The following is a 56,384-nucleotide window of genomic DNA, read 5'->3' as shown; positions in this document are numbered from 1 at the left end:
CCTTTGAGATCGGTGGTGCGCTCCCGGGTGATGGTCAGATTGTAACTAGGGCGGTTGTCGGCCAGTACTACGCCGTTGCGGTCGTAGATCAGCCCACGCGTCGGCGTGATGGGCAACACGTGTACACGGTTGTTTTCGGAAATCGTGGAGTGATAATCGAACTGCACCACTTGCAGAAAATACATGCGCCCTACCAACGCGCAAGTGATGCTGACCACCAACAGCGCGCAGGCAAGAAGGCGCTTATTGACCAGGCGGTTCTCTTTTTCGTGATCTTTGATCGGTATCGGCTCAGGCATTTCTACAGCATCTCTTTGAAGAAGGTCGACGCCGCATCCTGCGGATAAAAATCAGTCCTTGTGAAAATGTGCTGCACCATACCAAAAATGCAGAAACACTTTGCATCGTTTTCCCCCAATGGCATGTTGAAAAATCTTTTTTGTCAGGATGGTTGCACGAGCTTCTTGCACTTTCCGAGCGCCCAAAACAAAACCCCATCTGCTTTCGCAAATGGGGTTTCGGAATTTAATCTTGACGATGACCTACTCTCACATGGGGAAACCCCACACTACCATCGGCGATGCATCGTTTCACTACTGAGTTCGGGATGGGATCAGGTGGTTCCAATGCTCTATGGTCGTCAAGAAATTCGGGTACTGACTCGTGACCAGATGGCCTCGCTTCAGCAAATCGGGTATGTGACAGCAGTCGGTGTTTTGTGAGTTACAAACTTTCGGTTCGTTTCGTCTTCACACACCGCAATCTGATGCTCTTTCGAGTAGTCAAATTGCTTGGGTGTTATATGGTCAAGCCTCACGGGCAATTAGTATTGGTTAGCTCAACGCCTCACAGCGCTTACACACCCAACCTATCAACGTCGTAGTCTTCGACGGCCCTTCAGGGAACTCAAGGTTCCAGTGAGATCTCATCTTGAGGCTAGTTTCCCGCTTAGATGCTTTCAGCGGTTATCTATTCCGAACATAGCTACCCGGCAATGCCACTGGCGTGACAACCGGAACACCAGAGGTTCGTCCACTCCGGTCCTCTCGTACTAGGAGCAGCCCCTCTCAAATCTCAAACGTCCACGGCAGATAGGGACCGAACTGTCTCACGACGTTCTAAACCCAGCTCGCGTACCACTTTAAATGGCGAACAGCCATACCCTTGGGACCGGCTTCAGCCCCAGGATGTGATGAGCCGACATCGAGGTGCCAAACACCGCCGTCGATATGAACTCTTGGGCGGTATCAGCCTGTTATCCCCGGAGTACCTTTTATCCGTTGAGCGATGGCCCTTCCATACAGAACCACCGGATCACTAAGACCTACTTTCGTACCTGCTCGACGTGTCTGTCTCGCAGTCAAGCGCGCTTTTGCCTTTATACTCTACGACCGATTTCCGACCGGTCTGAGCGCACCTTCGTACTCCTCCGTTACTCTTTAGGAGGAGACCGCCCCAGTCAAACTACCCACCATACACTGTCCTCGATCCGGATAACGGACCTGAGTTAGAACCTCAAAGTTGCCAGGGTGGTATTTCAAGGTTGGCTCCACGCAGACTGGCGTCCACGCTTCAAAGCCTCCCACCTATCCTACACAAGCAAATTCAAAGTCCAGTGCAAAGCTATAGTAAAGGTTCACGGGGTCTTTCCGTCTAGCCGCGGATACACTGCATCTTCACAGCGATTTCAATTTCACTGAGTCTCGGGTGGAGACAGCGCCGCCATCGTTACGCCATTCGTGCAGGTCGGAACTTACCCGACAAGGAATTTCGCTACCTTAGGACCGTTATAGTTACGGCCGCCGTTTACCGGGGCTTCGATCAAGAGCTTCGCGTTAGCTAACCCCATCAATTAACCTTCCGGCACCGGGCAGGCGTCACACCCTATACGTCCACTTTCGTGTTTGCAGAGTGCTGTGTTTTTAATAAACAGTCGCAGCGGCCTGGTATCTTCGACCGGCATGGGCTTACGGAGCAAGTCCTTCACCCTCACCGGCGCACCTTCTCCCGAAGTTACGGTGCCATTTTGCCTAGTTCCTTCACCCGAGTTCTCTCAAGCGCCTTGGTATTCTCTACCCAACCACCTGTGTCGGTTTGGGGTACGGTTCCTGGTTACCTGAAGCTTAGAAGCTTTTCTTGGAAGCATGGCATCAACCACTTCGCTAACTAAAAGTTAGCTCGTCATCAGCTCTCGGCCTTAGAATCCCGGATTTACCTAAGATTCCAGCCTACCACCTTAAACTTGGACAACCAACGCCAAGCTGGCCTAGCCTTCTCCGTCCCTCCATCGCAATAACCAGAAGTACAGGAATATTAACCTGTTTTCCATCGACTACGCTTTTCAGCCTCGCCTTAGGGACCGACTAACCCTGCGTCGATTAACGTTGCGCAGGAAACCTTGGTCTTTCGGCGTGGGTGTTTTTCACACCCATTGTCGTTACTCATGTCAGCATTCGCACTTCTGATACCTCCAGCAAGCTTCTCAACTCACCTTCACAGGCTTACAGAACGCTCCTCTACCGCATCACTTACGTGATACCCGTAGCTTCGGTGTATGGTTTGAGCCCCGTTACATCTTCCGCGCAGGCCGACTCGACTAGTGAGCTATTACGCTTTCTTTAAAGGGTGGCTGCTTCTAAGCCAACCTCCTAGCTGTCTAAGCCTTCCCACATCGTTTCCCACTTAACCATAACTTTGGGACCTTAGCTGACGGTCTGGGTTGTTTCCCTTTTCACGACGGACGTTAGCACCCGCCGTGTGTCTCCCATGCTCGGCACTTGTAGGTATTCGGAGTTTGCATCGGTTTGGTAAGTCGGGATGACCCCCTAGCCGAAACAGTGCTCTACCCCCTACAGTGATACATGAGGCGCTACCTAAATAGCTTTCGAGGAGAACCAGCTATCTCCGAGCTTGATTAGCCTTTCACTCCGATCCACAGGTCATCCGCTAACTTTTCAACGGTAGTCGGTTCGGTCCTCCAGTTAGTGTTACCCAACCTTCAACCTGCCCATGGATAGATCGCCCGGTTTCGGGTCTATTCCCAGCGACTAGACGCCCTATTAAGACTCGCTTTCGCTACGCCTCCCCTATTCGGTTAAGCTCGCCACTGAAAATAAGTCGCTGACCCATTATACAAAAGGTACGCAGTCACCCAACAAAGTGGGCTCCCACTGCTTGTACGCATACGGTTTCAGGATCTATTTCACTCCCCTCTCCGGGGTTCTTTTCGCCTTTCCCTCACGGTACTAGTTCACTATCGGTCAGTCAGTAGTATTTAGCCTTGGAGGATGGTCCCCCCATATTCAGACAAAGTTTCTCGTGCTCCGTCCTACTCGATTTCATGACTAAGAGATTTTCGCGTACAGGGCTATCACCCACTATGGCCGCACTTTCCAGAGCGTTCCGCTAATCTCAAAGCCACTTAAGGGCTAGTCCCCGTTCGCTCGCCACTACTAAGGGAATCTCGGTTGATTTCTTTTCCTCAGGGTACTTAGATGTTTCAGTTCCCCTGGTTCGCCTCTTGCACCTATGTATTCAGTACAAGATAACCATCTTATGATGGCTGGGTTCCCCCATTCAGACATCTCCGGATCAAAGTCTGTTTGCCGACTCCCCGAAGCTTTTCGCAGGCTACCACGTCTTTCATCGCCTCTGACTGCCAAGGCATCCACCGTATGCGCTTCTTCACTTGACCATATAACCCCAAGCAATCTGGTTATACTGTGAAGACGACATTCGCCGAAAATCTGTAATCACTCACAAATTTTACCTTAGCCTGATCCGTTACCAGTGAAAGTAACGTTCAGTCTATCTTTCTATCACATACCCAAATTTTTAAAGAACGATCTAATCAAAGACTAGAAATCAACATTCACCATCGCTAGGATGGAATGCTCATTTCTAAGCTTTCATACGTCAGAAGCAGTAGTGGTGGAGCCAAACGGGATCGAACCGTTGACCTCCTGCGTGCAAGGCAGGCGCTCTCCCAGCTGAGCTATGGCCCCATATTTCTACAGGCGTTTCCCACACAAAATTGGTGGGTCTGGGCAGATTCGAACTGCCGACCTCACCCTTATCAGGGGTGCGCTCTAACCAACTGAGCTACAGACCCAATTTCGGGCTGCTTCTTATCGTCTTCTTCAATGAATCAAGCAATTCGTGTGGGAACTTATGGAGCAGCTGATGTCGTCGATTAAGGAGGTGATCCAGCCGCAGGTTCCCCTACGGCTACCTTGTTACGACTTCACCCCAGTCATGAATCACACCGTGGTAACCGTCCTCCCGAAGGTTAGACTAGCTACTTCTGGTGCAACCCACTCCCATGGTGTGACGGGCGGTGTGTACAAGGCCCGGGAACGTATTCACCGCGACATTCTGATTCGCGATTACTAGCGATTCCGACTTCACGCAGTCGAGTTGCAGACTGCGATCCGGACTACGATCGGTTTTATGGGATTAGCTCCACCTCGCGGCTTGGCAACCCTCTGTACCGACCATTGTAGCACGTGTGTAGCCCAGGCCGTAAGGGCCATGATGACTTGACGTCATCCCCACCTTCCTCCGGTTTGTCACCGGCAGTCTCCTTAGAGTGCCCACCATGACGTGCTGGTAACTAAGGACAAGGGTTGCGCTCGTTACGGGACTTAACCCAACATCTCACGACACGAGCTGACGACAGCCATGCAGCACCTGTCTCAATGTTCCCGAAGGCACCAATCTATCTCTAGAAAGTTCATTGGATGTCAAGGCCTGGTAAGGTTCTTCGCGTTGCTTCGAATTAAACCACATGCTCCACCGCTTGTGCGGGCCCCCGTCAATTCATTTGAGTTTTAACCTTGCGGCCGTACTCCCCAGGCGGTCAACTTAATGCGTTAGCTGCGCCACTAAGAGCTCAAGGCTCCCAACGGCTAGTTGACATCGTTTACGGCGTGGACTACCAGGGTATCTAATCCTGTTTGCTCCCCACGCTTTCGCACCTCAGTGTCAGTATCAGTCCAGGTGGTCGCCTTCGCCACTGGTGTTCCTTCCTATATCTACGCATTTCACCGCTACACAGGAAATTCCACCACCCTCTACCATACTCTAGTCAGTCAGTTTTGAATGCAGTTCCCAGGTTGAGCCCGGGGATTTCACATCCAACTTAACAAACCACCTACGCGCGCTTTACGCCCAGTAATTCCGATTAACGCTTGCACCCTCTGTATTACCGCGGCTGCTGGCACAGAGTTAGCCGGTGCTTATTCTGTCGGTAACGTCAAAACAATCACGTATTAGGTAACTGCCCTTCCTCCCAACTTAAAGTGCTTTACAATCCGAAGACCTTCTTCACACACGCGGCATGGCTGGATCAGGCTTTCGCCCATTGTCCAATATTCCCCACTGCTGCCTCCCGTAGGAGTCTGGACCGTGTCTCAGTTCCAGTGTGACTGATCATCCTCTCAGACCAGTTACGGATCGTCGCCTTGGTGAGCCATTACCTCACCAACTAGCTAATCCGACCTAGGCTCATCTGATAGCGCAAGGCCCGAAGGTCCCCTGCTTTCTCCCGTAGGACGTATGCGGTATTAGCGTCCGTTTCCGAACGTTATCCCCCACTACCAGGCAGATTCCTAGGCATTACTCACCCGTCCGCCGCTCTCAAGAGAAGCAAGCTTCTCTCTACCGCTCGACTTGCATGTGTTAGGCCTGCCGCCAGCGTTCAATCTGAGCCATGATCAAACTCTTCAGTTCAAACATCTTTGGGTTTTTAAGAAACCCTAAACTTGGCTCAGCAATCGTTGGTTACATCTTTGATTTCTCGCGGAGTAACTTGTGATGCTGATAATCTTGTTGACTATCAGTCTGACTCCACAAGCACCCACACGAATTGCTTGATTCAGTTGTTAAAGAGCGGTTGGTTAAGAGCTTTCGTCTCAACCGAGGCGCGCATTCTACAGCAGCCTCATTTGCTGTCAAGCGGTTATTTTCAGAAGCTTTCGAAGATTTCTTCAACAACTTCAACCACTTGCGCTTCCGATCTCTCGTCAGCGGGAGGCGAATTCTACAGCGTTACACGCTGCTGTCAACACCTCTTTTTCAACTTCCTTTTGGCTTCGATGAACTGAAGCAACTTGCTGCCGAAAACTGCGTAACTCATTGTTTACCAAGGAGTTTTCCGTTTCGACTGCGCCGGAAGTGGGGCGAATTATAGGCTTCCAGAATCTGCGGTCAAGCGTTAATTTTGTTTTTCTATCAGACAGCCTTAAATCCTAAGAACGTTCTATCTATATAAAAAACCCAACCCTAATATTGAGCAATATATTGCTCAATTTAAAACAGTTAAGCATCATAACGCCCTCTGCTACTCACTCATGATCCGGATCTCCCCCAATGACCACCTCCCCCCGCAGCCTGGCTTCGGCATTGTTCCCAGTCGGACTGCTGCTGATCGCCATGGCCTCCATTCAGTCCGGCGCCTCGCTGGCCAAGAGCATGTTCCCTATTGTCGGCGCACAAGGCACTACAACCCTGCGTTTGATTTTTGCCAGTGTGATCATGCTGCTCATCTTGCGCCCATGGCGCGCCAGCCTGACAGCCAAGTCCCTGCGCACCGTGATCATTTACGGGATGGCATTGGGCGGCATGAACTTCCTCTTCTATATGTCCTTGCGCAGCGTCCCACTAGGTATCGCAGTCGCCCTTGAATTCACTGGGCCACTCGCGGTAGCCATCTACGCGTCGCGACGAGCAATAGACTTCTTGTGGATTGGCCTCGCGATCATCGGCCTGCTCCTGTTGATTCCCCTAGGGGAAGCCAGCAGCGGCATCGACTTGCTCGGAGCGGCCTATGCCTTAAGCGCAGGCGTTTGCTGGGCCCTCTACATTCTGTTCGGACAGAAGGCCGGTAACGACAACGGCGTCCAGACCGCCGCCCTCGGCGTAATGATCGCCGCACTGTTTGTGGCACCTATCGGTATTGTGCACGCCGGCAGTGCGTTGCTGACGCCCGCGTTGATCCCGGTCGCCATCGGCGTCGCCATACTGTCCACCGCCCTGCCCTACACCTTGGAGATGGTGGCACTGACGCGCTTGCCCGCGCGTACTTTCGGCACCCTTATGAGCATTGAGCCGGCATTCGGCGCACTCTCTGGCCTGCTCTTCCTGCAGGAACACCTGTCCCTGGCGCAATGGCTGGCTATAACGTGCATCATCATGGCCTCGGTAGGTGCGACGCTGACGATGCGCAATGAGACAAAGCCGCTGGTACCGGTGGACTGAATCATCTTTGAAGGTCGCTCTAGTATTTGCCGCCCATTTAGGCCATGTTTAGCCTGCAAACGAATGTCATTCATGGAGATTTTCGACAAGGACAGCGCGAACGCTACACTCGAGAGCGAGTAAAGCCTGCTTCAAGCAATGCGAAGCGGTTATTAAGGATAGGAATGAAGCGAATTTTGATGCTGTTAATCGTCGTGGCCATTGCAGGTTGTGCCGCGACGACCAAGACAGAAGTAAAGCGGGGCAAAAAAGGACTGCATATCAACTGTTCCGGCCTGTCTTCCTCCTGGGACCAGTGCTACACGAGTGCAACCAACTCTTGCGGCGCCAAGGGCTACCGAGTTATCGCTAAGTCCGGTGACAATTCAGAGGAGCCAGGGGACTACCCCTTCGGCCTCAACCCAGCGGGCTATACCAGCCGCAGCATGATCGTCATTTGCAGATAATCGACCGAGCAGTCCACTCGCGACTGCTCCGTCGCCCCACCGCGCAAACCCGTCTACTTAATCGCATAGCGCCGTTTCCAGCGCTGGGCGTTTGCTGTCGTGCCTGAACTGCAACCGATCAAATAGCCGCCGTACGCGTCTGCAACCATTGCAACCCAGCACCATTAAGCAATGGACTCAGCCGTTCACGCACTTCGGCATGGTAGGCATTGAACCACTCACGCTCATCCTGTGTGAGCAACGAAGTTTCCAGGCAACGGGTGTCGATCGGGCACAACGTCAAGGTTTCAAACTTAAGGAACTCACCAAATTCGGTCTTGCCCGCTTCGCGGTTCAATACCAGGTTCTCGATACGTACCCCCCAACGACCAGGACGGTAAGTACCGGGCTCGATCGACGTAATCATCCCCGGCTGCATCGCGGTTTGCGGGGCAGCGACGGCCTGATAGGCAATCACCTGCGGACCCTCGTGCACATTAAGGAAATAACCTACGCCGTGCCCAGTACCGTGGCCGTAATCCACGCCTTCGGCCCAGATTGGCGCGCGAGCAATGGAGTCCAGCAGCGGCGACAGAATCCCTTTGGGAAAATGGGCCCGGGACAGTGCTATGACGCCCTTCAACACACGTGTGCAGTCACGCTTCTGTTCTTCACTCGGCGTACCGACGGGCACCATCCGCGTGATATCCGTCGTACCGCCCAGATACTGGCCACCCGAGTCAATCAGCAGCAACCCGTCGCCTTCGATCACGGCGTGTTCTTCTTCGGTTGCATGGTAATGCGGCATTGCCCCATTGGCGTTGAACGCTGCAATGGTGTTGAAACTCAGTGATACATAACCAGGGCGGCGAGTACGCGCAGCCGTGAGATGTTCGTCAATGGTCAGTTCAGTGATGCGCTCACGCCCCAGCGCGCTGTCCAGCCAGGCGAAGAATTCGCACAAGGCCGCGCCGTCCTGTTCCATGGCCTGTCGGATATGTTCCGCATCCGCCAAACTCTTGCGGGATTTGGCCAGCGTGGTCGGGTTAAGCCCTTCGATCAGCTTGACGCCGCCCACCAGGTTTTCCAGCAAGCCCGCGGTGACACGGGCCGGGTCAACCTGCAAGCTTGCACCCGATGGGACCTCGCGCAAGGCAGCCGCCACTTTGCTGTAGTCACATAGCGTTACGCCGTCCTGTTCAAGCACAGCGCGCAACTCGGCATTGACCTTGTCTAGTGCCACAAACAACGTCGCCTGCTGCTGATTGATCAGCGCGAACGACACAAACACCGGGTTAAACGAAACATCGCCGCCACGCAGGTTGAACAGCCAGGCGATGTCATCCAGGGTGGCGATGAAATGCCAGTCGGCCCCCTTCTCTTGCAAACTGGCGCGCAGTGCGGCGAGTTTTTCACCACGGCTGACGGTTGCCTGCGGCGGAAGATGCTCATAGATCGGTTGGTTCGGCAGCGCCGGGCGGCCTTGCCAGACTTCATCGAGCAAATCGATATCGGTGCGCAGTCGCGCGCCGCGCTCCGCCAGCTTACCGCTCAAGGTGCGCGCCGAAGCCACCGCCATTACGGCACCGTCCACCGCCACCACGCCGCCTTCCGGGGTGTGCTCGGCCAGCCACTCCAGTGGCCCAGGCTGGCCCGGTTGCAGCTTCACCAACTCGATGCCACTGCCCTTGAGTTCCTTGGTTGCCTGCTCCCAGTAACGGCTATCGGCCCACACACCGGCGAAATCCGCAGTGACAATCAACGTCCCCACCGAGCCATGGAAACCCGACAACCATTGGCGCCCTTGCCAGTAACCCGGTAAATACTCGGACAGGTGGGGATCAGCCGATGGCACCAGCAAGGCATGAATGCCCTCGCGACTCATCAGTTCACGGATGCGCGCCAAGCGCTGGGGAACCGTTCCATGGGTCAAAGGCTGCGTACTCATTGTGTCTCCTGTAAACACTCATAATTATTGTAGAAATCAGACGGCCCAGAACGCCGGTGCACTGGCGAGCGCGGCCTTGATCAGTTGCACGGCCTGATCGATGTCCTGCTCGGTGGTAAACCGGCCCAGGCTCAAGCGAATGGTCCGGCCAGCGCTGCGCGCGTCGTGGCCCAGGGCAAGCAGCACGTGGGATGGCGCATTGCTCGCGGAGTTGCACGCCGATGTCGCGGAAAACGCCATACCCACGCTCAATGCCGCAGAATTGAATTCACCTTCGCTGAAGGTCAGGCTCAGGGTATGGGGGATACGCTGCGTGGCGCTGCCATTAAGGCGCACACCGGCAACCGACGCCAACTGATCCAACAGGCGCTGACGCAACCCGACAATCAGTGCTTTCTCCTCGGCAAACGACTGCGCCGCCAAAGCAAACGCCTTGCCCATACCGGCAATCTGATGGGTCGCCAAAGTCCCGGAGCGCAGACCGCCCTCGTGACCACCACCATGAATCTGCGCCAACACTTTCTGCTGCGCCCGCGCCCCGACATACAACGCACCGATCCCCTTGGGGCCATACAGCTTGTGCGCCGAAAACGACATCAAATCCACTGGCCATTGCGCTAGGTCGATAGCCACTTTGCCCGCCCCTTGCGCCGCATCCACATGCAACAGTGCGCCGTGCTCACGTACGCGCGCGCCAATGGCGGGGATGTCGTTCAGGGTGCCCAGTTCGTTATTCACCAGCATCAAGGAGACCAGGAAAGTGTCGTCACGCAACGCTTCACTGACGGCTTCGGCACTGATCAGCCCATCGGCGTCCGGCACCAGGTAGGTCACGGCCACGCCGCTCTCCTGCAACTGTCGCGCGGTGTCCAGGGTGGCCTTGTGTTCAATCTGGCTGGTGATGATGTGCCCGCCCGCAACGCCGCGCGCCTGGGCGACACCCTTGATAGCGAGGTTGTTGGATTCAGTCGCGCCAGAAGTCCACACAATCTGTTCAGGCTGGGCGCCCACCAACTCGGCCACCTGCAGCCGTGCCAGTTCAACCGTTTGCCGGGCCGCCTGGCCAAACGCATGGGAACTGGACGCGGGGTTACCAAAATTGGCGTTGAAGCCCAGGCACTCGACCATTACCTGGATGACCCGCTCATCCACCGGGGTGGTGGCGGCATAGTCGAAATACAACGGACGTTTATTCATGACGTAAAGACTCGCAGAGCAGGTTCCCGAGAGCAGCGTCTCAGGGGCATCGACCAGAAACAGAGGTCGTCAGGTTTACCCGATCGAATGCCGTTAAAGAAGGACCACTTTATGTAAATGTGCGTAGGAACGCTCCTGAAATTCAGCTTAACAGGCTGAAGTAACGCCAGGGCAAACAAAAAGCCCGAGGTTCCTTAGGGGAAACCTCGGGCTTTTTGCCGCTGAGCACCGGCTCAACTGGGACGACCATGCAATGTCACGCTACGTTCGGCGTTCATTTCACCCTGGCGATCAAAACCAAAGGGCTTCTGTGGCTGGCCAGTCAGTGCAGCGCGCTGCTGTTGATATTCATCAAACGATAAGCCGCGACGGCTCAGTGCTTCGAGAGCCAGTTGCCTGGTTTCTTCAGCCGTGTAAGGACGCAACTCGGGCGAAGGATGGGTCGCACACCCGGCGAGGACAGCGGTGACAAACAATAAGGAAACGGCGAGAAATCGGTTCATGGCGTTGGCCTGCAAAGGAGGTTTCGAGTCAATGAACACAGGCTACTCGCGGCCCGTCCCGGTGAAAAATCACCTCACGTGATAGTCGCTATCAACCGCCAAGGCACCTTCAATAGTCCGCCGCATTTATATCTTTATGATCTATAAATATGTAAATACATTAATTTACGGAATAACAATAAGCCTCTATAAATAGCTTCACAGCACAGCGGCACTGTTCGCCGAGCAACTGTTGCCCAGGCAACAGCCCTTCAACAAATCAGCAGGCAGACAACAGCAGCATTTTTCAGCAGTGAGCCCGCAGCCCCCGCCAATCAAGGCCTGCACTCGTTGGTACAGCTCTTGCTCAACACCTCGCACCTCACCTGCTTTGAACCACTGTTGAAAAGGAACTGTTCATGACGCGTCCCCTGAATGTCGTTGCCCTCTCCGGCGGAACCTGGCGTCCGTCCCGCACCCTGGTACTGACCCAGGCCGTGCTGGTCGAACTGGCCAATCTGTTGCCGATCCAGACCACGCTGATCGAGCTGGGCGACATTGCCCGACCATTGGGCGGTGCGCTGTCCCGAGACGAACTGCCCGCCGACGTCGAAGCGCAACTGCTGGCCATCGAACAGGCCGACCTGCTGATCGTCGCCGCGCCGGTCTATCGCGGGTCCTACCCCGGCCTGCTCAAGCACTTGTTCGACCTGATCGGTCTCAACGCACTGATCAACACACCGGTATTGCTCGCAGCCACAGGCGGCAGCGAACGCCACGCCCTGGTTCTCGATCACCAGCTAAGGCCGTTGTTCAGTTTCTTCCAGGCGCTGACCTTGCCGATCGGCGTGTACGCCACCGAGGCCGACTTCACCGACTACCAAATAACCAGCGAGCCCCTGAAGGGCCGGATACGCCTTGCGGCAGAACGCGCAGCGCCTTTATTTGCAGCGCACTCATCCTCTCTGCTGAAAATCGCTTAAGGATTGGTCATGGATGTTTTCTGGTTTTTACCGACACATGGCGACGGCCATTACTTGGGCACCACCCAAGGTGCACGGCCCGTTACCCTCAATTACCTGAAACAAGTCGCCCAGGCGGCTGACAGCCTGGGTTATCACGGCGTGTTGATTCCTACCGGACGCTCGTGCGAAGACTCCTGGGTCATCGCCTCGGCGCTGGTACCACTGACAGAACGCCTGCGCTACCTGGTGGCGATTCGTCCAGGCATCATCTCGCCCACGGTTTCCGCGCGCATGGCCGCCACTCTGGATCGCCTGTCCAACGGCCGCTTGCTGATCAATGTCGTCACCGGCGGTGACCCCGACGAGAACCGTGGCGACGGCAGCTTCCTCGACCACAGCGAACGCTACGAAGTCTCCGACGAGTTCCTGAAGATCTGGCGCCGCGTTTTGCAGGGCGAATCGGTGGATTTCGAAGGCAAACACCTGCGCGTACAGAACGCCAAGGCGCTTTACCCTCCGGTGCAAAAACCTTACCCACCGCTGTACTTCGGCGGTTCGTCCGACGCCGCCCATGACCTCGCCGCCGAACAGGTGGACGTCTACCTGACCTGGGGCGAGCCCCCCGCCGCCGTCGCGGAAAAACTCGCGGATGTGCGTGAACGCGCCGCTCGTCACGGGCGTACGGTGAAGTTCGGCATTCGCCTGCATGTAATCGTGCGCGAAACCGAAGAGGACGCATGGAAAGCCGCCGAAAAACTGATAGAGCACATCAGCGACGAAACCATCGCCGCCGCGCAAAAATCCTTCTCGCGTTTTGATTCCGAAGGCCAGCGCCGCATGGCGGCCCTGCATGATGGGCGCCGCGACAACCTGGAAATCGCCCCCAACCTGTGGGCCGGGGTCGGGCTGGTGCGCGGCGGCGCGGGCACCGCGCTGGTGGGCAGCCCGCAACAAGTGGCCGCGCGCATCAAGGAATACGCCGACCTGGGCATCGAGAGCTTCATCTTCTCCGGCTACCCGCATCTGGAAGAGGCCTACCGCTTTGCCGAGCTGGTGTTCCCGCTGCTGCCGGAACCTTACGCCAGCCTCGCCGGGCGTGGCATCACCAACCTCACTGGCCCGTTCGGCGAAATGATTGCCAACGATGTGTTGCCGACGACCAAGGCCTGAGTTCAGTGAGATCGGCTCTAAGTGGGGCGAACAAGCCCGCTCCACATTCAGCCTCATTGCCACATAGACATTTGAGGAACACCGCGTGACAGCCAAACCTCACAGCGTCCTGCCATCCCCGATGCAGACCGCCAAACTGCTGGCCGCCGAGTTCGCCCTCAGCGCCGTCGAACGCGACGAGCGCGGTGGCACCCCCAAGGCCGAACGCGATGCCCTGCGCCACAGCGGCCTGCTGGCCCTGAGCATTCCCACCCAATATGGCGGCCTCGGCGCGCGCTGGAGCGAAACCCTGGGCATCGTGCGCGAATTAGCCAAGGTCGACAGTTCCATCGCCCATGTCTTCGGCTTCCACCACCTGATGCTCGCCACCGTGCGCCTGTTTTCGCGCCCCGACCAATGGCAACCCTGGTTCGAACAAACCGCACGCAAAAACTGGTTCTGGGGCAACGCCCTCAACCCCTTGGATACGCGCACCGTGGTCAAAGACTTCGGTGGCTGGCGCGAATTCTCGGGCAAGAAGAGTTTCTGCTCCGGCGCCAGCGACTCGGAAATGCTGATCGCCTCGGCGGTCGACGAAAACGCCGGCGGCAAGCTGCTCATCGCCGCCATCCCCAGCGGGCGCAGCGGCATCACCTTACACAATGACTGGAACAATATCGGCCAGCGCCAGACCGACAGCGGCAGCGCCAGCTTTGAGCGGGTACGCGTCGAAGAGTCGGAGTTACTGCTCGACCCAGGCCCACTGAGCACACCCTTCGCCTGCTTGCGTCCGTTGATCGCCCAACTGACGTTCACACATATGTTTCTCGGCATTGCCGAAGGTGCTTTTGACGAAGCACGCAATTACACCCTCACCGAAACCCGGGCCTGGCACAAATCATCAGCCGAAGACGTGCGCCAGGACCCTTACGTGCTGCACCACTACGGCGAGTTCTGGGTCGCATTGGAAGGCGTGCGCCTTTTGGTGGAACGTGCCGCCGGGTTGCTGGACCAAGCGTGGGCCAAAGGCCCAACTCTAAGCGAACACGAACGCGGCCAACTGGCGATTGCCATCGCTACCGCCAAGGTCGCCGCCACACGCCAGGGCCTGGACCTGTGCAGCCGCCTGTTTGAAGTCACCGGCGCGCGCTCCACCCATGCCTCCCTGCGCCTGGACCGTCACTGGCGCAACCTGCGGACACAAACCCTGCACGACCCGGTGGACTACAAACTCCACGAACTCGGGGACTGGGCGTTAAACCAGGCCCTGCCGACTCCAACGTTCTACTCATAAGAAGAGGTGCCCATGCAGCTTTTAACCTTACCGCCCTCGCCCGCCCTCGCGACGTCGATCCGCGCCACCGCTCAGGTTTTCGAAGACCCGAAATCCCAGGCGCTGCTCGACCATATCCAGCAAGTGGCGCCCAGCGAAGCCAGCGTGCTGATCATCGGCGAAACCGGCACCGGTAAAGAGCTGGTGGCGCGCCACATTCATAACCTCAGCGCGCGGCGTAACCGGCCGTTCGTGGCAGTGAACTGCGGCGCGTTCTCTGAATCACTGGTGGAAGCCGAACTGTTCGGCCATGAAAAAGGCGCCTTCACCGGCGCCCTCAGCGCCAAGGCCGGCTGGTTCGAAGAGGCCGACGGCGGCACCCTGTTCCTGGACGAAATCGGTGATTTACCGATGGCGATCCAGGTCAAATTGTTGCGCGTATTACAGGAACGCGAAGTGGTGCGCCTGGGTTCGCGCAAGAGCATTCCTATTGATGTGCGCGTACTGGCCGCGACCAACGTGCAACTGGAAAAAGCCATCAATGCCGGGCACTTTCGCGAGGACCTCTATTACCGTCTCGATGTCGTCAGCCTGGAACTCAGCCCGTTGCGCGACCGCCCCGGCGATATCCTGCCGCTGACCCGACACTTTATCGAAGCCTATAGCCAGCGCCTGGGCTATGGCCCGATCACCATCAGCCGCGAGGCCGAGCACAAGCTCAAAAGCTACAGTTGGCCGGGCAATATCCGCGAGCTGGAGAACGTGATTCACCACACCTTGCTGATCTGCCGCAACGGCGTGATCGAACGCGACGACTTGCGCCTGTCGAACATGCGCATCGAGCGCCAGGATGACGGCCAGCACACTGCCGACAATAGCGCCGAGGCCTTATTGGAGCGCGCCTTCCAAAAACTCTTCGAAGAACAGGCCGGCGCGCTGCATGAAAAGGTCGAGGACGCGCTGCTGCGCGCGGCCTATCGCTTCAGTCATTACAACCAGGTGCACACCGCCAACCTGCTGGGCCTGAGCCGTAATGTCACGCGTACGCGCCTGATCAAAATTGGCGAACTGGCGGTGAACAAACGCCGCCCCGGGGAAAATATCCAGGGTGAGCGAATGCTGCACCTATCCATATAGGCGGCAGTGCAAGGCGTTGTCATGACTGCGCTCAAAGCTGCGCAGCACCTGGAACGAACCAAAGGTCACGGCCGTGGCCTGATGGGCGCGTATCAGCGTCCAGAAATCTTCGTCGCCCTGCTCAAAACGCTTGAACGCCGCCTCACCGTCCGCGCGGGACTGCCATTGCAAATAGTTGAGCACCCGCCGCCCGTCGTCGCTGACCTGCACACTCGCACTCAAGAATCCGACATGGCCCTGGGCCAGGCGCTCGCTCTGGGTGGATAAGGCCGCCACCAACGCGCCTTGTTGCTGGGGTTCGATATGAAACTCGATCAGTTGAGTGAAACTGCAATTCCTCTCCAATACCTGCATGAAAACTCCCCTCTTGCTGTAGGCAGAATCTTGCGATTCGATGCCACGCAGGGTAAAACCTCCAGTTAAGTCAAGGTCAAGCGTTTAATCGGAGCTTTATGGTCGCCAAGGAACTCACCGTTGGCCAATTGGCTGCACGCAGCGGCGTAGCGGTCACGGCCCTGCACTTTTACGAAACCAAGGGGCTGATCACCAGTCGGCGCAACGCCGGTAATCAACGGCGCTATCCGCGGGATGTATTGCGCCGCGTCGTGGTGATCAAGATCGCGCAGCGCTTGGGCATTCCGCTCGCCACCATCGGCGAAGCGCTGCAGGCGCTGCCCGATGGCCGCACGCCCACCGCCAAAGACTGGGAGCGTCTGTCGGCGCAGTGGCGCGAAGACTTGGATGAGCGCATCAACAAGCTGTTGCTGCTACGCGACAAGCTCAACGGCTGCATCGGTTGCGGGTGTTTGTCGCTGGAGGCCTGCCCGCTGCGCAACCAGGACGATCAACTGGGTGAACGTGGGCCGGGAGCGCAATTGCTCGAGCCCAGCTAAGTCTTCTTGTCGGGAGCCACGGAGCCCTTGATTGGCGTGGCCTATAGTGAAAAAGCCACCCCTTCGCAAAGCCAATCAAGGAGAACGCTATGAACGTTAAACCTATCCCCGAGGGCTATCACGGCATCACGCCCTACCTGGGCATCGACAAAGCCTCCGATGCCATCGAGTTTTACAAAAAGGCCTTTGACGCCACCCAAGTCATGCGCCTGGACATGCCCGACGGCAAGGTCGGCCACGCCGAGCTGCGCATTGGCGGCTCGCCGATCATGCTGGGTTCGCCTTGCGATGAAATGGCCCTGCGCAATCCGGCAGAACACACCAGTGTCGGCTTGCATCTGTATGTGGAAGACGTCGACGCGCAGTTCAAAAAAGCTGTCGCTGCCGGTGCCACGGTGGTGTCCGAACCCAAGGACCAGTTCTATGGCGACCGCTCCGCGAGTGTAACGGATCCTTACGGCCATCTCTGGTTCCTGGCCACCCATAAGGAAGACCTTACCGAGCAGCAGATTCACGAGCGTGCCAAAAAGATGTTCCAGCAGAGCTGACCACCCACATGGGAGCTTGCTGCGGCGAGGGCCCCGCCCTTTCTGCGCAGCAGGCTCCCTTTCTAGAGGGCCGCCATCTTCGCGAAAGCCCCCCATCTCCTTGATCCCAGCCGCTGAAACATTTTATTTCATTTAAGGCTTAGGGATTTCTCATTCTCATCCGTCTTAACTTAGATACAGCCTGTCGCGTAAGCAAAAGCTACGACTGGCCTTTTCCGGGCCTCCATCGCCCCCCTCCGATCAAGACCCTCATTCACATGTCGAAGAAGTCACGCTCAAAACTCTGGTTTCTGGTACATAGCTGGCTGGCGTTGCCCATCTGGTTCTTTGTACTGATCGTCTGCGTCACCGGGACCCTGGCGGTGGTCAGCCAGGAAATCGTCTGGCTGGCCAACCCGGACATCCGCGCAAGCAAGCCTTCGGATGATGCCGAACCGCTGAGCTACGACCAGGTCATCCGCGCCATCAAGCGCGCCGAGCCTGAAGTGATCGTGCAGTCTCTCAGCCGTCCGGACGAGTCGCACTTTGCCCTGAGTGTCGACCTCAGCTACCCCGACGGTCGCTCGGTAGAGGTCTACGTCAACCCGTACACCGGGGCGATCCAGGGCATCAGCCCCTCGTTCGATTTCCGGCAGTTCACCCGCGCGCTCCACGGCTGGTGGCTGGTACCGTTCACCAATGGCTACAGTTGGGGCTGGTACCTGGTGTCACTGCTCGGCTTGCCGATGCTGGCGTCGCTGGTTACCGGGCTGGTGGTGTACAAGCGCTTCTGGAAAGGGTTTCTCAAGCCGACCCTGCGCATCCGGCACGGGGCGCGGATCTTCTGGGGGGATTTTCACCGCCTCAGTGGTATCTGGTCCATTTGGTTTATCGCGGTGATCTCCATCACCGGTACCTGGTTTTTGATCCAGGCGATGTTGGGCGATAACCAGATATCAATCTCCAGCGAACCCATTGTCCCCGTGATCGCGCGGGAGAACGTACCTGGTTCGGCGCCCGGCGTGCCGGCCCCCATGATTCCCCTGGATGACGCCATCAAGATCGCGACCCAGCGCATCCCAGGCCTGGAAGCGAGTTTCGTCAGCCTTCCCCTCAACGCCTACAGCCACCTGCAGATCGGCGGGCGGGGCTGGTACCCGCTGATGTACCAGACCGCCCAACTCAACCCCTATAACGGCGAAATCGCTGTCTCGCACCTGCTGTCCGACCGCACCGCGCTCGAGTTCGTCACCGAATCCATGCGCCCGCTGCACACCGGCGACTTCGGCGGGCTGTGGGTCAAGCTCATCTGGGCATTCTTCGGCCTCGTGCTGAGCATGATGGTCTTGAGCGGCCTGCTGATCTGGACCAAGCGCACGGCCCTGGCCACGCTCAACGCCCTCAAGCGCGAAACCAAGCAACAGCGCAAGCCCCTGTCCATTCCAGCGATGCAGGCTGAAACGTCGGAGGCCAAGCCATGAGCAAGGTCGCCGTCGCTAAACCGTCCTCACCGCTGCGCACCTTTTGGCTCAAGTGGCGCTTCCACATCAATATATTGCTGCTGCTGGTCCCTTTGGGCTTCATGCCCAAGTACTTCGCCGATGCCGCACTGTTTCGCGGCGACACCGGCATTGGCGAGCGCGTGGCCGGTGACGTGCAGGTCGGTCCCTGGAGCCTGACCCTCGCCGAGTTCCGCAATGAAGGCCCGCGCCCGGACCCTGCCGGTCCCATGAAGGCCTTCAACGCCGCCTTGTGCGGCACCTGCGCCGATCAGGTCAAGGCCACGTACCTGCGCATCGGCAAACCGCGCAGCCTGCGCGCCGCCGGCGTGATCTTCTTCGGCACGCCGTACCGCATGGGTGCCGCCTTGCCGATACCGGAACGCACCCCCGCCGACGCCGAACTGTGGGTCACCATGGAAGGCTGGGACGGCAGCATGCACCAGGGTTCCATCCCGCTGAGCCAGGCCTCGCCTGCCACCATCGCCTGGCTGAACAAGCAAGGAGTTAAACCATGACATTCAAGCGCCTGACACGTGCCGGTGCCGCGCTATTGCTGTGTGCCGGTTTGAGCAACACCGCCCTGGCCCACAACCCGATGTGCGAGTGCAAGGAAATCCCCGGCGAACAGATCCAGTGCAAAGGCGGCTTCTCCGATGGCAGCGGCGCACCGGGGGTGACCCTGGATGTGATCGGCTACGACGAAACGATCCTGGTGCCCGGCAAGCTCGGCGAGGATTCCACCCTGACATTCAAGAAACCGTCGGCCGAATTCTATGTGCTGTTTGATGCCGGCCCCGGCCACGTCGTGGAAATCGACCAAGCGGATATCCAGCCACAATGAGTACCACACAGGTTGTACGACCCGCCGGGGCCGGCCACGAAACCCTCTACGTCCTGCTGCTGTGCCTGATCATCCTCGCGGTGGCCGGCACCGTGGTGGTGATGCACGGTGAGCCCCGGGAAGTCGCCGCGCTACCCAGCCACCAGTTGGACGCACGCCGTGACCTGAACGCCGCTGAACAAGGAATCTACGCAGACCTGCGGGTAACCCTGGACGAAATCCATCTGCTGCAAGAAGAGCAAAGCGCGCTGCCGACGCCTGAACAACTGGCCGAAGAAGGCTTCGCGCCCTTCGCTCAGGATGCCAGTTCGGTCAGCCGTGGCGACCATCGCTGGCGGTTGCTGGCGCCTTCGGCGTATGTGGGCTTGAGCCAGGCGCCGAGCACCAGCGGTTCACTGCTGATGCGCGTGCAGGGCACCGAGCCGGATATCTGGCTCAACCGCCGCCAGGACCTCCCCGCCCCTTCCGACCTCACTGACCAGGCGCTGATCGCGGCGGGCTGGCAGCAAGTGGTCGCGCAATTCGATGCCGGCGTTACCCGCCAGCACCGTCACTGAACGAGAAGACCGATTGCCCATGTCTATTTCATCTCCCTTGTTGCGTCTGTTGCTGGTCAGCCTGTTCAGCCTGATGCTTGCTCCCCTGGCTAATGCCGAGGCCGCCAAACGCCTGCGTATCGGCATCACCCTGCACCCTTACTACAGCTATGTGACCAATATCGTTGGCGACAAGGCCGACGTGGTGCCGCTGATTCCGGCCGGTTTCAACCCCCATGCCTACGAGCCGCGCGCCGAAGACATCAAGCGCATCGGCACCCTGGACGTGATCGTGCTCAACGGCGTTGGCCATGACGACTTCGCCGACCGCATGATCGCCACCAGCGAGCGCCCGGACATCCCGGTGATCGAAGCCAACGCCAACGTGCCACTGCTGGCCGCTACCGGTAATGCCGCGCGCGGTGCGGGCAAGGTGGTCAACCCGCACACCTTCCTGTCGATCAGTGCATCGATTGCCCAGGTCAACAACATTGCCCGCGAGTTGGGCAAACTCGACCCGGACAACGCCAAGACCTACACCCAGAACGCGCGCGCCTACGGCAAGCGCCTGCGCCAGATGCGCGCCGATGCCCTGGCCAAGCTCACCAGCGCGCCCAACCCGGACCTGCGCGTGGCCACCGTACATGCGGCCTACGACTACCTGCTGCGTGAGTTCGGCCTGGAAGTCACAGCCGTGGTCGAACCGGCGCACGGTATCGAGCCGAGCCCCAGCCAGTTGAAAAAGACGATCGACGAACTGCGCGCCCTGGACGTAAAGGTGATCTTTTCGGAAATGGATTTCCCGTCCACTTACGTCGACACCATCCAGCGCGAATCCGGGGTCAAGCTGTACCCGCTGTCGCATATTTCCTACGGCGAATACAGCGCTGAAAAGTACGAAGTGGAGATGACCGGCAACCTCAACACGGTGGTCCGCGCGATTCAGGAGTCGGGCGCATGACGGCGGCTGAGCAACTCAAGATGGCCTGCGTCGGCCCGACCGTTGAGTTCGACAAGGTATCCCTGACGCTGGGCCGCACCGTAATTCTCGATAGTGTGTGTTTCCAGGTGCAGCCGGGCAGCATCCACGCCCTGGTCGGCCCCAACGGCGGCGGTAAAAGCTCGCTGATCAAGACCCTGTTGGGGCAAACGCCGCACCAGGGGCGTTTGAGCCTGGAATGGCCGACCACGCCCGGCACCATCGGTTATGTGCCCCAGGCACTGGAATTTGACCGTGGCTTGCCGATGACCGTGGACGACTTCATGGCTGCCATGTGCCAGCGGCGTCCGGCGTTTCTGGGTTTGTCCAAACATTACGCCGCCGCGATTGGCGAAGCCCTGGAACGGGTCGGCATGCAGGACAAACGCAAGCGGCGCATGGGCGCGTTGTCCGGCGGCGAGCGACAGCGTGTATTACTGGCCCAAGGCCTTATCCCCGCACCGCACTTGCTGGTACTGGATGAACCGATGTCGGCCCTCGATGAGGCGGGCATCCAGGTCTTCGAGCGGCTGCTCAATGACTGGCGCCTGGCCGGGATCACCGTACTGTGGATCGAACACGACCTGGAAGCCGTCGGCCGCCTGGCTGACCGTGTCACCGGCCTCAACCGCCGCGTGCTGTTCGACGCCACCCCCAAACAGGCACTGACCCCGGAGCGCCTGCTGAGCCTGTTTTCCACCCACCCTCGGAGCCCGGCGCAATGAGTTATGAAGCATTTCGCCTGATGGTCCAGGGCTGGGCTTCCTCCGGCTACCTGCCGGAGGCGCTGGCCTACGGCTTTGTGGTCAACGCCCTGCTCGCCGGCCTGCTGATCGGCCCGGTGTTGGGCGGCCTGGGCACGTTGGTGGTAGTCAAGCGCTTTGCGTTCTTCTCCGAAGCGGTCGGCCATGCCGCACTGACCGGCGTGGCCGTGGGCATTCTGCTCGGCGAGCCCTATACCGGCCCCTACGGCAGCCTGTTCGGCTACTGCCTGCTGTTCGGCATCCTGCTCAACTACCTGCGCAACCGCACCGGCCTGGCGCCGGACACCTTGATCGGCGTGTTCCTGTCGGTTTCCCTGGCGTTGGGCGCGAGCCTGCTGCTGATCCTGGCGGGCAAGATCAACGTGCATATCCTGGAAAACGTGTTGTTCGGCTCAGTGTTGACCGTCAACGGCAATGACCTGCTGGTGCTGGCCATTGTCGGTTCACTGGTGATGGCCCTGGCGCTGCCGCTGTACAACCGCATCATGCTGGCCAGCTTCAACCCGCAGCTGGCGGCGGTGCGCGGCGTGGCGGTGAAGACACTCGATTACCTGTTCGTGATCCTGGTGACACTGATCACCGTGGCTGCGGTCAAGGTCATCGGCGCGATCCTGGTGGGCGCCCTGCTGGTGATTCCCGCGGCGGCGGCGCGGCTGTTGAGCCAGTCGCTCAAAGGCTTCTTCTGGGTCTCGGTGGTGATCGCCACCGTCAGCACCCTATGCGGGATCCTGTTACCGATCATCTTCGACCTGCCCATCCCCTCCGGCGCGGCGATCATTCTGATGGCCGGTATCGCTTTCGCCCTCGCCGCCATTGCGCGCGGTACCGTGCCCAGCCTTAAAGGGAACCTTGGATAATGCGCTCTGTTCTTCAGCCTCTGGCCCTCGCCATCGCCTGTTTAGCCACTACGCCATTGATGGCCGCCCTGCCCGCCAAACCGGCTGCGCACGCCGCTAAACCCGTCAAAGTGCTGGCCTCGCTGCCAATCACCTATGGCCTGGCCGAGGTACTGCTCAAGGGCACCGACGTGCAACTGGAGCGCGCGGCACCGGCCAACCTGCCTGGCTCACGCCAGGTGTCGTACTTCACCGGGCGTGGCGCGCCGGCATTGAACGCGCTGGCCCAGGATGCCGACGCCGCCATCGGCCTGCGCTCGCTGTGGGCGGATGACCCGCTGTACCCGGTGGCTCGGCGCAGCAACATCCGCATCGTCGAAGTCGACGCCGCGCGCCCGGTGGATGGCGGCTTGCCTGGGATCGCGGTGCAGCCCGGCGTTGCCGACGGTTTGAACAGCCAGCCCTGGCAATCGAGCAACAACCTGGGGCGCATGGCCGACGTCATGGCTGCCGACCTGAGCCGCCTGGCACCGGGTGCCAAGGCGAAAATCGACGCCAACCTGGCCGTACTCAAGCAACGCCTGCTCAAGCTCACCGCCGACAGCGAAGCGCGACTGGCCAAGGCGGACAACCTGAGCGTGGTCAGCTTGAGCGATCACTTCGCATACCTGCTCAGCAGCCTGAACCTGGAGCTGGTCAGCACCGACGCACGGCCGGATGCCGATTGGACGCCTCAAGCGCTGCAAAAACTCAGCGCCGAGCTGAAGGCCAACGACGTCGCGGTCGTGCTGCATCATCGCCAGCCCAGTGAGGCAGTGAAAACCGCCATCACCGAAGGCGGCTCGACATTGTTGGTACTGAATGTCGACGGCGCCGATCCGGTATCAGAGCTGGAAACCAATGTGGATCAGGTGATCAAGGCGCTGACCCCATGACATCCACGCCCACATGGATCGCATCATGCCGCCAGAACTCCAGGTCGCAATCGATCAACCGCTGATGCTGGTCGTAATTGACCCGGGCGATACGCAAGCCCGGGCTGCCCACCGACACGCGTAATGCGGCGGCGGCTTCCACCGGCAGTGAAGTCGGAACAATCTCGAAACGCACCCGCCCGTAATGCAAGTTGTACTTGCGGGCGTACAACTCGGTCATCGACTGATTAAGGTCGCACTCAAGAATCCCCGGAAAATACTGCGGGTTCAGATAGTGCTCCACGTACAACACCAAACGCCCGTCTATCCGCCGGCCCCGGCAGATCTGGATCACACTGGACAGCGCCGGCAGTTGCAACCACGCACACACCGCCGCCGACGCAGGTTGCAACCGCGCAGAAATCACTTCGGTCGAGGCCACGCGCCCCTGGTCATTGACCATGGCGTGAAAGTGGCTGCGCTGCATCAGGTTGTAGGCCAGCCGGGGCGGCGAAACGAACCAGCCACGGCGCTCCTCGCGATAAATCTGGCCTTGGGCCTCCAGTTGTAACAAGGCTTCACGCACGGTGATTCGAGTGGTACCAAACAACTCGCTGAGCTTGCGCTCGGCGGGCAATTTGCTTGCAGGCGGCAACAGGCCGTGGTCGATCTGCTCTTGCAGCGCCAGGCCGATGGAGGTTACCGCCTTGATTGCCTCATCGCGCATCAACGTTACCTATCTGGACTAGACCAGCACCGTTCAGGTGCATAAAACGCTCCGCAATCGGGCTCTTGTGGCTGCGTGCAAGCGTAGGCATTACAGATGACCGACAGATGACAGCCCACCGCAAGTATGTCGCACGTCTTGCAATACATCGGCCAAGTCCAGCGCCTGCGGGCGCTTGAGCATGGTCTACGCTGAACCTGCGTCGAGCGACACCCGCACGATAAAAACGACATCGACATGAAACTGTCATCCATCGAGCCTAAATTGGCTCAGGTATTGCTGACCTAGACCAACACCACCGCAAACGTTCATAAAAACGCCGCGTTGAAAACGCCCAAAGGAGCTTCGGATGAAACAGCTTTTCCTGGCATCACTGTTAGGCTCGACCATTGCCATGTGCACCGCCGCCATGGCTGCTGATACCGATCTAAAAACCTTGGAAGCCGCCGCGAAAGCGGAAGGCGCCGTCAACAGCGTCGGCATGCCCGATGACTGGGCCAATTGGAAAGGCACCTGGGAAGACCTGGCCAAGAACTACGGCCTCAAGCACATGGATACCGACATGAGCTCGGCCCAGGAAATCGCCAAGTTCAAAGCCGAGAAAGACAACGCCAGCGCTGATATCGGCGACGTCGGCGCAGCCTTCGGCCCGATTGCGGTAAAGCAGGAAGTCACCCAGCCGTACAAGCCTTCCACTTGGGCTTCGGTACCGGATTGGGCAAAAGACAAAGACGGCCACTGGGCCCTGGCCTACACCGGCACCATCGCGTTTATCGTCAACAAGAAACTGCTGCATGGTTCCGACGTACCAACCAGTTGGGCGGACCTGCAAACCGGCAAGTACAAAGTATCCGTGGGTGACGTAAGCACCGCGGCCCAGGCGTCCAACGCTGTACTGGCTGCCGCCATTGCCAACAAAGGCGACGAGAAAAACATCGCCCCCGGCCTGCAGTTTTTTACCAAGATCGCTCAGCAAGGTCGCCTCGGCCTGTCCAACCCCACCATCGCCACCATGGAAAAAGGCGAAGTCGAAGTGGGCATTGTCTGGGACTTCAACGGCCTGAGCTACAAAGCCAAGATGGCCAACCCGGATGACTACGTGGTGTTGATCCCGTCTGACGGCTCGGTGAAATCCGGCTACACCACCATCATCAACAAACACGCCAAGCACCCGAACGCGGCCAAGCTGACCCGCGAGTACATCTTCAGCGATGCCGGCCAGCTCAACCTGGCCAAGGGCAATGCGCGTCCGATACGTGCCGAAACCGACCTGAAACTGCCGGCCGAAATCGCCAAGAACCTGATCCCGGGCGAGCAGTACACCAAGGCCAACCCGCAGCCGATCAAGGATGCCGATGCCTGGGAAGCGACGTCCAAAAAACTGCCTCAATTGTGGAACGAGCAGGTCATCGTAGAGATGAAGTAAGGGATCCATCCCACATTGGAACGCCAGTGGCGGTCCAATGTGGGAGGGGGCAAGCCCCCTCCCACATTTTTGCCCCCCCGTTCCTCCAGAGGCATTGAGCCAAGTCAATCGTTGCGGAGCGTCGCCGCCCATGAAACACCCAGTCATCCTTGTCGTGCTCGACGGCCTTAACTTCGAGGTTGCCAGGCATACCATGGGGCACTTGCAGGCCTATGTCGGCGCAGGACGCGCAGCCCTCTACACACTGGAATGTGAATTGCCCTCGCTGTCGCGCCCGCTATACGAATGCATCCTGACCGGCGTGCCACCGATCCAGAGCGGCATCGTGCATAACAACGTCTCGCGCCTGTCCAACCAGCGCAGTATTTTCCATTACGCCACCGACGCGGGTCTTACCACGGCGGCAGCGGCTTACCATTGGGTCAGCGAGTTGTACAACCGCACGCCCTTTCTCGCCGCCCGTGATCGTCATACCGACGACAAGGCGCTGGCGATCCAGCACGGACATTTCTACTGGAATGACCACTACCCGGATTCCCACCTGTTCGCCGACGCCGAAAGCCTGCGGCTCAAGCACGCGCCGGACTTGCTGGTGGTGCACCCGATGAACATCGACGACGCCGGCCACAAGCACGGCCTCGACACCGCGCAATACCGCAACAGTGCCCGCTCGGCCGACATCATCCTGGCCGATTACCTGCAAGGCTGGCTCGACGTCGGCTACCAAGTGCTGGTGACCGCAGACCACGGCATGAACAACGACCGCTCCCACAACGGCCTGTTGCCGGAGGAGCGCGAAGTGCCGCTGTTTGTGCTCGGCGATGCTTTCAGCCTGGATACCAAGGCCGCACCCAAACAGACCGATCTGTGCGGCACCATCTGCCAACTATTGGGCGTGCCCCACGACAAAGCTGTGTGCCGGGAGCTATTGAAGTGAATGCCATGACTCGCGGCAAATGGCTGGCGCTGCTCTGCCTGGTGCCTTTCGCGCTGTTCTTTATCGTGTTCGAAATCGCACCGCTGGTATGGGTGCTGATCAACAGCCTGCAAACCGAAGAGGCCGGCTGGAGCCTGGAAAACTTCACGCGCATCTTCAGCTCGAAGTTCTACCTGCAAGCGATCCAGTTCAGCCTGGAGATCAGCTTTTACTCCAGCATCTTCGGCATCATCATCGCCACCCTCGGCAGTTATTCGTTGCGCCGTGTGGATTCGCCGCTGCGCAACTTCGTCACCGCCTTCGCCAACATGACCAGCAATTTCGCCGGCGTACCCCTGGCCTTCGCGTTCATCATTTTGCTGGGATTCAACGGCAGCATCACCATCATGCTCAAACAGGCGGGGATCATTCAGGATTTCAACCTGTACTCCAAGACGGGCCTGATCATTCTCTACACCTACTTCCAGATCCCCCTCGGCGTACTGCTGCTGTATCCGGCGTTCGATGCATTGCGCGAAGACTGGCGTGAGTCGGCGTCCCTGCTCGGCGCCAATGGCTGGCAGTTCTGGCGGCATATCGGCTTACCGGTGCTGACGCCCGCGCTGCTGGGTACTTTCGTGATTCTGCTGGCCAACGCCCTGGGCGCCTACGCCACCGTGTATGCATTGACCACCGGCAACTTCAACGTGCTGCCGATTCGTATTGCGGGGCTGGTTTCCGGCGATGTATCGCTGGACCCGAACATGGCCAGCGCGCTGGCCGTGGTGCTGGTGGCGCTGATGACGGTGGTCACGGTGGTTCATCAACTGCTGCTCAAGAGGAGCTACCATGTCTCGCGCTGAAGCCGGCCCGGCCTCCCTCTACCACCGGGTGGTGGTGACGCTGTTGTTTGTGATCCTGGTGTTGCCGCTGGTAGGCACCTTTGTCTACTCCATCGCCAGCAGTTGGTCGGCGACCATTCTACCGGCGGGCTTTACCCTGAAATGGTATGTGCAACTGTGGAGCGACCCGCGCTTCTTGATGGCCTTCGGTCAGTCATTGCTGGTGTGCGTGGGCGCGCTGATCCTGTCGGTGGTGCTGATTCTGCCGCTGTTGTTCGTGGTGCATTACCACTTCCCCAAGCTCGACGCGCTGATGAACATTCTGATCCTGCTGCCCTTCGCGGTGCCGCCGGTGGTGTCGTCGGTGGGCCTGCTGCAACTCTACGGTTCAGGCCCCTTGGCGATGGTGGGCACGCCGTGGATCCTGATCGGTTGCTACTTCACCGTGGCGCTGCCGTTCATGTACCGGGCGATCACCAACAACCTGCAAGCGATCAACCTGCGCGACCTGATGGACGCCTCGCAACTGCTGGGCGCGAGCACCTGGCAAGCGGCGATCTTCGTCGTGCTGCCCAACCTGCGCAAAGGCCTGATGGTGGCGCTGCTGCTGTCGTTCTCGTTCCTGTTCGGTGAGTTCGTGTTCGCCAACATTTTGGTGGGTACCCGCTACGAGACCCTGCAGGTGTACCTCAACAACATGCGCAACAGCAGCGGCCACTTCACCAGTGCCGTGGTCATTTCCTATTTCTTCTTTGTGCTGGTGCTGACCTGGGCCGCCAATACCTTGAACAAGGACAAAAGCCAATGAGCTTCGTCAGCGTCCAACATTTGCAAAAGAGCTACGCCGGTACGCCGGTGTTCAGCGATATCAACTGCGAGATCGCCAAGGGCGAGTTCGTCACCCTGCTCGGCCCGTCCGGTTGCGGCAAATCGACCCTGCTGCGCTGCATCGCCGGGCTGACCTCGGTGGATAGCGGCAGCATCCTGCTGGACGGCCAGGACATCGTGCCGCTGAGCCCGCAAAAACGACATATCGGCATGGTGTTCCAGAGCTACGCGCTGTTCCCCAACATGACCGTGGAACAAAACGTCGCCTTCGGCCTGCGCATGCAAAAGGTCAACGCCGACGACAGCCACCAACGCGTACAGCAAGTGCTGCAACTGGTGGAACTCAAGGATCTGGCCGGGCGCTATCCGCACCAGATGTCCGGCGGCCAGTGCCAGCGCGTGGCCCTGGCCCGCTCCCTGGTAACCCGCCCTCGCCTGTTGCTGCTGGATGAACCGCTGTCGGCGCTTGACGCGCGCATTCGCAAGCACCTGCGCGAACAGATCCGCCAGATTCAGCGCGAACTGGGCTTGACCACGATTTTCGTGACCCATGACCAGGAAGAAGCCCTGACCATGTCCGACCGCATCTTCCTGATGAACCAGGGCAAGATCGTACAGAGCGGCGATGCCGAAACACTCTACACCGCGCCGGTCGATGTGTTCGCCGCCGGGTTCATCGGCAACTACAACCTGCTCGATGCCGACAAGGCCAGCCGGTTGCTGCAACGCCCGATCAGTGGGCGCATCGCGATTCGCCCCGAAGCTATCGAGTTGAGCCGCAGCGGTGAGCTGGATGCGCTGGTGCGCAGTCATAGCCTTTTGGGCAATGTGATCCGCTACCGCATCGAAGCGCGTGGCGTGGAGCTGGTGGTGGACGTGCTCAACCGCTCGGCCGATGACCTGCACCCGGACGGCCAGCGCCTGGCACTTTCCATCGACCCCAGTGCGCTGTGTGAAGTAGCCTGATGCAACGATTGATTGAGAGAGCGTAAAGGATGGCATTGGTAATTTTTGATCTGGACGACACCCTGATCCACGGCGACTGCGCCACCCTGTGGAGCGAGCAGATGGGCCGCCTGGGCTGGGTCGACCCTGAGTCGTTCATGCGCAGGAACAACGAACTGATGGACGCCTACAGCCGGGGCGAGTTGGCGATGGAAGACTTCATGGATTTCAGCCTGGAGCCAATGATCGGCCGTACGCCGGAGGAAATCGAACACCTGGTGGAGCCATGGGTCGAGGACATCATCGAACCGCTGATCTACAGCGACGCGACCAAAACCATCGCCCGCCATCGCGCCAACGGTGACCGTATTCTGGTGATCTCCGCCTCGGGCACGCACCTGGTGAAACCGATTGCGGCGCGCATCGGCATCGATGAGGTGCTGGGGATTGAACTGGAGATCAGCCATGGCGTGTACAGCGGCCGTACGGTGGGTGTACTGACCTACCGCGAAGGCAAGATCACGCGTTTGCTGGACTGGCTGGAACAGGAAGGTGAGACGTTGGAGGGTGCGTATTTCTACTCGGATTCGCGCAATGATCTGCCGTTGTTATTGAAGGTCGATTACCCGCACGTAGTGAACCCAGACCCGGTGTTGCGCGAACATGCCGAGAAGGCCGATTGGCCAATCTATCACTGGACCTGATTCAACAGAGATCCAAATGTGGGAGGGGCGGTGCGACGATTCGACTTGCCCCCGATGGCGGTGGATCAGTGAAAAATGTTTCATCTGACACACCGCCATCGGGGGCAAGCCCCTCCCACATTGACCCTATTCCAATCCGGAATCAGGTGAAGCTTTCGTCAATCACCAACACCAACTTCCCGGCAACCCGGTTGGTCGCCAGTTCGGCAAACGCCGCCTCGGCATCCTTGATCGCAAAGGTCCTGGCCAGTTGCGGGCTCAGGCGCCCTTCGGCGAACAACGGCCACACGTGCTGGCTCAGGTCACTGAACAGGTCGGCCTTGAACTGGTCATCGCGGCTGCGCAGGGTCGAGCCCAGCAACTGAATGCGCTTGCCCAGCACCTGCGCCAGGTCCAACTGCGCCTCACGGCCCCCCATCAAACCAATCAACACCCAACGCCCATCCAGGGCCAGCAGCTTGAGGTCCAGCGCCGCATAGTCGCCGCCCACCGGGTCGAGAATCACATCGAACGGCCCGAAGTCGCGCAGCCCTTCGATCCCGTCGGTGCGCACCACGCCGCCCTGGGCGCCCAGCTTCTCACAGTACGCCAGACGTTCCGCCGACCCCACACTGACCCAGCATGGGCTGCCAAACGCCTTGCACAGCTGGATCGCCGCCGAGCCCACGCCGCTGGCGCCAGCATGCAGCAGCGCCTTCTCCCCGGGCTTGAGCCCCGCCAATTGGAACAAATTCAGCCACGCGGTGCTGTACACCTCAGGCAATCCCGCCGCTTCGATCAGCGACAAGCCTTCCGGTACCGGCAACACATGCCGTGCATCCACCACCACTTCTTCGGCCATACCGCCACCGGCGAGCAGCGCACACACGCGATCGCCCACTTGCCAGGACGAGCCCGCCCCCACTTCGCTGATCACTCCGGAACACTCCAGGCCCAACACTTGGCTGGCGCCGGGTGGCGGCGGATAGAACCCCGCACGTTGCAATAAATCGGCGCGATTAAGGCCGGCCGCCGCTACACGAATGCGAACTTGGCCTACATCACATGTAGGACTTGGTTCGTCCAACCACTCCACATGACCTTCAACGCCTTGCAATGCTTTCACAGTGCCTCCATAGTGAGTCTGGACTGAGCCCGTAGCAGTAGCGCCGGGCTTTTTGCATTATGCGACCGGCCCCTATGGAACCGGCAACTTCAAAGACGGCCTAATATGCGTTATCAATTGCCCCCGCGTCGAATCAGCATGAAGCATCTGTTCCCCAGCACCGCCCTCGCTTTTTTCATTGGTCTCGGCTTCGCGTCGATGTCGACCAATACGTTCGCAGCCAACAGCTGGGACAACCTTCAGCCGGATCGCGATGAGGTGATTGCCAGCCTCAACGTCGTCGAGTTGCTCAAGCGTCATCACTACAGCAAGCCGCCACTGGATGACGCTCGCTCGGTGATCATCTACGACAGCTACCTCAAGTTGCTGGACCCGTCGCGTAGCTACTTCCTGGCCAGCGATATCGCTGAGTTCGACAAGTGGAAAACCCAGTTCGACGACTTCCTCAAGAGCGGCGACCTGCAGCCCGGCTTTACCATCTACAAGCGTTACCTGGACCGTGTCAAAGCGCGTCTGGACTTCGCCCTGGCTGAGCTGAACAAAGGCGTCGACAAGCTCGACTTCACCCAGAAGGAATCCCTTCTGGTGGACCGCAAGGACGCCCCTTGGCTCACCAGCACCGCCGCACTCGACGACTTATGGCGCAAACGCGTCAAGGACGAAGTGCTGCGCCTGAAGATCGCCGGCAAAGAGCCCAAGGCCATCCAGGAGTTGTTGACCAAGCGCTACAAGAATCAGCTCGCGCGTCTGGACCAGACCCGCGCCGAAGATATCTTCCAGGCCTACATCAACACCTTTGCGATGTCCTACGACCCGCACACTAATTATCTGTCGCCAGATAACGCGGAAAATTTCGATATCAACATGAGCCTGTCGCTGGAAGGTATTGGTGCCGTCCTGCAAAGCGACAATGACCAGGTCAAAATCGTGCGTCTGGTGCCGGCAGGTCCAGCCGACAAGACCAAGCAGGTCGCCCCTGCCGACAAGATCATCGGCGTGGCCCAGGCCGACAAAGAGATGGTCGATGTGGTCGGCTGGCGCCTCGACGAAGTGGTCAAGCTGATCCGTGGGCCAAAAGGCAGCGTGGTGCGTCTGGAGGTTATCCCGCACACCAACGCGCCGAACGACCAGACGAGCAAGATCGTATCCATCACCCGTGAAGCGGTGAAGCTCGAAGACCAGGCCGTGCAGAAGAAAGTCCTCAACCTCAAGCAGGATGGCAAGGACTACAAGCTGGGCGTCATTGAGATTCCGGCGTTCTACCTGGACTTCAAGGCCTTCCGTGCCGGCGATCCGGACTACAAGTCCACCACCCGTGACGTTAAGAAAATCCTCACAGAGTTGCAGAAGGAAAAAGTCGACGGCGTGGTCATCGACCTGCGTAACAACGGCGGCGGTTCCCTGCAGGAAGCCACCGAGCTGACCAGCCTGTTTATCGACAAGGGCCCGACCGTGTTGGTACGCAATGCAGACGGCCGTGTCGACGTGCTCGAAGACGAGAACCCGGGAGCCTTCTACAAAGGGCCGATGGCGTTGCTGGTCAACCGTCTCTCGGCCTCGGCGTCGGAGATTTTCGCCGGTGCCATGCAGGACTATCACCGCGCAATGATCATCGGCGGCCAGACCTTCGGCAAAGGTACCGTGCAGACCATCCAGCCGCTCAACCATGGCGAGCTCAAGCTGACACTGGCCAAGTTCTACCGGGTTTCCGGGCAGAGCACCCAGCATCAGGGCGTACTGCCGGACATCGATTTCCCGTCGATTATCGACACCAAGGAAATCGGCGAAAGCGCCCTGCCGGAAGCCATGCCTTGGGACACCATCCGTCCTGCGATCAAGCCTGCTTCGGACCCGTTCAAGCCGTTCCTGGCGCAGTTGAAGGCTGACCACGACACCCGCTCCGCCAAGGATGCCGAGTTTGTGTTTATCCGCGACAAGCTGGCCCTGGCCAAGAAGCTGATGGAAGAAAAAACCGTCAGCCTCAACGAAGTGGACCGTCGTAAGCAGCACACCGACATCGAGAATCAGCAGCTTGTGCTGGAGAACATCCGCCGCAAGGCCAAGGGTGAAGACCCACTCAAGGAACTGAAGAAAGAAGACGAAGACGCGCTGCCAACCGAGGCGGATAAAACCAAGCCGGAAGACGACGCTTACCTGGCCGAGACAGGCCGGATCCTGCTGGATTACCTGAAGATCAGTAAACAGGTGGCCAAGCAGTAAATGATGGCAATTTAATGCGACCGCTCTGCGGAGTGTCATCAAATAGACATCATCCTGTCGTGAAATGAAGGACCCCAGGCGCAACGCCTGGGGTCCTTTTTTTTCGATCGAGATCGCCATGACCATGAACGAACAGCTGAATGCACTGGGCTCTATCCTGGCTCAAGGCAGTTTGCACAGCCTGTTCCAACCGATCATCTGCCTGTCCGAACGGCGCGTTCTTGGGAACGAAGCCCTCAGCCGTGGCCCCTCCAACAGCCCGCTGCACTCCCCTGTCGCCTTGTTCTCGGTGGCCAGCCAGGCCGGGCGTCTCAGTGAACTGGAAATGGCCTGTCGCCTGAGTGCATGCCGACGTTTCAGCGAACAAAAGTTACCAGGCAAGCTGTTCCTGAATATCTCCCCGCAATCCCTGATGGAAACGGCGCACCAACCGGGGCGCACCCTGCAACTGCTGCGCGACTTCGGCATCCCGCCGAGTCAGGTAGTGATCGAACTCACCGAGCAAACCCCCACCGACGATTTCGACCTGCTGCAAACCGCCCTGCATCATTACCGCAACATGGGCTTTTCGATTGCCCTGGATGACCTGGGCGCTGGCTATTCGAGCCTGCGGTTATGGTCGGAGTTGCGCCCGGATTACGTGAAAATCGACCGACACTTTATCGATGGCATTCATCAGGATGCACTCAAGCGCGAGTTTGTCGGTTCGATCTTGCAAATCGCCAAGGCGTCCCGTGCCCAGGTGATTGCCGAGGGCATCGAGTTAGCTGAAGAACTGGCGGTGTTGACGGAAATGGGCGTGGACCTGGTCCAGGGTTACCTGCTCTGTCGTCCGCAGGAACAGCCGCCGCAGGAAGCGCGCCTGATGCTGCCCAAGCCAGACCAAAATATCGCAACCCTCAGCGAGGAAGGCAGCGACCTCAGCGCTCTGCTCAATGAACAACCGGCGGTGGACCAGGACACCGCCACGGCGCAAGTGCTGGAAGCGTTCCGCCGCCAGGCCAACCTCAACTCGCTGGCGGTGCTGGATGGGCGCGGCCACCCGGTGGGCATCGTCCATCGGCATTCGCTGTCCGACGCACTGCTCAAGCCGTTCGCCACCGACCTGTTTGCGCGCAAGCCCATCAGCCGTTTAATGAGCACCGACTTTTTGGCGGTAGAACTGAGCCAGTCGCTGCAACAGGTCAGCCGCCTGCTCACCAGCCGCGCGCGGCAACGCATCGAAGAAGACTTCATCATCACGCTCAATGGCGACTACTTGGGTCTGGGGCGGGTGATCGATGTACTCAAGCTGATCACCGAGTTGAAGATCCAGCAGGCACGCTATGCCAACCCGCTGACTCTGCTGCCCGGCAATGTACCGATCCAGCAATGCCTCACACGGCTGTTGCAACAGCAACGGGAGTCGGTGATCTGCTACGTGGATATCGACAGCTTCAAGCCGTTCAACGACATCTATGGCTACGGGCGAGGGGATGAGGTGTTGCTGTGCCTGGCCCAATGCCTGAATGACCGGGTGGACCCCAGCCGCGATTTCGTCGGGCACATCGGCGGCGATGACTTTTTGCTGGTGCTGGGGCCGCAGGACTGGCGCAAGCGACTCAATCAACTGCTGGACGACTTCCACACCCAATGCCGGCGCTTCTATCGCGCCGAGCACCTCGACGCCGGCTGTTTTGTCGCGTTGAACCGTCAAGGCGTGCGCCAGGAGTTTGCATTGCTGTCGCTGTCGATTGGGGTGGTGCATTTGTATCCACAGGCCTGTGGACAACTCGATGCCAGCCAGTTGGCAGAGCTGGCGTCGCAGGCCAAGCATCACGCCAAGGATGTGGCCGGTTACAGCATCCATGTGATCGACAGCATGGACACGCTGCCCCAAGCCCTTTAAGCCTCGGCAGACTCCGGGTATTGGTACTCAAACACCCGCACCACTTCCGAAGCGTGCCAGGAGGCGGCGGCGACGCCATCGGACGGCCCACTGAAGCGCCCCAGGCGCTCCACGCATTCGAAGAACCCGGTGCGCGGCAGGCGGCTGGCGCCCTGGCTGATCACCAGAGAGCTGCGCAACGGCTGCTCGGCCTTGGCGTCCAGCGCCGCCAAGTGTTCCAGGGCCGCGGCCAGGGTTTGCATCGCCGGCGTCGGAAATTGCAGGCGTTCAAGCAGCGCGCGGTACGTCAGCAGATGCCGCTGGCGGCGCGCCTGATCCAGTTCATTGAGTAAACCATCCCAATGTTGACGGCTGATACGTAGGCTCAAGATTCATCCCTCCAACCTGCAACGCCCAATTCCCAGGCCAGGCTGCGGCGGATCGCTGCATCCGGCTGACGTTCACCACTTTCGATCAATCCGAGATACGAAGGGCTGATGCCCACGGTGCGAGCCAGGGTTTCGATAGCCAGGCCCTTGGCTTCACGCAATTGGCGCAGGTCCGCCAGCGGGCGCAGGTCCCGGTCGGGTGCGGCGTGTACAGGAGGAGAAGGAGTGTGCGTCGGTTGTTGCTGACCGGCAGCTTTTAGCAGCGCCTGGTACTGATCCCATGGCAGCACCGCGTATTCGGGCTCGCCATTGCGTGAAATTATCTGAATATCCATGACTGCCCCGTAGGATAACAACACTTACCAAGTAAGCCCTTTCCTTAGGAGTGTAATCCTAACAGCCACAAAGGTCGCAGGGGGATAGCCGAGTCGTCAGTTTTTTTGCGAGTTTTCCTTGGCCAGCAAGGCTGGCGTGGCAGGCAGCCGCTCTACAACAGCAAGCTTTTCCGGGCGCAGGGCGTCGCGCCAGGCACGAAAAGCACTGAGTTCGCCCTCCAGAGTTTTCATGATCCAGGCCAGTACAGCAATGTCATCGAGCATGCCGAACATGGGGATGAAGTCCGGAATCGCGTCAATCGGGCTCAGGAAGTACATCAGCCCCGCCACCACCGAGATCAGCGCCTTGGGGCTGATCGCCCGGTACTCGCCCCGCCAGTACGCCAGGCAGAGGGACTGCAGCAATTTGAAATCATCCTTGAGCTTGCCCAGGCGATTGCCCTGGTTCGAACTCTTGGCGGCCACGGCGAACAACAGGGTCGGCAAGCGCCCACGACCCAGCAAGCGTGCGGCCATGGGCAGGAAACGGGTGAAATTGAAGGGTGGTTTCATCTGTCACTCCAGTTCCATCAAACAGAAAGGTTATCCACACAAATTGTGGATAACCTTGTGAACAGAGCCTTTTTAAATGCCTGAAAGCCACGGACTACAAGGCTTCCAGTCAGATCGGGCGTTTTTTGCGCACATGAAAAAAACCCAAGATTTCATTGACTTGGCGAAGGCGTGCGGCTAGCCGCACTTGAGTCTTATATCAGACTGTTACCCACTACGGACGTTCGTTCGGATTTGCAGCGGCGCCCCATGTGGGAGCAAGCGCCCTCACCCATGTGGATCGATGCATGCCGCAGAAACAACAACGCCCCGTCGAGACGGGGCGTTGTGTGTTCAGGCGCCGATTACTTCTTGGCGGCAGGTGCAGCAGGTGCGTCAGCCTTGGCTGGGTCCTTGATGGCCAGCAGCTCCAAGTCGAATACCAGCACGGAGTTGGCTGGAATCGCCGGGCTCGGGCTCTGGGCGCCATAAGCCAGGTCGGACGGGATGTACAACTCGACCTTTTCGCCCACGTGCATCAGTTGCAGGCCTTCAACCCAACCCGGGATCACGCCGCTGACCGGCAGGTCAATCGGGCTGCCGCGATCCACGGAGCTGTCGAACGTGGTGCCGTTGGTGAGCTTGCCGGTGTAGTGAACAGTCACCACGTCAGTCGGCTTAGGCTGTGCGCCGTCGGCCTTCTTGATGATCTTGTACTGCAGACCGGAAGCGGTAGTGACTACGCCGTCTTTCTTGGCATTGTCTTCGAGGAATTTCTTGCCGGCGGCTGCCGACTCTTCGCTCATCTTGGTCATGCGTTCTTCAGCACGTTTTTGCAGTGCGGCAAACGCTTCAACCAGTTCGTCGTCCTTGAGCTTCTGCTCTTTCTTGCCGACAGCATCTTCGATGCCCTGGGCTACTGCTTTGGAGTCCAGGTCATCCATGCCTTCTTGGGCAAGGCTTTTGCCCATGTTCAGGCCGATGCCGTAGGAAGCTTTCTGCGCCGGGGTTTTCAGCTCTACGCTGGTCTGCGAATCACAACCCGCAAGTACCAGGCTAACCAGGGCCACCGCCGCCGCCAACCGATGCTGTTTCATGCTATTTCCTTGTTCATGCGCCAATAGGGCATTCGAATAAAGTCGCGAGCTTATCAGGCGGCCACGACCAATGGCTACCGGCATGTGAGCAGGAAACTTCCGATAAGTTCACGTGTTTAAAAGCATTTTCATTCATGATGGGGCCCCGCGAAGGATCGTGGGATCGCCTACTACCGGGCTCAGGGTCACTTGCCGCATGTGTGGCGTAGTGGCATAACAACACGACTCCTCGACAAGACCGAGACAAGGATAGCCATCTTGCGCATTTTTCGCCGTGTATTACTCCTGTTACTTGCCGCGCTGGGCCTGATCCTGGCCGTGGTGCTCTATTACACCGTCAACCCCAGGCTGCCGGACTATGTGCCCGTGGAACAGGTGCACTACCAGGATCAATGGAGTGCCGCCGACCGTCAGACGTATTACTTCACGCCTCAGGGCACCCAGGTCAAGGGCCTGCATTACGACTGGTTCACCGCCCTGGAATTGCCGTTCTCCGAGCGACGTTTTGCCACGCCCGACTACCTGGCGCGTTTCGGCTTCCTGGTCGACCCCAAACAAGTGCCCTCCGCGCAAAACCCCGGCAACCTGCCGGTAGGTTTCGCCCGGCACAAAAATGCCGGCAGCAACGTTGAATACCTGGATATCACCTGCGCCGCCTGCCACACCGGCGAGCTGCATTTCAAAGGTCAGGCAGTGCGTATCGACGGCGGTTCGGCGCAACATGTGCTGCCTTCCAGCGTGCCGACCTTGCGCGGTGGCAGCTTCGGCCAGGCCTTGGTCGCCAGCCTCGCCGCCACGTATTACAACCCATGGAAATTCGAGCGTTTCGCCCGCCAGGTCTTGGGTGACCGTTACGACGCCGAGCACAGTCAACTGCGCCAGGACTTCAAGCAGTCGTTGAACTCGTTCATCAAAGTCGCCTGGAACGACACGCACCGCGGCCTCTACCCCACCGAAGAAGGCCCTGGCCGTACCGACGCCTTCGGCCGCATCGCCAACGCCAGCTTTGGCGACGCCATTACGCCGGACAACTACCGCGTCGCCAATGCGCCAGTAGACTACCCGCAGTTGTGGGATATCTGGACCTTCGACTGGGTGCAATGGAACGGTTCGGCCCAGCAACCCATGGCCCGCAATATCGGCGAAGCCCTGGGCGTGGGCGCCACCCTGACCTTTTTCGACAGCGCCGGCCAGCCGCTACAAGGGGATGCCCGCTACCCATCGAGCGTGCGCGTGCGCGACCTCAACCTGATCGAAGAAACCCTGCAACGCCTCAAGCCACCGACTTGGCCCGAGGACGTGTTCGGCGCTGTCGACAAGCCTCTCGCCGCCCAAGGCCGTGCGCTGTTCACCGAGAACTGCGCCAGCTGCCACGTACCCAGCGTCACCCAAGAAGGTGGCCGCCCGGTGCAGCACCTGAAGATGCTGCCCGTGGATTACATCGGCACCGACCCCGGCACCGCCAGTAATATTGCCGACCAACGCTACGACCTCAGCGCCCTGCAATGGGACCCGGCGGAGCTGGCCAAGCTCAATGTCCAACTGCACCCGACACCGACCGAGCCGCTGGACCTGAAAAAAATGTCGGTCGCCAAGGGCCTGGCCTACGTCACCGCCTTCGTTGAAGACCATGCCTACCGCGCCGCCGGCGTAACCCCCGCCGAACGCCCACGCCTGGACGGCTATGGCCTGCCCATCGGCGTGCGCGAGTTGCGTGCCTACAAAGCCCGCCCGCTGGCCGGCGTGTGGGCCACCCCGCCGTTCCTGCATAACGGCTCGGTGCCAACGATCTACCAGTTGCTTTCGCCCCAGGACGAGCGCAGCACCACCTTCTATAAAGGCACCTTCAATTACGACCCGCGTCACCTGGGCTTTGAGACCGGCGCGTTCAAGAATGCCTTCCTGTTCGATACCAAAATTACCGGCAACCACAACAGCGGCCACGAATTCCGGGCTGGCGAGCGTGGCAAAGGCGTGATCGGCCGCGGCTTGCTGCCGCAGGAACGCTGGGCGCTGCTGGAATACCTCAAAGTGCTGGGCGGCCCGCTGGAGCAACAATTGCCATGATGATCCGATCTCGATATGACCAACCGTCCCTGCTCGCCCGCCTGTGGCTGCGCCTGGGTGCGTTTCTCGGCAAGACCCTGTTGTGGCTGGTGGGCCTGGGCCTGCTTGGCTGGCTGGCGGCCACCGCCTGGTACGCCTGGCAACACAGCGGGCCAGTGTCGCCGGATGAACAGGTCCCGGCGGGTGAAGCAGCGATGACCCAGGGCATCATTCAGACCGCGGTGCGCATCGTCGACCAACACCGCGAAGGCACCCGCTACCTGCGCGATGCACACGCCAAGGCGCATGGTTGCGTGAAGGCCGAGGTCAGCGTGCTGGCCGACCTTGACCCGGCACTGCGCCAGGGCGTGTTCGCCGAGCCTGGCAAAACCTGGCAGGCGATGATGCGGCTGTCCAACGGCAACGCCTACCCGCAATTCGACAGCATTCGCGACGCCCGCGGCATGGCGATCAAGCTGCTCGACGTGCCGGGCAAACAGCTGCTCGCCGACCAGCAAACCCGTGCCGAACAGGACTTCGTGATGTTCAGCCATCCGAACTTTTTTGTCAGCGATGTGGCGGAATATGCGCAAAACATTGGTGCCCAGGCCGATGGCAAGAAAGTCCTGGCATTCTTCCCCAACGTCGACCCGCGCAGTTGGCAGGTGCGCCACCTGTTTATCGCGCTGGCGACCCTGGCACCCGCTCCGGCCAGCCCCACGCAGACCACTTATTTCTCGGTCTCGCCCTACAAGTTCGGCGCGGCCAACGCCAAGTTCCGCGTCGCCCCCGACCCGCAAAGCTGCCCTGAATATGTATTGCCTAAACAGAATCAGGACCTGCCGAACTTCTTGCGCAGAGCCCTGAGCCAGCAGCTTTCCACCGACCGCGTACCGGCGTGCTTCGTGTTGCAGATCCAGCGGCAGAACCCGCAGAAATTCATGCCGATCGAAGACACCAGCATCGAATGGAAGGAAAGCGACGCGCCCTATGAAACCGTGGCCAAGGTAAAGATCCCGGCACAAGACTTTGATACCCCGCAACTGAACCTGGCCTGCGACAATCAATCGTTCAATCCGTGGTTTGGTGTAGAAGAGCACCGCCCGATCGGCGGCATCAACCGTTTGCGCAAGGCCGTTTACGAGGCTGTCAGCGACTACCGCCATAGCCGCAACGCGCCGTAAAGGATAAAGGTGGAATCAAGCAGGAGGCGGCTCTATAGCCGCCCTCCTCCCACGCCACCGTACTTACGGGCTCGGGGGCATGTTTAACCGGTCGCCATAAACGCTGGCTTGCTCAGTAACGAGCATGCCCGCATGAATGCTTGCGGCATCAATGATGGCATTAAAATATCAAGTAAGCGCTTGTTTGAATTTTCGTATGTGATTTCTTGAAATCCTCTCGTCCTTGGTCAATCTTATAGGCCTGCTCATTCATGGATGAAGCCGTCATGCCAGCCAAACAAGCGAACCGTAGTTGCGAAAAATTCAATAAAATCTACGAGCCTGCTACGGAAGCGGAGCCCGCATATAGGGTGTCTACTTTTTCGGAACGGTTATGCCCTAAGTGCAAACAACAGTACTCACTAGAGTATGTCAGCAGTGCATTACGCGTTAATGTGGAAAAGTTATGCATGTTAGCGAACAAGAGAAACGGTTGACCTGATTTATACACGAACGTATGGACTTTTTGCGGTAGTGCATTCATTCGGGTGGAGGGGGAATGTAGGGCTTCGGGTTAAATGGCACAGTGCCAGACGGCCGCCACCTCACGTTTTCAAGCCCATAGCGCTCTGCCATCGGTTTGCTGATGCGTTTGAGCTTGTCATTACGTGACCTCGGAATGATGCCTATCCCCGCATCGCAACAAGCCCAGTGCCAAGCCTCTGCATTATTCATAACTTCGCTTCTTATAATGAAGGACCGGGGTGTGTGATGAAGTTCATACTCGATGATATATAAATAGCTTGTCATGTTTGCTCCTTCTGAATTTTTTTTGTTATCTCGTCAGAAGGAAGGTTCAGATTTTTTTCCTGTACAAATCATACCGCTTCGTACAAGTTTCCCCCTTGCCGGCTTATTACGCCGTTGGTCGGCATCGCACAAAAGAAAATAAACTTGCGAAGCGTTTTATGTTTCTCACTACTGAGTCTGTGCACTCACGCAGTCTCTAAAATTCCTGTCTTGCCCGCACTCTGCGGGCTTTTTTAATGTGGGTTTAGTCCGACGGAGTTGGCCGATGTGTGCCATTCACCAATGACGTCAATCGATCCTTTTTCTGCCTTTGCGCATAGGCAGCTTTGGCTCAGCCTCAACCCGCACAAATCTTCTAAACTTCCTGTTCAAAAGCGCGGTAATTTAGCCGCCCGCGCCGTTCAAAACTGACCCCTACCTCTGGAGCCTTCCGTGGATAAACGCAACTGGATTGAGCTGTCCCAGGATGCCGATACCGGGATTGAATCGATTCGCGCCCATTTTCAGGGGCATGCCTACGATCCGCACTGGCATGACAGTTTTCTGATTGGGGTCACCGAACAGGGGGTACAGCAGTTCAATTGCCGACGCGTTCGCCATCTCAGTACACCGGGCAAGGTATTCATGCTGGAGCCGGGGGAAATCCACGACGGACATGCGCCGACCGAGGAAGGGTTTACCTATTCCATGCTGTACCTTGACCCGCACTGGCTTGAACGGGAGCTGCATGCGTTGTTCGAGCACGCGCCGGCCAATAGTCAGCCGGGCTTTGCCGACACCCTGAGCCAGGAACCGGGCCTGGCCGCTGCCGTTTATCAAGCCTTCCACGTGCTTCACGGGGGTGATTTGCGCATCGTGCGCCAGAACGCCATCGATACCTTGTTAGGGTCGCTCACTTGCCACCTTGATTGGCGCAAGCGGCGGGTGTTTGATCCGCGCCTGCCGTTGGTGGCCCAGGTGGCGCGTGACTATCTGCATGCCCATGTCTACGAGGACATCGGGCTGGATGATCTGGCGCAAGCCTGTGGGGTTGATCGCTTTCGCCTGACGCGGGCCTTCAAGGCAGCCTTTGGGCTGGCGCCTCATGCTTATCTGATCCAGTTGCGCCTGGCCAAGGCGCGGCAGCTACTGGCGCGGGGCGAGTCACCGGCGCAGGTGGCCAGTGCTCTCGGGTTCTCCGATCAAAGCCATCTGGGGCGCTGGTTCCGCCGTGCTTACCAGCTCACACCAGCGGACTACCGCAAGCGCTGCTCAAACCTTCCAGACTGAATCCAGCTGACCCGCGACCATGGCCTCCCATCTGATCAAGGAGTCCATGCCATGTTTTTTTCGCTGTTCTTTTCTGCCCCTTCGACGCGTCCACTGGGAGCCTGAGCCATGGAATCGTTGTTGCCGTTCCTGCTGTTTGCGATCGTTGCCTCGATCACCCCGGGGCCGACCAATATTCTGGTGCTGAGCCACAGTTCGAGGTGGGGGCTGGGCGCCACACTGCCGATCATTTTTGGCGCATGCATCGCGGCGGCGCTGATTGTGTTTGTCGTCGGGTTCGGCGTGGGCGAGACGCTGCTGCGGTTTCCGCGCGTGCAGCAGGCGATGGCCTGGGCCGGGGTGCTGTGGTTGACTTGGCTGGCCTGGCAGATTTTTCAAAGCGCGCCGCCGTCGCTGAACCCGACTACCCCACGCGACGAGGGCCTGAGCGTGTTCGGTGCCGCGACCCTGCAATTGCTCAACCCAAAAGTCTGGATGATGGCAGTGGCGGTGGCGAGCGTGTTTGTCGGTGGCGGCGACAAGACCACGCGGCTGGTGGTGTTGTCGCTGGTGTTCCTGTTGGTCTCCTTGCCGTGCATGACCCTGTGGGCATTGCTCGGGGTGGCGAGCGCGCGGCTTTTTGGTTCGCCACAGGCGTTCAAGCGCGCGAACTATGCACTGGCTTTTTTGCTGCTGGTGTCGGCCTGGCTGACGGTGCTGGCGTAGAGGTCACTGAAATAACGTACTTAAATGTGTACTTAAAACCCGTGGCTGGAGATGGATCGCAGCGCAATGCTGCAGACGAAAAAAAGCCCGCTCAATGAGCGGGCTTTCTGTGGTGACCGGGCGTTCAGCGTTCCAGGTTACCGAATATGGCGCAGCGGACGGGACTCGAACCCGCGACCCCCGGCGTGACAGGCCGGTATTCTAACCGACTGAACTACCGCTGCGCGTAACACATGAAGCGAATGGTGGGTGATGACGGGATCGAACCGCCGACCCTCTGCTTGTAAGGCAGATGCTCTCCCAGCTGAGCTAATCACCCTTCGTTTCGGTGTGGGCGGCATAATACAGCAAAAATCTGCAATGTCTTGATTTAAATGCAATTTATTTTAAATATTTTCTGGATAGCACCACAGCCCCCGTAAATACGGGTGTTTGCCCTCAATCCTGGCGCTTTGCGCCGAATGTAGATGCCGTCTACGTGCTGAACGAAGCCGAGGTAGACAGAACCGGCCCGGCCGCAGCGATTGGCTTCAAGCCACGGGACAACTGCCCGCCCTCCCTTTTGTCGTCTTTGGAGCATAAACCCGTTTCCGGGACTTGCACTGCCGGTATTATGGTATACCATCAGACGCATAGACACCCAAACCCCTCTACGGAGCAGCTCATGAGTTTCGAAATCCGCAAGATCGTCAGCTATGTCGAAGAAACCTTTATCGAAGGCGGCAAGGCTACTGACAAGCCTGTGACTATGGTCGGGCTGGCCGTAGTGATGAAAAACCCTTGGCTGGGCCGCGGGTTCGTTGAAGACCTGAAACCGGAAATCCGCGCCAACTGTTCCGACCTCGGTGCGCTGATGGTCGAACGCCTGGTGAACATCATCGGCGGTGCCGAAAAGATCGAAGCCTACGGCAAGGCCGCGGTAGTCGGTGCCGACGGCGAAATCGAGCATGCTTCGGCGGTGATCCACACCCTGCGCTTCGGTAATCACTACCGCGAAGCCGTTAAAGCCAAAAGCTACCTGAGCTTCACTAACAAGCGCGGCGGCCCGGGCACTTCGATCCAGATCCCGATGATGCACAAGGACGATGAAGGCCTGCGTTCGCACTACATCACGCTGGAAATGCAGATTGAAGATGCCCCGCGTGCCGACGAAATCGTGGTGGTTCTGGGCTGCGCCGATGGCGGCCGCCTGCACCCACGCATCGGCAACCGTTATATCGATCTGGAAGAGCTGGCGGCCGAGAACGCTCAGTAATCCAGGTTAGTCACCAAAACAAGAAAGGCATGCAGGAGCGCTCCATGATTCGGCTCACCGCTGAACGCACCCCGGCTGGCACCAGTTACCTGGCGACCGGCCAAGGCCAGCCCGTGGTTTTGATCCACGGCGTGGGCCTGAACAAAGAAATGTGGGGCGGCCAGGTTGTCGGCCTAGCCACGAAGTACCGTGTGATTGCCTACGATATGCTTGGCCATGGCGCCAGCCCGCGCCCGGAAAGCGGCACGCCTCTGCTCGGCTATGCCGATCAGTTGCTGGAGCTGCTCGACCACCTGCAATTGCCCCAGGCGACCGTGATCGGCTTTTCCATGGGCGGGTTGGTCGCGCGGGCTTTTGCCTTGCATTACGCGCAACGCCTGCAAGGCCTGGTGGTGCTCAACAGCGTGTTCAATCGCAGCCCCGAACAGCGTGCCGGCGTCATCGCACGCACCGCTCAAGCGGCCGAGCACGGACCGGATGCCAACGCCGAAGCCGCCCTGTCGCGCTGGTTCAGCCGTGAATATCAGGCGGCCAATCCGGCGCAGATTGCGGCCTTGCGCCAAACCCTGGCAAACAACGACCCTCAGGGTTACCTGACCACCTATAAGCTGTTCGCGACCCAGGACATGTACCGCGCCGACGATCTAGGCAGCATTCAGGTGCCGACACTGATCGCCACCGGTGAGTTGGACCCGGGTTCGACAGCGCAAATGGCCGAGCAATTGGCCGCACGCATTCCCGGCGCGACCGTTGCCGTGCTCGCCGAGCAGCGGCATATGATGCCCGTAGAATCACCGCGCCTGGTCAACCAGCTGCTGCTGGAGTTTCTCGACACCGCGCACTCCCGACAAAACCAAATAAAGGGGATCGTTGCATGACACTCGCACGCTTCCAGATGTGCATCGGCGGTGAATGGGTCGATGCCCTGTCCGGCAAGACCTTTGAAAGCCTAAACCCGGCGCTGGCCCAGCCTTGGGCCGAATTGCCCGACGCCGACGAAGCCGATGTCGAGCGCGCCGTGCAGGCCGCGCAAACCGCTTTCGACAGCTCGGCATGGCGTGGCTTGACCGCCACCGCTCGTGGCAAATTGCTGCGACGCCTGGGCGACCTGATCGCCGAAAACAAAGAACAACTGGCGCAGCTGGAAAGCCGCGACAACGGCAAGCTGATTCGCGAAACCCGTGGCCAGGTCAGCTATCTGCCGGAGTTCTTCCACTACACCGCAGGCCTGGCGGACAAGCTCGAAGGCGGCACTCTGCCGCTGGACAAGCCGGACCTGTTTGCCTACACCGTGCACGAAGCCATGGGTGTGGTCGCCGCAATCATTCCGTGGAACAGCCCGCTGTACCTGACCGCGATCAAACTCGCCCCGGCCCTCGCGGCGGGCAATACGATCGTGATCAAGCCGTCGGAACACGCCTCGGCGACCATCCTTGAACTGGCGCGCCTGGCGCTGCAAGCCGGCATCCCACCGGGCGTCGTCAACGTAGTGACCGGCTACGGCCCGAGCACCGGCGCAGCCCTCACCCGCCACCCGCTGGTGCGCAAGATCGCCTTTACCGGCGGCGCCGCCACGGCACGGCATGTGGTGCGCAGCAGCGCCGAGAACTTCGCCAAGTTGTCCCTGGAACTGGGCGGTAAATCACCGAACATCATCTTTGCCGACGCCGACCTCGACAGCGCCATCAACGGCGCGATTGCCGGGATCTATGCCGCCTCCGGGCAGAGCTGCGTCTCGGGCTCGCGCTTGCTGGTTCAGGATGAAATCTACGACGAATTCGTCGAGCGCCTGGTGGAGCGCGCCCAACGCATTCGCATCGGTAACCCTCAAGACGACGCCAGCGAGATGGGCCCCATGGCCACCGCGCAGCAACTGGCCGTGGTCGAAGGCCTGGTAGCGGTGGCCATCGCCGAAGGCGCGCGCCTGCGCACCGGCGGCAAACGCCCGCAGAACCTCGGCGAAGGCTGGTTCTACGAGCCGACCTTGTTCGAGTGCGACCACAATTCGATGAAGATCATGCAGGAAGAAGTCTTCGGCCCGGTGGCCTCAGTCATCCGCTTCAAGGATGAAGCCCAAGCGCTGGCCATTGCCAACGACTCGCAGTTCGGCCTCGCCGCCGGTATCTGGACCCGCGACCTGGGGCGTGCCCATCGCCTGGCCCGGGACGTTCGTTCGGGGATTATCTGGGTCAACACCTACCGCGCCGTCTCGGCCATGGCGCCGATCGGCGGTTTCAAGAACAGCGGCTATGGACGCGAGAGCGGCATCGATTCGGTGCTGGCCTACACCGAGCTGAAAACGGTGTGGATCAACCTCTCTCAGGCCCCCATGCCTGATCCCTTCGTGATGCGCTAGGAGCCCTGAAAAATGATCGAACCCGGCATTTACAAAGACGTCATGAGCTCGTTCCCATCCGGGGTCACGGTGGTGACCACCCTGAACCAGGACGGTGAGATCGTCGGCATCACCGCCAGCGCCTTCAGTGCGCTGTCGATCGATCCGGCACTGGTGCTGTTCTGCCCCAACTATGCCTCGGACACGTACCCGATTCTGCGTGACAGCAAGCAGTTCGCGATTCATCTGCTATCGGCCGACCAGACTGCCGAAGCCTATGCGTTTGCGGGCAAAGGCAAGGACAAGGCCAAAGGCATCGAGTGGCACTTGAGCGATCTGGGCAACCCGCTGCTGCACAACGCCACGGCGATCATCGAGTGCGAACTGTGGCGTGAATACGACGGCGGCGATCACGCGATCATCGTCGGCGCGGTGAAGAACCTGATTCTGCCCCAGCAACCGGTCACGCCGATGATCTATCACAAAGGCAAGCTGGGCCCGCTACCCACGCTGGCCTGACGATGACATGGGGGCTGCGTCTACCCGCTCAAATACACCTGGATGGGCGGGCTCGATGACTTTGGGAGCACACAGCAATGAACAACGAAAAATATGAAAAAGGCCTGAAAATTCGCACTCAGGTGCTGGGTGAGGCTTACGTGAACCGCTCCATCGAGCAAGCCGACGACTTCACCCGGCCGCTTCAGGAGATGGTCACCGAGTACTGCTGGGGCCACGTCTGGGGGCGTGAGGGTTTGTCGCTTAAAGAGCGCAGCATGATAAACTTGGCAATGATTTCGGCCCTCAATCGGCCTCACGAACTCAAGCTGCATGTACGCGGCGCCTTGCGTAACGGGCTGAGTCGTGAACAAATACGCGAAATTCTGCTTCAGGTCGGTATTTATTGCGGCGTTCCCGCTGCCGTAGACAGTTTCCGGCTCGCCCGTGAAGCGTTCGCCGAAGCCGATGCCGAGGCCTCCAGTTAACCCTTGGCTGTTGTGATGACCTGAGCACGATGATCCTGGATCGACGTGCTCTTTTTGCATGGACAGCCACACTCAGAGCGGACCCCATGAAACGCCTGCCACTCGACGACAGCTTCAAGGTCAATCGCAACCCCGTTACCCTGCGCGAAATCGTGCTGGATAAACTGCGAAGCGCCATCATGAACTTCCAGCTCTTGCCGGGAGATCGTCTGGTTGAACGCGATCTGTGCGATCGCCTGGGCGTCAGCCGCACGTCCGTACGAGAAGCCTTGCGTCATCTGGAATCCGAAGGTCTGGTGGAATTTGCCGACGCCAAGGGCCCACGGGTGGCGATCATTACCCTGGCCGATGCCGTGGATATCTATGAGCTGCGTTGCGTGCTCGAAGGCCTGATCGTCCAGCTGTTCACCCTGCGTGCCAAGGCCAAGGACATCAAGGCCCTGGAAAAAGCCCTCGAGGAAAACCGCAAGGCCCTCAAGGAAGGTGAACTGCAACAGGTGATCGATTCGGTTCAAGGTTTCTACGACGTCCTGCTCGAAGGCTCCGGCAATCATGTCGCGGCCACTCAACTGCGTCAGTTGCAGGCACGGATCAGTTACTTGCGGGCGACATCGGTGTCCCAGCAAAACCGCCGTGGCGCGAGCAATCAGGAAATGGAACGCATGGTCGAAGCGATCAAGAGCGGCGATCCCCTGGCCGCCCACCAGGCTTGTGTCGACCACGTGCGCGCCGCCGCGACTGTCGCGCTCGATTACCTCAAGCGCAAACAGGAAGAGACCGGAAAAATCCCCGAGATCACCCTGCCCATCGCGCTCAAAGAACCTCGCATAGGTCGCTAAGCATGTTCAGCCCGAGCTTTTGTCCAAAGTGCGGCGGCGGTGACCTCGGTTACCAGCTACCACCGGGCGATACGCACGAGCGTCTGATGTGCCGCGGCTGCGACTACATCCATTACGTCAATCCGAAAATCATCGCCGGCTGCATCATCGAGCAGGACGGCAAGTACCTGTTGTGCCAACGCGCGATCCCGCCGCGTCCGGGCACCTGGACGCTGCCGGCGGGCTTCATGGAAGGTGGCGAGACCACCGAGCAGGCAGCACTGCGTGAAGTCTGGGAAGAGAGCGGCGTGCGCGCGGAAATTCTCTCGCCCTACTCGATCTTCAGCGTGCCGAAGATCAGCGAGGTGTACATCATCTTCCGCGCCATCGCGCTGGAAATCACCGGCCAGTACGGGCCGGAAACCCTCGACTACCAATTCTTCGCGCCCGAGGACATTCCTTGGGACAGCATCTATTACCCGGCAATCCGGCAGATCCTCGAACGCTATATCGAGGAGCGCCAGGCCGAGGTCTACGGCATCTACATCGGCAACGACGATACCGGCAAGATCCACTTCATTCGCTGACATCTACTGGGGCGTCACGCCCTCGACAATGATCACCTCAGCCCGGGCCACGCCCTCACGGTGACGTTTCGCCTCCTGATAGGGCTCGCTGTGGTAACAGGCCAGCGCCTGCTCGTAGGAATCGAACTCGATGACCACGCTGCGTTGCGGTGTCGACCGGCCTTCCATCGCTTCACTGCGCCCACCGCGAGCCAACATCCGCCCGCCATATAAAGCGAACGCCGCCGGAGCGCGCTGGGTGTATTGGCTGTAGTGATCGGGGTCGGTGACATCCACGTGAGCAATCCAGTACGCCTTCATAGTGACCTCTTGGTTTATTTTGTATTATGGTATACCAACAAATATACCCACCAATCACTGAGAGTTCCAGCATGGCCTTCAACAGCATCGAAGAAATCATCGAAGATTACCGGCAAGGCAAGATGGTGCTACTGGTCGATGACGAGGACCGGGAAAACGAAGGCGATCTGCTGCTCGCCGCCGACCACTGCACCGCCGAGGCCATCAGCTTCATGGCTCGTGAAGCGCGGGGATTGATTTGCCTGACCCTGACCGATGCGCACTGCCAGCGCCTTGGCCTGGAGCAAATGGTGCCGAGCAATGGCAGCGTGTTCAGCACCGCGTTCACGGTTTCCATCGAGGCCGCCGTGGGCGTGACCACCGGTATTTCCGCCGCCGATCGGGCGCGTACCGTGGCCGCCGCCGTAGCGGCCAATGCAGGCCCAACGGACATTGTGCAGCCCGGCCATGTCTTCCCGCTACGCGCCAAGGAAGGCGGCGTGCTGACCCGCGCCGGCCACACCGAAGCGGGTTGCGACCTCGCTCGCCTGGCCGGTTTCACGCCCGCCTCGGTGATCGTTGAAGTGATGAACGACGACGGCACCATGGCCCGCCGCCCGGATCTGGAAGTGTTCGCCCGCAAACATGCCATCAAGATCGGCACCATCGCCGACCTGATCCACTATCGCCTCAACACCGAACACACCGTGGTGCGCATCGGCGAACGCGAGCTGCCGACGGTGCATGGCACCTTCCGCCTGATCACCTTCGAGGACCGCATCGAAGGTGGCGTGCACATGGCGATGGTCATGGGTGACATTCGTCGAACAGAACCCACCCTGGTGCGGGTGCATGTGATCGATCCGCTGCGCGATCTGGTCGGTGCGCAGTACAGCGGCCCGTCCAACTGGACGCTGTGGGCCGCACTGCAACGGGTGGCCGAAGAGGGTCGTGGCGTGGTGGTCGTCTTAGCCAATCACGAATCATCCCAGGCGCTGCTCGAACGCGTCCCTCAACTCACCCAACCGCCAAAACAATTCAGCCGCTCACAATCGCGCATCTATTCTGAAGTAGGGACTGGGGCGCAAATTCTTCAGGAGCTTGGCGTGGGAAAATTGCGTCATCTCGGCCCACCGTTGAAATACGCAGGTTTGACCGGCTACGACCTGGAAGTGGTCGAGAGCATCCCTTTCACCGAATGAGTCCGGGGTTGGCCCCGTTCTACGCAAGTCACTCATAAAGGGCCTGACGGCAAAAAAACCGCTTTTGCGCTGATAGCCGGTACGGCAAAGTGCTTGCACAAAGTTTGGAATACCATAATATGATATTCCATAGGCCAGCTGCTCGTCATTGACCAGATGGACCTACTGCTCCCGATAGGCGGGCACTCGAAGCCCCGCTCATAAACACAACAATGAGGGCGTGAAAATGGTGTTGAACAAACGTGCGACCGCAGTTCTTTTGGCGGGACTGCTGAGTGTGACCAGCCAGGCATTGCTGGCGGCGGAAAGCGTCAACTTCGTGAGTTGGGGCGGCAGCACCCAGGATGCGCAGAAACAGGCCTGGGCCGACCCGTTCAGCAAGGCCAGCGGCATCACCGTGGTGCAGGACGGCCCGACCGACTACGGCAAACTCAAGGCCATGGTTGAAAGTGGCAACGTGCAATGGGACGTGGTCGATGTCGAAGCCGACTTCGCCCTGCGCGCTGCCGCCGAAGGCTTGCTCGAGCCCCTCGATTTCAAAGTCATTCAGCGCGACAAGATCGACCCGCGCTTCGTCAGCGATCACGGCGTCGGCTCGTTTTTCTTCTCCTTCGTCCTCGGCTACAACGAAGGTAAGCTCGGCGCCGGCAAGCCTCAGGATTGGTCCGCGCTGTTCGACACCAAGACCTACCCCGGCAAACGCGCCCTCTATAAATGGCCAAGCCCCGGCGTGCTCGAACTCGCACTGCTGGCCGACGGCGTGCCTGCCGACAAGCTGTATCCGCTGGACCTGGACCGCGCCTTCAAGAAACTCGACACCATCAAGAAAGACATCGTCTGGTGGGGCGGCGGCGCGCAGTCGCAGCAACTGCTGGCCTCCGGTGAAGCAAGCATGGGCCAGTTCTGGAACGGCCGGATTCACGCCCTGCAGGAAGACGGCGCCCCGGTCGGCGTAAGCTGGAAGCAGAACCTGGTCATGGCCGACATCCTGGTCATTCCCAAGGGTTCAAAAAACAAGGACGCGGCGATGAAGTTCCTGGCCAACGCCAGCAGCGCCAAGGGCCAGGCGGACTTCTCCAACCTGACCGCCTACGCTCCGGTCAACGTCGACAGCGTGCAGCGCCTGGACTCGGTGCTGGCGCCTAACCTGCCGACCGCTTACGCAAAGGATCAGATCACGCTTGATTTCGCGTACTGGGCCAAGAACGGTCCGGCCATCGCGACACGGTGGAACGAATGGCTGGTCAAATGAAAATGACGGCCACTGCGTCCCGTCCCTCCACTGCCACCGGGAGCGCGACCAGCGCTGCCGGTTCGGCCCACGGCAAGGCCAGCGCAATAGCGCAAGCCCCGTCCTTCAAACAACGCTGGCGTGGCGCCGGCAATCTGTTGCCGGCGCTGCTGTTCCTCGGCCTGTTCTTTCTCGCGCCGTTGATTGGCCTGTTGTTGCGCGGCGTGCTGGAACCAACCCCGGGCTTTGGCAACTATGAACAACTGTTCGCCAACTCGGCGTACGCAAGGGTGCTGCTCAACACCTTTTCGGTGGCTGGGTTGGTGACGATCTTCAGTCTGTTGCTGGGCTTTCCGCTGGCCTGGGCGATCACGCTGGTGCCACGCGGCTGGGGACGCTGGATCCTCAACATCGTGCTGTTGTCGATGTGGACCAGCCTGCTCGCCCGCACCTATTCGTGGCTGGTGCTGCTGCAAGCCTCGGGGGTGATCAACAAGACCTTGATGGCGCTAGGCATCATCGATCAGCCGCTGGAGATGGTGCATAACCTCACCGGCGTGGTGATCGGCATGAGCTACATCATGATCCCGTTCATCGTGCTGCCGTTGCAGGCGACCATGCAGGCCATCGACCCGATGATCCTGCAGGCCGGCTCCATCTGCGGCGCCAGCCCGTGGACCAACTTCTTCCGGGTGTTCCTGCCGCTGTGCCGGCCGGGCCTGGCGTCCGGCGGGTTGATGGTGTTCGTGATGTCGCTCGGTTACTACGTCACCCCGGCGTTGCTCGGCGGTGCGCAGAACATGATGCTGCCCGAGTTCATCATTCAGCAGGTGCAGTCGTTCCTCAACTGGGGCCTGGCCAGCGCCGGCGCCGCGTTGCTGATCGCGATCACGCTGGTGCTGTTCTACTTCTACCTGAAGCTCCAGCCGGAATCCCCGGTTGGCGCCAGCAATGCGAGGTAAGTCGTCATGCTCCTGACCCCCAATGCCATGAGCCGGCGCATGCGCTTCGGCCTGTATGCGACTACCGGGCTGATTGGTCTGTTCCTGCTGCTGCCGATTGTGTTCATCGTGCTGCTGTCGTTCGGATCGTCGCAATGGCTGGTGTTCCCGCCGCCGGGCTGGACGTTGAAATGGTACGGCCAGTTCTTCTCCAATGCCGACTGGATGAACGCGGCAATGGCCAGCCTCAAGGTCGCGGTGTTGACCACCTTTTTCGCCGTGGCCCTGGGCCTGCCGACAGCGTTCGCCCTGGTGCGTGGCCGCTTCCCCGGCCGCGAAATGCTCTACGGCCTGTTCACCCTGCCGATGATCGTGCCGCTTGTGATCATCGCGGTGGCGGTGTACGCGCTGTTCCTGAAACTGGGTTACACCGGCACCCTGTTCGCGTTCGTGGTCAGCCACGTCATCGTCGCGCTGCCGTTCACCATCATCTCGATTATCAATTCGCTGAAGCTGTTCGATCAGTCGATCGAGGATGCGGCGGTGATCTGCGGCGCCTCGCGCCTGCAAGCGGTGTTCAAGGTGACCTTTGCGGCGATCCGTCCGGGCATGGTGGCCGGCGCCCTCTTCGCCTTTCTCGTCTCGTGGGACGAAGTGGTGCTGAGCGTGATGATGGCCAGCCCGACCCTGCAAACCCTTCCCGTGAAAATGTGGACCACCCTGCGCCAGGACCTGACGCCCGTGATCGCCGTCGCCTCGACGCTGCTGATCGGCCTCTCGGTATTGGTCATGGTGATCGCCGCCGCTCTGCGCCGGCGCAACGAAATCAGCGCCTGAGCGCCAGGAGTACGACATGAGTGCAGTGATCAAAAATTCCGCCCAGCACCACGACACACCGCTGGTCAGCCTGCGCAACCTGAACAAGTACTACGGCGACTTTGCCGCCGTGGACGACATCTCGCTGGACATCAAGGACGGTGAATTCCTGACTTTCCTCGGCTCCAGCGGCTCGGGCAAAAGCACCACGCTGTCGATGCTCGCCGGCTTCGAAACCCCGAGCAGCGGCGAAATCCTGGTCAACAGCCAGTCGCTGGTGAACGTGCCGCCGCACAAGCGCGACATCGGTATGGTGTTCCAGCGCTACTCGCTATTCCCGCACCTGTCGGTACGCGACAACATCGCGTTCCCGTTGGCCATCCGCAAACTGGCCGCCGCCGAACGCGAGCGCCGGGTGGATGCAATGCTTAAACTGGTGCAGCTCGAGCAGTTCGCCCATCGCCGCCCTTCGCAACTGTCCGGTGGCCAGCAGCAACGGGTCGCCATTGCCCGTGCGCTGGTTTACGAACCACGCATCCTGCTGATGGACGAACCGCTCGGTGCCCTGGACAAGAAACTGCGCGAAGACCTGCAAGATGAACTGCGCCAGCTGCATCGGCGCCTGGGCATCACCATCGTCTACGTGACCCACGACCAGGAAGAAGCCATGCGTTTGTCCCAGCGCATCGCGATCTTCAGTCACGGCAAAATCGTTGGCTTGGGCAGTGGCTATGACCTTTACCAAAATCCGCCAAATGCCTTCGTTGCCTCGTTCCTCGGCAACTCGAACTTTCTCAAACTCAAAGCCCAGGGCAATGCGGTCGCTTCGTTTGAAGGTCAGTCTCTGTCGATTCGCCTGAGCGCAGGGCTGCAGACCGATCAAGATGTTTTGCTGATGGTACGACCGGAGAAAGCGTTGGCCTTGAGTGCCGAGCAGGCCACGCAGGAACCGTTGGCGGCGGGCTGGAATGAAGTGTCGGCCAAGGTCGTGGAGGTGCTGTTTCTGGGTGAAAGCCAGACTTGCAGCGTGGTCACTGGCGGTGGCACGTCGATGACGGTCAAGGCACTCTCCGCTGCGGGCATGCCGCTCAAGGCCGGCGATCCGGTGTTGGTACGTTGGGCCACCGCCGATGCATGCGTTTATACCGAATGGGCCGAGAGCGATCTGAACAAGGCTGCTGGCGCTCATTGATCCTCAAGCGGCCCATGCCAGTGGGCCGCGCGTTATCGGTCACCCTTGGGCCGCTGCAACGTCGGGTTGCAGCGGCCTTTTTTTATCTCACTCTCCCCTCTGCCTGACTCTTTGCTTTTAAGAACAAAGGTCCCGGATCGCCACGAACACAGCACTCGAACTCGGTACCAATCAACTGTGCGCCTTCAACTCCCCCTCTGTTTGCCATCCAAACGAAAATGCCCGGCACAGGCCGGGCATTTCACACATACAGAACACGAGTTTGATTAATCGGCATAACCGAATCTGGAAGCTTTGCGCGCGTGCACTTGGCTGCGGGTAGCCAGGCAGTAATACAACGGGCAAGTCACCACCAACCCCACCAGCCACGACAGATCAGCCCCTTGCACCCAATTGGCATACGGCCCGACATACAACGACGTATTGGCAAACGGCAACTGCACAATAATCCCGATGAAATACGCAACGATCGCATGCAGGTTGAAACCGCCGCGGGTGAAGAAGTCCGCGGGCAAGTCATGAGCGAAGACGTATAGGAAACCGGCGAGCAAGGCACTGCCCATGACCCAGCTGCCAATGCGATTGAGGGTGTGAATGAAGCGGTAACCGATCACCCCGATCGCGGTGGCGCTCAAGGCGCCGATGAGGATGCTCGCCGGCACCGGAACCGAAGGCACGATACCGACAATGGACTTGCCGGCCAGCACGATATTGGAGATGAAAAAGCCGATGTAGATAATCGCCGCAAAGCACACGATCAGCAGCGCACCATAACGGCCGAACTGGCCGCGGCTCTGGACCATCTGCGCAATCCCCATGCGCGGACCATATGCCCGAGCGCGATCGCCAGCAGCCCCCAGAACAGGTCGAGGTGGAACACCTGAACCACCATGGCACCGGTCACGATGGGCAACGGCGCGATGTTGGTACTGAACCATAAAGTGAAAAGGTCGCGGGCCTTCCCGTGGCGTTCCGCGAGTGGAACGTAATCGACCGTGTGATTCTCGATGAGGGGGGCTTGCCGGGACATCTGGCACATGTGCATGAACTCTAGTTTGTCTGATCTTATAGTTGTACGAAGCCAAACCGGGGAGCTCTTTGGCCACCCCTCAGATGCAAACCATATTATGGTACTCCAAACTTTTAACAAGGCTGACCCGGTGTTTTAGAACCCATCTGAGCCGCAACCTTA

At 59.2% G+C, this 56,384-nt stretch carries 53 protein-coding genes, 4 tRNA genes, 3 rRNA genes and 1 pseudogene (1 of these 61 only partly in view); 40 read left to right on the top strand and 21 right to left on the bottom strand.

The window, feature by feature from the left end; genetic code table 11:
• The 6 genes from mrdA to KSS96_RS10070 all read right to left on the bottom strand — a co-directional run.
• Window positions 1-299, bottom strand: the beginning of a protein-coding gene (mrdA, locus tag KSS96_RS10095; RefSeq protein ID WP_065876517.1) for a penicillin-binding protein 2. It extends 1,594 nt beyond the left edge of the window; only the first 299 of its 1,893 coding nucleotides appear in the window; its start codon is at window positions 297-299; its stop codon lies off the left edge, out of view.
• 230 nt (window positions 300-529) lie between these two features.
• Window positions 530-645: ribosomal RNA gene (gene rrf / locus KSS96_RS10090) — 5S ribosomal RNA — on the bottom strand.
• Between the two features lie 157 nt (window positions 646-802).
• Window positions 803-3,694 (bottom strand): 23S ribosomal RNA (locus tag KSS96_RS10085).
• A 234-nt stretch (window positions 3,695-3,928) separates the two neighbouring features.
• Window positions 3,929-4,004, bottom strand: a tRNA-Ala gene (locus KSS96_RS10080).
• Window positions 4,005-4,034: 30 nt separating this feature from the next.
• Window positions 4,035-4,111, bottom strand: a tRNA-Ile gene (locus KSS96_RS10075).
• A gap of 82 nt (window positions 4,112-4,193) precedes the next feature.
• Window positions 4,194-5,730 (bottom strand): 16S ribosomal RNA (locus KSS96_RS10070).
• The 16S, 23S and 5S rRNA genes sit together here with 2 tRNA genes alongside, the layout of an rRNA operon.
• Window positions 5,731-6,369: 639 nt before the next feature.
• Between KSS96_RS10070 and rhtA the strand changes: the two genes are divergently transcribed.
• Window positions 6,370-7,257 (top strand): threonine/homoserine exporter RhtA, encoded by an 888-nt coding sequence (gene rhtA / locus KSS96_RS10065; protein ID WP_017530373.1) that lies wholly within the window; start codon window positions 6,370-6,372, stop codon window positions 7,255-7,257.
• Between the two features lie 164 nt (window positions 7,258-7,421).
• Window positions 7,422-7,703: a hypothetical protein gene (locus KSS96_RS10060; protein WP_017530372.1), complete on the top strand. Its 282-nt coding sequence runs from the start codon at window positions 7,422-7,424 to the stop codon at window positions 7,701-7,703.
• Window positions 7,704-7,821: 118 nt separating this feature from the next.
• Here KSS96_RS10060 and KSS96_RS10055 read toward each other — a convergent pair whose 3' ends face one another.
• The 3 genes from KSS96_RS10055 to KSS96_RS10045 all read right to left on the bottom strand — a co-directional run bounded on the left by KSS96_RS10055 (window position 7,822) and on the right by KSS96_RS10045 (window position 11,330).
• Window positions 7,822-9,630: an aminopeptidase P family protein gene (locus KSS96_RS10055; protein ID WP_116079469.1), complete on the bottom strand. Its 1,809-nt coding sequence runs from the start codon at window positions 9,628-9,630 to the stop codon at window positions 7,822-7,824.
• Between the two features lie 36 nt (window positions 9,631-9,666).
• On the bottom strand, window positions 9,667-10,827 hold the full coding sequence (locus KSS96_RS10050; protein WP_065876947.1) for a cysteine desulfurase family protein: 1,161 nt from the start codon (window positions 10,825-10,827) through the stop codon (window positions 9,667-9,669).
• A 233-nt stretch (window positions 10,828-11,060) separates the two neighbouring features.
• Window positions 11,061-11,330: a hypothetical protein gene (locus KSS96_RS10045; protein ID WP_026067463.1), complete on the bottom strand. Its 270-nt coding sequence runs from the start codon at window positions 11,328-11,330 to the stop codon at window positions 11,061-11,063.
• A gap of 398 nt (window positions 11,331-11,728) precedes the next feature.
• On the opposite strand from KSS96_RS10045, the gene msuE reads away from it, so the two are divergent.
• The 4 genes from msuE to KSS96_RS10025 all read left to right on the top strand — a co-directional run bounded on the left by msuE (window position 11,729) and on the right by KSS96_RS10025 (window position 15,833).
• Window positions 11,729-12,292, top strand: a complete 564-nt coding sequence (gene msuE, locus KSS96_RS10040; RefSeq protein WP_068932389.1) for an FMN reductase — start codon at window positions 11,729-11,731, stop codon at window positions 12,290-12,292.
• Between the two features lie 9 nt (window positions 12,293-12,301).
• Window positions 12,302-13,444 (top strand): FMNH2-dependent alkanesulfonate monooxygenase, encoded by a 1,143-nt coding sequence (gene ssuD, locus KSS96_RS10035; protein WP_017530367.1) that lies wholly within the window; start codon window positions 12,302-12,304, stop codon window positions 13,442-13,444.
• Window positions 13,445-13,565: 121 nt separating this feature from the next.
• Window positions 13,566-14,717, top strand: coding sequence for an acyl-CoA dehydrogenase family protein (locus tag KSS96_RS10030; protein WP_175404178.1), 1,152 nt, complete (start codon window positions 13,566-13,568; stop codon window positions 14,715-14,717).
• 12 nt (window positions 14,718-14,729) lie between these two features.
• A complete protein-coding gene (locus KSS96_RS10025) occupies window positions 14,730-15,833 on the top strand; it encodes a sigma-54 interaction domain-containing protein (RefSeq protein ID WP_217856058.1) in 1,104 nt (367 codons plus the stop codon).
• Here the strand turns inward: KSS96_RS10025 and KSS96_RS10020 are convergent.
• Window positions 15,822-16,187 carry an antibiotic biosynthesis monooxygenase gene (locus KSS96_RS10020; RefSeq protein WP_017530364.1) on the bottom strand — a complete coding sequence of 122 codons (366 nt, stop codon included), beginning with the start codon at window positions 16,185-16,187 and terminating at the stop codon, window positions 15,822-15,824. The genes KSS96_RS10025 and KSS96_RS10020 overlap by 12 nt on opposite strands.
• A gap of 98 nt (window positions 16,188-16,285) precedes the next feature.
• Between KSS96_RS10020 and soxR the strand changes: the two genes are divergently transcribed.
• The 10 genes from soxR (at window position 16,286) to KSS96_RS09970 (ending at window position 23,646) form a co-directional block, all read left to right on the top strand.
• Window positions 16,286-16,726, top strand: coding sequence for a redox-sensitive transcriptional activator SoxR (soxR, locus tag KSS96_RS10015; protein WP_017530363.1), 441 nt, complete (start codon window positions 16,286-16,288; stop codon window positions 16,724-16,726).
• Window positions 16,727-16,815: 89 nt separating this feature from the next.
• Window positions 16,816-17,274: a VOC family protein gene (locus KSS96_RS10010; protein WP_017530362.1), complete on the top strand. Its 459-nt coding sequence runs from the start codon at window positions 16,816-16,818 to the stop codon at window positions 17,272-17,274.
• A gap of 257 nt (window positions 17,275-17,531) precedes the next feature.
• Complete coding sequence (locus KSS96_RS10005; RefSeq protein WP_017530361.1) at window positions 17,532-18,734, top strand: PepSY-associated TM helix domain-containing protein; 1,203 nt, start codon at window positions 17,532-17,534, stop codon at window positions 18,732-18,734.
• Window positions 18,731-19,270: a PA2404 family protein gene (locus KSS96_RS10000; RefSeq protein WP_017530360.1), complete on the top strand. Its 540-nt coding sequence runs from the start codon at window positions 18,731-18,733 to the stop codon at window positions 19,268-19,270. Before KSS96_RS10005 ends, KSS96_RS10000 begins: the two co-directional genes overlap by 4 nt.
• Complete coding sequence (locus KSS96_RS09995; protein WP_065876944.1) at window positions 19,267-19,596, top strand: hypothetical protein; 330 nt, start codon at window positions 19,267-19,269, stop codon at window positions 19,594-19,596. Before KSS96_RS10000 ends, KSS96_RS09995 begins: the two co-directional genes overlap by 4 nt.
• Window positions 19,593-20,153 carry a DUF6162 family protein gene (locus KSS96_RS09990; RefSeq protein WP_135196739.1) on the top strand — a complete coding sequence of 187 codons (561 nt, stop codon included), beginning with the start codon at window positions 19,593-19,595 and terminating at the stop codon, window positions 20,151-20,153. The genes KSS96_RS09995 and KSS96_RS09990 overlap by 4 nt, the downstream gene beginning before the upstream one ends.
• Before the next feature lie 19 nt (window positions 20,154-20,172).
• Window positions 20,173-21,093 carry a metal ABC transporter substrate-binding protein gene (locus KSS96_RS09985; protein ID WP_017530357.1) on the top strand — a complete coding sequence of 307 codons (921 nt, stop codon included), beginning with the start codon at window positions 20,173-20,175 and terminating at the stop codon, window positions 21,091-21,093.
• Complete coding sequence (locus KSS96_RS09980; RefSeq protein ID WP_017530356.1) at window positions 21,090-21,836, top strand: metal ABC transporter ATP-binding protein; 747 nt, start codon at window positions 21,090-21,092, stop codon at window positions 21,834-21,836. Before KSS96_RS09985 ends, KSS96_RS09980 begins: the two co-directional genes overlap by 4 nt.
• Window positions 21,833-22,732, top strand: coding sequence for a metal ABC transporter permease (locus KSS96_RS09975; RefSeq protein ID WP_017530355.1), 900 nt, complete (start codon window positions 21,833-21,835; stop codon window positions 22,730-22,732). The genes KSS96_RS09980 and KSS96_RS09975 overlap by 4 nt, the downstream gene beginning before the upstream one ends.
• Window positions 22,732-23,646 (top strand): metal ABC transporter solute-binding protein, Zn/Mn family, encoded by a 915-nt coding sequence (locus KSS96_RS09970; protein WP_217856056.1) that lies wholly within the window; start codon window positions 22,732-22,734, stop codon window positions 23,644-23,646. Before KSS96_RS09975 ends, KSS96_RS09970 begins: the two co-directional genes overlap by 1 nt.
• Here the strand turns inward: KSS96_RS09970 and KSS96_RS09965 are convergent.
• A complete protein-coding gene (locus KSS96_RS09965; RefSeq protein ID WP_017530353.1) occupies window positions 23,627-24,352 on the bottom strand; it encodes a UTRA domain-containing protein in 726 nt (241 codons plus the stop codon). The genes KSS96_RS09970 and KSS96_RS09965 overlap by 20 nt on opposite strands.
• 349 nt (window positions 24,353-24,701) lie before the next feature.
• Here KSS96_RS09965 and KSS96_RS09960 point away from each other — a divergent pair, with 349 nt between their 5' ends.
• The 6 genes from KSS96_RS09960 to KSS96_RS09935 all read left to right on the top strand — a co-directional run bounded on the left by KSS96_RS09960 (window position 24,702) and on the right by KSS96_RS09935 (window position 30,013).
• Window positions 24,702-25,778: an ABC transporter substrate-binding protein gene (locus tag KSS96_RS09960; protein ID WP_017530352.1), complete on the top strand. Its 1,077-nt coding sequence runs from the start codon at window positions 24,702-24,704 to the stop codon at window positions 25,776-25,778.
• 130 nt (window positions 25,779-25,908) lie between these two features.
• Window positions 25,909-26,715, top strand: a complete 807-nt coding sequence (locus tag KSS96_RS09955; protein ID WP_068932395.1) for an alkaline phosphatase family protein — start codon at window positions 25,909-25,911, stop codon at window positions 26,713-26,715.
• Between the two features lie 5 nt (window positions 26,716-26,720).
• The gene (locus KSS96_RS09950) at window positions 26,721-27,557 is read left to right on the top strand and encodes an ABC transporter permease (RefSeq protein WP_017530350.1); all 837 of its coding nucleotides are present in this window, start codon (window positions 26,721-26,723) and stop codon (window positions 27,555-27,557) included.
• Window positions 27,544-28,344, top strand: coding sequence for an ABC transporter permease (locus KSS96_RS09945; protein ID WP_017530349.1), 801 nt, complete (start codon window positions 27,544-27,546; stop codon window positions 28,342-28,344). Before KSS96_RS09950 ends, KSS96_RS09945 begins: the two co-directional genes overlap by 14 nt.
• Window positions 28,341-29,330 carry an ABC transporter ATP-binding protein gene (locus KSS96_RS09940; protein WP_017530348.1) on the top strand — a complete coding sequence of 330 codons (990 nt, stop codon included), beginning with the start codon at window positions 28,341-28,343 and terminating at the stop codon, window positions 29,328-29,330. Before KSS96_RS09945 ends, KSS96_RS09940 begins: the two co-directional genes overlap by 4 nt.
• 29 nt (window positions 29,331-29,359) lie before the next feature.
• Window positions 29,360-30,013: an HAD family hydrolase gene (locus KSS96_RS09935; RefSeq protein ID WP_065876941.1), complete on the top strand. Its 654-nt coding sequence runs from the start codon at window positions 29,360-29,362 to the stop codon at window positions 30,011-30,013.
• A gap of 142 nt (window positions 30,014-30,155) precedes the next feature.
• On the opposite strand, the gene KSS96_RS09930 is transcribed toward KSS96_RS09935, so the two are convergent.
• Window positions 30,156-31,118, bottom strand: a complete 963-nt coding sequence (locus KSS96_RS09930) for a zinc-binding dehydrogenase (protein WP_065876940.1) — start codon at window positions 31,116-31,118, stop codon at window positions 30,156-30,158.
• A 138-nt stretch (window positions 31,119-31,256) separates the two neighbouring features.
• Here KSS96_RS09930 and KSS96_RS09925 point away from each other — a divergent pair, with 138 nt between their 5' ends.
• Entirely contained in the window at window positions 31,257-33,338 is a 2,082-nt protein-coding gene (locus KSS96_RS09925) for a carboxy terminal-processing peptidase (RefSeq protein ID WP_223271462.1), read from the top strand.
• A gap of 118 nt (window positions 33,339-33,456) precedes the next feature.
• Window positions 33,457-35,226, top strand: a complete 1,770-nt coding sequence (locus KSS96_RS09920; protein WP_217856054.1) for a bifunctional diguanylate cyclase/phosphodiesterase — start codon at window positions 33,457-33,459, stop codon at window positions 35,224-35,226.
• On the opposite strand, the gene KSS96_RS09915 is transcribed toward KSS96_RS09920, so the two are convergent.
• The 4 genes from KSS96_RS09915 to bamJ form a co-directional block, all read right to left on the bottom strand.
• Window positions 35,223-35,594 carry a hypothetical protein gene (locus KSS96_RS09915; protein ID WP_017530344.1) on the bottom strand — a complete coding sequence of 124 codons (372 nt, stop codon included), beginning with the start codon at window positions 35,592-35,594 and terminating at the stop codon, window positions 35,223-35,225. The genes KSS96_RS09920 and KSS96_RS09915 overlap by 4 nt on opposite strands.
• Complete coding sequence (locus KSS96_RS09910; RefSeq protein ID WP_017530343.1) at window positions 35,591-35,929, bottom strand: helix-turn-helix domain-containing protein; 339 nt, start codon at window positions 35,927-35,929, stop codon at window positions 35,591-35,593. The genes KSS96_RS09915 and KSS96_RS09910 overlap by 4 nt, the downstream gene beginning before the upstream one ends.
• A gap of 96 nt (window positions 35,930-36,025) precedes the next feature.
• The gene (locus tag KSS96_RS09905) at window positions 36,026-36,481 is read right to left on the bottom strand and encodes a YkvA family protein (RefSeq protein WP_068932397.1); all 456 of its coding nucleotides are present in this window, start codon (window positions 36,479-36,481) and stop codon (window positions 36,026-36,028) included.
• Between the two features lie 344 nt (window positions 36,482-36,825).
• Complete coding sequence (gene bamJ, locus KSS96_RS09900; RefSeq protein ID WP_003172938.1) at window positions 36,826-37,557, bottom strand: BamJ family beta-barrel-assembly machinery protein; 732 nt, start codon at window positions 37,555-37,557, stop codon at window positions 36,826-36,828.
• A 258-nt stretch (window positions 37,558-37,815) separates the two neighbouring features.
• Here bamJ and KSS96_RS09895 point away from each other — a divergent pair, with 258 nt between their 5' ends.
• Together KSS96_RS09895 and KSS96_RS09890 are read left to right on the top strand one after the other, a co-directional pair.
• On the top strand, window positions 37,816-39,624 hold the full coding sequence (locus tag KSS96_RS09895) for a di-heme-cytochrome C peroxidase (protein ID WP_065876937.1): 1,809 nt from the start codon (window positions 37,816-37,818) through the stop codon (window positions 39,622-39,624).
• Complete coding sequence (locus KSS96_RS09890; RefSeq protein ID WP_065876936.1) at window positions 39,621-40,787, top strand: catalase family protein; 1,167 nt, start codon at window positions 39,621-39,623, stop codon at window positions 40,785-40,787. Before KSS96_RS09895 ends, KSS96_RS09890 begins: the two co-directional genes overlap by 4 nt.
• A 519-nt stretch (window positions 40,788-41,306) precedes the next feature.
• On the opposite strand, the gene KSS96_RS27970 is transcribed toward KSS96_RS09890, so the two are convergent.
• Window positions 41,307-41,576 carry a DUF6555 family protein gene (locus KSS96_RS27970; RefSeq protein WP_017530339.1) on the bottom strand — a complete coding sequence of 90 codons (270 nt, stop codon included), beginning with the start codon at window positions 41,574-41,576 and terminating at the stop codon, window positions 41,307-41,309.
• 432 nt (window positions 41,577-42,008) lie between these two features.
• On the opposite strand from KSS96_RS27970, the gene KSS96_RS09885 reads away from it, so the two are divergent.
• Window positions 42,009-42,845, top strand: coding sequence for an AraC family transcriptional regulator (locus tag KSS96_RS09885; protein WP_017530338.1), 837 nt, complete (start codon window positions 42,009-42,011; stop codon window positions 42,843-42,845).
• 108 nt (window positions 42,846-42,953) lie between these two features.
• Window positions 42,954-43,550: a LysE family translocator gene (locus KSS96_RS09880; protein WP_065876935.1), complete on the top strand. Its 597-nt coding sequence runs from the start codon at window positions 42,954-42,956 to the stop codon at window positions 43,548-43,550.
• Between the two features lie 147 nt (window positions 43,551-43,697).
• Here KSS96_RS09880 and KSS96_RS09875 read toward each other — a convergent pair.
• Window positions 43,698-43,774, bottom strand: a tRNA-Asp gene (locus KSS96_RS09875).
• A gap of 19 nt (window positions 43,775-43,793) precedes the next feature.
• Window positions 43,794-43,869, bottom strand: a tRNA-Val gene (locus KSS96_RS09870).
• 345 nt (window positions 43,870-44,214) lie between these two features.
• Between KSS96_RS09870 and KSS96_RS09865 the strand changes: the two genes are divergently transcribed.
• The 7 genes from KSS96_RS09865 to KSS96_RS09835 all read left to right on the top strand — a co-directional run bounded on the left by KSS96_RS09865 (window position 44,215) and on the right by KSS96_RS09835 (window position 49,531).
• Window positions 44,215-44,805: an amino acid synthesis family protein gene (locus tag KSS96_RS09865; protein ID WP_065876934.1), complete on the top strand. Its 591-nt coding sequence runs from the start codon at window positions 44,215-44,217 to the stop codon at window positions 44,803-44,805.
• A 44-nt stretch (window positions 44,806-44,849) separates the two neighbouring features.
• Window positions 44,850-45,683, top strand: coding sequence for an alpha/beta fold hydrolase (locus tag KSS96_RS09860; RefSeq protein ID WP_017530558.1), 834 nt, complete (start codon window positions 44,850-44,852; stop codon window positions 45,681-45,683).
• Window positions 45,680-47,161 (top strand): aldehyde dehydrogenase, encoded by a 1,482-nt coding sequence (locus tag KSS96_RS09855; protein ID WP_017530559.1) that lies wholly within the window; start codon window positions 45,680-45,682, stop codon window positions 47,159-47,161. The genes KSS96_RS09860 and KSS96_RS09855 overlap by 4 nt, the downstream gene beginning before the upstream one ends.
• Before the next feature lie 12 nt (window positions 47,162-47,173).
• Window positions 47,174-47,659, top strand: a complete 486-nt coding sequence (locus KSS96_RS09850; protein ID WP_017530560.1) for a flavin reductase family protein — start codon at window positions 47,174-47,176, stop codon at window positions 47,657-47,659.
• Window positions 47,660-47,736: 77 nt separating this feature from the next.
• A complete protein-coding gene (locus KSS96_RS09845; RefSeq protein WP_017530561.1) occupies window positions 47,737-48,126 on the top strand; it encodes a carboxymuconolactone decarboxylase family protein in 390 nt (129 codons plus the stop codon).
• A gap of 86 nt (window positions 48,127-48,212) precedes the next feature.
• Window positions 48,213-48,965, top strand: coding sequence for a GntR family transcriptional regulator (locus KSS96_RS09840; protein WP_017530562.1), 753 nt, complete (start codon window positions 48,213-48,215; stop codon window positions 48,963-48,965).
• 2 nt (window positions 48,966-48,967) lie between these two features.
• Window positions 48,968-49,531 (top strand): NUDIX hydrolase, encoded by a 564-nt coding sequence (locus KSS96_RS09835; RefSeq protein WP_068932401.1) that lies wholly within the window; start codon window positions 48,968-48,970, stop codon window positions 49,529-49,531.
• Between the two features lie 3 nt (window positions 49,532-49,534).
• Here the strand turns inward: KSS96_RS09835 and KSS96_RS09830 are convergent, their stop codons facing one another.
• Complete coding sequence (locus KSS96_RS09830) at window positions 49,535-49,831, bottom strand: DUF1330 domain-containing protein (protein WP_017530564.1); 297 nt, start codon at window positions 49,829-49,831, stop codon at window positions 49,535-49,537.
• A 71-nt stretch (window positions 49,832-49,902) separates the two neighbouring features.
• Here KSS96_RS09830 and ribBA point away from each other — a divergent pair, with 71 nt between their 5' ends.
• From ribBA to KSS96_RS09805, 5 genes are all read left to right on the top strand, one after another.
• The gene (ribBA, locus tag KSS96_RS09825; RefSeq protein ID WP_217856052.1) at window positions 49,903-51,012 is read left to right on the top strand and encodes a bifunctional 3,4-dihydroxy-2-butanone-4-phosphate synthase/GTP cyclohydrolase II; all 1,110 of its coding nucleotides are present in this window, start codon (window positions 49,903-49,905) and stop codon (window positions 51,010-51,012) included.
• Window positions 51,013-51,238: 226 nt separating this feature from the next.
• A complete protein-coding gene (locus KSS96_RS09820; RefSeq protein ID WP_017530566.1) occupies window positions 51,239-52,264 on the top strand; it encodes an ABC transporter substrate-binding protein in 1,026 nt (341 codons plus the stop codon).
• On the top strand, window positions 52,261-53,205 hold the full coding sequence (locus KSS96_RS09815; protein ID WP_017530567.1) for an ABC transporter permease: 945 nt from the start codon (window positions 52,261-52,263) through the stop codon (window positions 53,203-53,205). Before KSS96_RS09820 ends, KSS96_RS09815 begins: the two co-directional genes overlap by 4 nt.
• A 6-nt stretch (window positions 53,206-53,211) precedes the next feature.
• Window positions 53,212-54,021, top strand: a complete 810-nt coding sequence (locus tag KSS96_RS09810; RefSeq protein ID WP_026067478.1) for an ABC transporter permease — start codon at window positions 53,212-53,214, stop codon at window positions 54,019-54,021.
• Window positions 54,022-54,037: 16 nt separating this feature from the next.
• The gene (locus KSS96_RS09805; RefSeq protein WP_017530569.1) at window positions 54,038-55,192 is read left to right on the top strand and encodes an ABC transporter ATP-binding protein; all 1,155 of its coding nucleotides are present in this window, start codon (window positions 54,038-54,040) and stop codon (window positions 55,190-55,192) included.
• Window positions 55,193-55,458: 266 nt separating this feature from the next.
• On the opposite strand, the pseudogene KSS96_RS09800 reads toward KSS96_RS09805, so the two are convergent.
• Window positions 55,459-56,231, bottom strand: a pseudogene (locus KSS96_RS09800) (cytosine permease).
• Between the last annotated feature and the right edge of the window lie 153 nt (window positions 56,232-56,384).

Source organism: Pseudomonas asgharzadehiana, from assembly GCF_019139815.1.
Taxonomy (GTDB): domain Bacteria; phylum Pseudomonadota; class Gammaproteobacteria; order Pseudomonadales; family Pseudomonadaceae; genus Aquipseudomonas; species Aquipseudomonas asgharzadehiana.
Note: the sequence above shows the minus strand (reverse complement) of the source record. Positions and strands in the feature narration are given on the sequence as shown.

Coding starts and splice junctions, on each gene's coding strand:
- KSS96_RS10060 (WP_017530372.1), top strand. CDS start 7,422: ATGAAGCGAATTTTGATGCTGTTAATCGTCGTGGCCATTGCAGGTTGT.
- KSS96_RS09990 (WP_135196739.1), top strand. CDS start 19,593: ATGAGTACCACACAGGTTGTACGACCCGCCGGGGCCGGCCACGAAACC.
- KSS96_RS09810 (WP_026067478.1), top strand. CDS start 53,212: ATGCTCCTGACCCCCAATGCCATGAGCCGGCGCATGCGCTTCGGCCTG.
- KSS96_RS09890 (WP_065876936.1), top strand. CDS start 39,621: ATGATGATCCGATCTCGATATGACCAACCGTCCCTGCTCGCCCGCCTG.
- KSS96_RS10030 (WP_175404178.1), top strand. CDS start 13,566: ATGCAGACCGCCAAACTGCTGGCCGCCGAGTTCGCCCTCAGCGCCGTC.
- rhtA (WP_017530373.1), top strand. CDS start 6,370: ATGACCACCTCCCCCCGCAGCCTGGCTTCGGCATTGTTCCCAGTCGGA.
- KSS96_RS09980 (WP_017530356.1), top strand. CDS start 21,090: ATGACGGCGGCTGAGCAACTCAAGATGGCCTGCGTCGGCCCGACCGTT.
- KSS96_RS09955 (WP_068932395.1), top strand. CDS start 25,909: ATGAAACACCCAGTCATCCTTGTCGTGCTCGACGGCCTTAACTTCGAG.
- KSS96_RS09905 (WP_068932397.1), bottom strand. CDS start 36,481: ATGAAACCACCCTTCAATTTCACCCGTTTCCTGCCCATGGCCGCACGC.
- KSS96_RS09860 (WP_017530558.1), top strand. CDS start 44,850: ATGATTCGGCTCACCGCTGAACGCACCCCGGCTGGCACCAGTTACCTG.
- KSS96_RS09835 (WP_068932401.1), top strand. CDS start 48,968: ATGTTCAGCCCGAGCTTTTGTCCAAAGTGCGGCGGCGGTGACCTCGGT.
- KSS96_RS10005 (WP_017530361.1), top strand. CDS start 17,532: ATGTCGAAGAAGTCACGCTCAAAACTCTGGTTTCTGGTACATAGCTGG.
- soxR (WP_017530363.1), top strand. CDS start 16,286: ATGGTCGCCAAGGAACTCACCGTTGGCCAATTGGCTGCACGCAGCGGC.
- KSS96_RS10055 (WP_116079469.1), bottom strand. CDS start 9,630: ATGAGTACGCAGCCTTTGACCCATGGAACGGTTCCCCAGCGCTTGGCG.
- KSS96_RS10050 (WP_065876947.1), bottom strand. CDS start 10,827: ATGAATAAACGTCCGTTGTATTTCGACTATGCCGCCACCACCCCGGTG.
- KSS96_RS09840 (WP_017530562.1), top strand. CDS start 48,213: ATGAAACGCCTGCCACTCGACGACAGCTTCAAGGTCAATCGCAACCCC.
- msuE (WP_068932389.1), top strand. CDS start 11,729: ATGACGCGTCCCCTGAATGTCGTTGCCCTCTCCGGCGGAACCTGGCGT.
- KSS96_RS09975 (WP_017530355.1), top strand. CDS start 21,833: ATGAGTTATGAAGCATTTCGCCTGATGGTCCAGGGCTGGGCTTCCTCC.
- bamJ (WP_003172938.1), bottom strand. CDS start 37,557: ATGAAACAGCATCGGTTGGCGGCGGCGGTGGCCCTGGTTAGCCTGGTA.
- KSS96_RS09850 (WP_017530560.1), top strand. CDS start 47,174: ATGATCGAACCCGGCATTTACAAAGACGTCATGAGCTCGTTCCCATCC.
- KSS96_RS09910 (WP_017530343.1), bottom strand. CDS start 35,929: ATGGATATTCAGATAATTTCACGCAATGGCGAGCCCGAATACGCGGTG.
- KSS96_RS09830 (WP_017530564.1), bottom strand. CDS start 49,831: ATGAAGGCGTACTGGATTGCTCACGTGGATGTCACCGACCCCGATCAC.
- KSS96_RS09925 (WP_223271462.1), top strand. CDS start 31,257: ATGAAGCATCTGTTCCCCAGCACCGCCCTCGCTTTTTTCATTGGTCTC.
- KSS96_RS09935 (WP_065876941.1), top strand. CDS start 29,360: ATGGCATTGGTAATTTTTGATCTGGACGACACCCTGATCCACGGCGAC.
- ribBA (WP_217856052.1), top strand. CDS start 49,903: ATGGCCTTCAACAGCATCGAAGAAATCATCGAAGATTACCGGCAAGGC.
- KSS96_RS27970 (WP_017530339.1), bottom strand. CDS start 41,576: ATGACAAGCTATTTATATATCATCGAGTATGAACTTCATCACACACCC.
- KSS96_RS09995 (WP_065876944.1), top strand. CDS start 19,267: ATGACATTCAAGCGCCTGACACGTGCCGGTGCCGCGCTATTGCTGTGT.
- KSS96_RS09920 (WP_217856054.1), top strand. CDS start 33,457: ATGACCATGAACGAACAGCTGAATGCACTGGGCTCTATCCTGGCTCAA.
- KSS96_RS09945 (WP_017530349.1), top strand. CDS start 27,544: ATGTCTCGCGCTGAAGCCGGCCCGGCCTCCCTCTACCACCGGGTGGTG.
- KSS96_RS09950 (WP_017530350.1), top strand. CDS start 26,721: ATGACTCGCGGCAAATGGCTGGCGCTGCTCTGCCTGGTGCCTTTCGCG.
- KSS96_RS10010 (WP_017530362.1), top strand. CDS start 16,816: ATGAACGTTAAACCTATCCCCGAGGGCTATCACGGCATCACGCCCTAC.
- KSS96_RS10045 (WP_026067463.1), bottom strand. CDS start 11,330: ATGAACCGATTTCTCGCCGTTTCCTTATTGTTTGTCACCGCTGTCCTC.
- KSS96_RS09970 (WP_217856056.1), top strand. CDS start 22,732: ATGCGCTCTGTTCTTCAGCCTCTGGCCCTCGCCATCGCCTGTTTAGCC.
- KSS96_RS09865 (WP_065876934.1), top strand. CDS start 44,215: ATGAGTTTCGAAATCCGCAAGATCGTCAGCTATGTCGAAGAAACCTTT.
- KSS96_RS09845 (WP_017530561.1), top strand. CDS start 47,737: ATGAACAACGAAAAATATGAAAAAGGCCTGAAAATTCGCACTCAGGTG.
- KSS96_RS09960 (WP_017530352.1), top strand. CDS start 24,702: ATGAAACAGCTTTTCCTGGCATCACTGTTAGGCTCGACCATTGCCATG.
- KSS96_RS09940 (WP_017530348.1), top strand. CDS start 28,341: ATGAGCTTCGTCAGCGTCCAACATTTGCAAAAGAGCTACGCCGGTACG.
- KSS96_RS10025 (WP_217856058.1), top strand. CDS start 14,730: ATGCAGCTTTTAACCTTACCGCCCTCGCCCGCCCTCGCGACGTCGATC.
- KSS96_RS09820 (WP_017530566.1), top strand. CDS start 51,239: ATGGTGTTGAACAAACGTGCGACCGCAGTTCTTTTGGCGGGACTGCTG.
- KSS96_RS10000 (WP_017530360.1), top strand. CDS start 18,731: ATGAGCAAGGTCGCCGTCGCTAAACCGTCCTCACCGCTGCGCACCTTT.
- KSS96_RS09855 (WP_017530559.1), top strand. CDS start 45,680: ATGACACTCGCACGCTTCCAGATGTGCATCGGCGGTGAATGGGTCGAT.
- KSS96_RS10020 (WP_017530364.1), bottom strand. CDS start 16,187: ATGCAGGTATTGGAGAGGAATTGCAGTTTCACTCAACTGATCGAGTTT.
- KSS96_RS09985 (WP_017530357.1), top strand. CDS start 20,173: ATGTCTATTTCATCTCCCTTGTTGCGTCTGTTGCTGGTCAGCCTGTTC.
- KSS96_RS09880 (WP_065876935.1), top strand. CDS start 42,954: ATGGAATCGTTGTTGCCGTTCCTGCTGTTTGCGATCGTTGCCTCGATC.
- KSS96_RS09965 (WP_017530353.1), bottom strand. CDS start 24,352: ATGCGCGATGAGGCAATCAAGGCGGTAACCTCCATCGGCCTGGCGCTG.
- KSS96_RS09805 (WP_017530569.1), top strand. CDS start 54,038: ATGAGTGCAGTGATCAAAAATTCCGCCCAGCACCACGACACACCGCTG.
- KSS96_RS09815 (WP_017530567.1), top strand. CDS start 52,261: ATGAAAATGACGGCCACTGCGTCCCGTCCCTCCACTGCCACCGGGAGC.
- ssuD (WP_017530367.1), top strand. CDS start 12,302: ATGGATGTTTTCTGGTTTTTACCGACACATGGCGACGGCCATTACTTG.